51 protein-coding genes, 1 pseudogene and 1 riboswitch (1 of these 53 running past the window's edge) are annotated in these 56356 nt (G+C 68.6%); of the genes and pseudogenes, 35 read left to right on the top strand and 17 right to left on the bottom strand.

Features of this window, described 5'->3' with window-relative positions:
• Window positions 1–174: 174 nt before the first annotated feature.
• The 15 genes and pseudogenes from ACZ63D_RS36690 to ACZ63D_RS36760 all read left to right on the top strand — a co-directional run bounded on the left by ACZ63D_RS36690 (window position 175) and on the right by ACZ63D_RS36760 (window position 15868).
• The gene (locus ACZ63D_RS36690) at window positions 175–1563 is read left to right on the top strand and encodes a Fic family protein (protein ID WP_465358922.1); all 1389 of its coding nucleotides are present in this window, start codon (window positions 175–177) and stop codon (window positions 1561–1563) included.
• A gap of 88 nt (window positions 1564–1651) precedes the next feature.
• Entirely contained in the window at window positions 1652–2890 is a 1239-nt protein-coding gene (locus tag ACZ63D_RS36695) for a helix-turn-helix domain-containing protein (protein WP_465358923.1), read from the top strand.
• Window positions 2891–2894: 4 nt separating this feature from the next.
• A complete protein-coding gene (locus ACZ63D_RS36700) occupies window positions 2895–3455 on the top strand; it encodes a flavoprotein (protein WP_465358924.1) in 561 nt (186 codons plus the stop codon).
• A 115-nt stretch (window positions 3456–3570) separates the two neighbouring features.
• On the top strand, window positions 3571–3843 hold the full coding sequence (locus tag ACZ63D_RS36705; RefSeq protein WP_240690748.1) for a hypothetical protein: 273 nt from the start codon (window positions 3571–3573) through the stop codon (window positions 3841–3843).
• A gap of 35 nt (window positions 3844–3878) precedes the next feature.
• On the top strand, window positions 3879–4325 hold the full coding sequence (locus ACZ63D_RS36710) for a hypothetical protein (RefSeq protein WP_134665902.1): 447 nt from the start codon (window positions 3879–3881) through the stop codon (window positions 4323–4325).
• Window positions 4326–5252, top strand: a complete 927-nt coding sequence (locus ACZ63D_RS36715; protein WP_465358925.1) for a helix-turn-helix domain-containing protein — start codon at window positions 4326–4328, stop codon at window positions 5250–5252.
• A 320-nt stretch (window positions 5253–5572) separates the two neighbouring features.
• A complete protein-coding gene (locus ACZ63D_RS36720) occupies window positions 5573–7150 on the top strand; it encodes an FtsK/SpoIIIE domain-containing protein (protein ID WP_465358926.1) in 1578 nt (525 codons plus the stop codon).
• Window positions 7147–7533 (top strand): hypothetical protein, encoded by a 387-nt coding sequence (locus tag ACZ63D_RS36725; protein ID WP_465358927.1) that lies wholly within the window; start codon window positions 7147–7149, stop codon window positions 7531–7533. Before ACZ63D_RS36720 ends, ACZ63D_RS36725 begins: the two co-directional genes overlap by 4 nt.
• Window positions 7530–9140 (top strand): annotated as a pseudogene (locus tag ACZ63D_RS36730) (replication initiator); the annotation flags it as partial. The gene ACZ63D_RS36725 and the pseudogene ACZ63D_RS36730, both read left to right, overlap by 4 nt.
• Window positions 9141–9440: 300 nt before the next feature.
• Window positions 9441–10697 carry a tyrosine-type recombinase/integrase gene (locus tag ACZ63D_RS36735; protein ID WP_465358928.1) on the top strand — a complete coding sequence of 419 codons (1257 nt, stop codon included), beginning with the start codon at window positions 9441–9443 and terminating at the stop codon, window positions 10695–10697.
• A 191-nt stretch (window positions 10698–10888) separates the two neighbouring features.
• Window positions 10889–11176 (top strand): hypothetical protein, encoded by a 288-nt coding sequence (locus tag ACZ63D_RS36740; RefSeq protein ID WP_409182159.1) that lies wholly within the window; start codon window positions 10889–10891, stop codon window positions 11174–11176.
• Window positions 11173–12003, top strand: a complete 831-nt coding sequence (locus tag ACZ63D_RS36745; RefSeq protein ID WP_465358929.1) for a hypothetical protein — start codon at window positions 11173–11175, stop codon at window positions 12001–12003. The genes ACZ63D_RS36740 and ACZ63D_RS36745 overlap by 4 nt, the downstream gene beginning before the upstream one ends.
• Before the next feature lie 60 nt (window positions 12004–12063).
• The gene (locus ACZ63D_RS36750; RefSeq protein WP_465358930.1) at window positions 12064–13980 is read left to right on the top strand and encodes a fumarate reductase/succinate dehydrogenase flavoprotein subunit; all 1917 of its coding nucleotides are present in this window, start codon (window positions 12064–12066) and stop codon (window positions 13978–13980) included.
• Window positions 13977–14729, top strand: a complete 753-nt coding sequence (locus ACZ63D_RS36755; protein ID WP_344267985.1) for a succinate dehydrogenase/fumarate reductase iron-sulfur subunit — start codon at window positions 13977–13979, stop codon at window positions 14727–14729. The genes ACZ63D_RS36750 and ACZ63D_RS36755 overlap by 4 nt, the downstream gene beginning before the upstream one ends.
• Window positions 14730–15520: 791 nt before the next feature.
• Window positions 15521–15868: a VOC family protein gene (locus ACZ63D_RS36760; RefSeq protein ID WP_465358931.1), complete on the top strand. Its 348-nt coding sequence runs from the start codon at window positions 15521–15523 to the stop codon at window positions 15866–15868.
• 63 nt (window positions 15869–15931) lie between these two features.
• Here the strand turns inward: ACZ63D_RS36760 and ACZ63D_RS36765 are convergent, their stop codons facing one another.
• From ACZ63D_RS36765 to ACZ63D_RS36780, 4 genes are all read right to left on the bottom strand, one after another.
• Window positions 15932–16819: an amino acid ABC transporter permease gene (locus tag ACZ63D_RS36765; protein WP_465358932.1), complete on the bottom strand. Its 888-nt coding sequence runs from the start codon at window positions 16817–16819 to the stop codon at window positions 15932–15934.
• Window positions 16816–17463, bottom strand: coding sequence for an amino acid ABC transporter permease (locus tag ACZ63D_RS36770; RefSeq protein ID WP_465358933.1), 648 nt, complete (start codon window positions 17461–17463; stop codon window positions 16816–16818). The genes ACZ63D_RS36765 and ACZ63D_RS36770 overlap by 4 nt, the downstream gene beginning before the upstream one ends.
• 148 nt (window positions 17464–17611) lie before the next feature.
• Window positions 17612–18517 (bottom strand): glutamate ABC transporter substrate-binding protein, encoded by a 906-nt coding sequence (locus tag ACZ63D_RS36775; protein ID WP_465358934.1) that lies wholly within the window; start codon window positions 18515–18517, stop codon window positions 17612–17614.
• Window positions 18518–18629: 112 nt separating this feature from the next.
• Complete coding sequence (locus ACZ63D_RS36780; protein ID WP_182890927.1) at window positions 18630–19358, bottom strand: amino acid ABC transporter ATP-binding protein; 729 nt, start codon at window positions 19356–19358, stop codon at window positions 18630–18632.
• Between the two features lie 281 nt (window positions 19359–19639).
• Between ACZ63D_RS36780 and ACZ63D_RS36785 the strand changes: the two genes are divergently transcribed.
• Both ACZ63D_RS36785 and ACZ63D_RS36790 read left to right on the top strand, forming a co-directional pair.
• Window positions 19640–20308: a response regulator transcription factor gene (locus tag ACZ63D_RS36785; protein ID WP_465358935.1), complete on the top strand. Its 669-nt coding sequence runs from the start codon at window positions 19640–19642 to the stop codon at window positions 20306–20308.
• 3 nt (window positions 20309–20311) lie between these two features.
• The gene (locus ACZ63D_RS36790) at window positions 20312–21697 is read left to right on the top strand and encodes a sensor histidine kinase (protein ID WP_465358936.1); all 1386 of its coding nucleotides are present in this window, start codon (window positions 20312–20314) and stop codon (window positions 21695–21697) included.
• On the opposite strand, the gene ACZ63D_RS36795 is transcribed toward ACZ63D_RS36790, so the two are convergent.
• Both ACZ63D_RS36795 and ACZ63D_RS36800 read right to left on the bottom strand, forming a co-directional pair.
• On the bottom strand, window positions 21694–22611 hold the full coding sequence (locus ACZ63D_RS36795; protein ID WP_465358937.1) for a TAXI family TRAP transporter solute-binding subunit: 918 nt from the start codon (window positions 22609–22611) through the stop codon (window positions 21694–21696). The two genes, ACZ63D_RS36790 and ACZ63D_RS36795, sit on opposite strands and share 4 nt — an antisense overlap.
• Before the next feature lie 19 nt (window positions 22612–22630).
• Window positions 22631–23356: a heparin lyase I family protein gene (locus ACZ63D_RS36800; protein WP_465358938.1), complete on the bottom strand. Its 726-nt coding sequence runs from the start codon at window positions 23354–23356 to the stop codon at window positions 22631–22633.
• 246 nt (window positions 23357–23602) lie between these two features.
• Here ACZ63D_RS36800 and miaB point away from each other — a divergent pair, with 246 nt between their 5' ends.
• The 3 genes from miaB (at window position 23603) to ACZ63D_RS36815 (ending at window position 26548) form a co-directional block, all read left to right on the top strand.
• Entirely contained in the window at window positions 23603–25084 is a 1482-nt protein-coding gene (miaB, locus tag ACZ63D_RS36805; protein WP_465358939.1) for a tRNA (N6-isopentenyl adenosine(37)-C2)-methylthiotransferase MiaB, read from the top strand.
• Window positions 25081–25557 carry an Rv2732c family membrane protein gene (locus tag ACZ63D_RS36810; protein ID WP_465358940.1) on the top strand — a complete coding sequence of 159 codons (477 nt, stop codon included), beginning with the start codon at window positions 25081–25083 and terminating at the stop codon, window positions 25555–25557. The genes miaB and ACZ63D_RS36810 overlap by 4 nt, the downstream gene beginning before the upstream one ends.
• A gap of 40 nt (window positions 25558–25597) precedes the next feature.
• A riboswitch (ZMP/ZTP riboswitch) is annotated at window positions 25598–25678 on the top strand.
• A 24-nt stretch (window positions 25679–25702) separates the two neighbouring features.
• On the top strand, window positions 25703–26548 hold the full coding sequence (locus ACZ63D_RS36815; RefSeq protein WP_465358941.1) for a bifunctional 5,10-methylenetetrahydrofolate dehydrogenase/5,10-methenyltetrahydrofolate cyclohydrolase: 846 nt from the start codon (window positions 25703–25705) through the stop codon (window positions 26546–26548).
• A gap of 83 nt (window positions 26549–26631) precedes the next feature.
• Here the strand turns inward: ACZ63D_RS36815 and ACZ63D_RS36820 are convergent, their stop codons facing one another.
• Complete coding sequence (locus tag ACZ63D_RS36820; protein ID WP_465358942.1) at window positions 26632–27945, bottom strand: DUF349 domain-containing protein; 1314 nt, start codon at window positions 27943–27945, stop codon at window positions 26632–26634.
• 227 nt (window positions 27946–28172) lie between these two features.
• Here ACZ63D_RS36820 and miaA point away from each other — a divergent pair, with 227 nt between their 5' ends.
• Both miaA and dapF read left to right on the top strand, forming a co-directional pair.
• Window positions 28173–29093 carry a tRNA (adenosine(37)-N6)-dimethylallyltransferase MiaA gene (miaA, locus tag ACZ63D_RS36825; RefSeq protein ID WP_465358943.1) on the top strand — a complete coding sequence of 307 codons (921 nt, stop codon included), beginning with the start codon at window positions 28173–28175 and terminating at the stop codon, window positions 29091–29093.
• A gap of 9 nt (window positions 29094–29102) precedes the next feature.
• Window positions 29103–29930 (top strand): diaminopimelate epimerase, encoded by an 828-nt coding sequence (gene dapF, locus ACZ63D_RS36830; protein ID WP_465358944.1) that lies wholly within the window; start codon window positions 29103–29105, stop codon window positions 29928–29930.
• Here dapF and valS read toward each other — a convergent pair whose 3' ends face one another.
• Complete coding sequence (gene valS, locus ACZ63D_RS36835) at window positions 29931–32432, bottom strand: valine--tRNA ligase (protein WP_465358945.1); 2502 nt, start codon at window positions 32430–32432, stop codon at window positions 29931–29933.
• A 9-nt stretch (window positions 32433–32441) separates the two neighbouring features.
• Window positions 32442–33695, bottom strand: a complete 1254-nt coding sequence (locus ACZ63D_RS36840) for an MFS transporter (RefSeq protein ID WP_465358946.1) — start codon at window positions 33693–33695, stop codon at window positions 32442–32444.
• Window positions 33696–33757: 62 nt separating this feature from the next.
• On the opposite strand from ACZ63D_RS36840, the gene ACZ63D_RS36845 reads away from it, so the two are divergent.
• The 3 genes from ACZ63D_RS36845 to ACZ63D_RS36855 are packed head-to-tail and all read left to right on the top strand — an operon-like array spanning window position 33758 to window position 36808.
• Window positions 33758–34264: an ArsR/SmtB family transcription factor gene (locus ACZ63D_RS36845; RefSeq protein ID WP_465358947.1), complete on the top strand. Its 507-nt coding sequence runs from the start codon at window positions 33758–33760 to the stop codon at window positions 34262–34264.
• A gap of 43 nt (window positions 34265–34307) precedes the next feature.
• On the top strand, window positions 34308–35753 hold the full coding sequence (gene hflX, locus ACZ63D_RS36850; protein WP_452074475.1) for a GTPase HflX: 1446 nt from the start codon (window positions 34308–34310) through the stop codon (window positions 35751–35753).
• A 53-nt stretch (window positions 35754–35806) separates the two neighbouring features.
• The gene (locus ACZ63D_RS36855) at window positions 35807–36808 is read left to right on the top strand and encodes a hypothetical protein (RefSeq protein ID WP_465358948.1); all 1002 of its coding nucleotides are present in this window, start codon (window positions 35807–35809) and stop codon (window positions 36806–36808) included.
• A 557-nt stretch (window positions 36809–37365) separates the two neighbouring features.
• Here ACZ63D_RS36855 and lexA read toward each other — a convergent pair.
• Complete coding sequence (gene lexA / locus ACZ63D_RS36860; RefSeq protein WP_067593639.1) at window positions 37366–38025, bottom strand: transcriptional repressor LexA; 660 nt, start codon at window positions 38023–38025, stop codon at window positions 37366–37368.
• Between the two features lie 1336 nt (window positions 38026–39361).
• Here lexA and ACZ63D_RS36865 point away from each other — a divergent pair.
• The 4 genes from ACZ63D_RS36865 to ACZ63D_RS36880 all read left to right on the top strand — a co-directional run bounded on the left by ACZ63D_RS36865 (window position 39362) and on the right by ACZ63D_RS36880 (window position 44350).
• On the top strand, window positions 39362–39754 hold the full coding sequence (locus ACZ63D_RS36865; protein WP_465358949.1) for a LysM peptidoglycan-binding domain-containing protein: 393 nt from the start codon (window positions 39362–39364) through the stop codon (window positions 39752–39754).
• 307 nt (window positions 39755–40061) lie between these two features.
• Complete coding sequence (gene nrdR, locus ACZ63D_RS36870) at window positions 40062–40553, top strand: transcriptional regulator NrdR (RefSeq protein ID WP_101434855.1); 492 nt, start codon at window positions 40062–40064, stop codon at window positions 40551–40553.
• Window positions 40554–40591: 38 nt separating this feature from the next.
• The gene (locus ACZ63D_RS36875; protein ID WP_465358950.1) at window positions 40592–43408 is read left to right on the top strand and encodes a vitamin B12-dependent ribonucleotide reductase; all 2817 of its coding nucleotides are present in this window, start codon (window positions 40592–40594) and stop codon (window positions 43406–43408) included.
• Window positions 43409–43585: 177 nt separating this feature from the next.
• Entirely contained in the window at window positions 43586–44350 is a 765-nt protein-coding gene (locus ACZ63D_RS36880; protein ID WP_465358951.1) for a hypothetical protein, read from the top strand.
• A 180-nt stretch (window positions 44351–44530) separates the two neighbouring features.
• Here ACZ63D_RS36880 and ACZ63D_RS36885 read toward each other — a convergent pair whose 3' ends face one another.
• Window positions 44531–45154 (bottom strand): TetR/AcrR family transcriptional regulator, encoded by a 624-nt coding sequence (locus ACZ63D_RS36885; protein ID WP_465358952.1) that lies wholly within the window; start codon window positions 45152–45154, stop codon window positions 44531–44533.
• Between the two features lie 144 nt (window positions 45155–45298).
• Here ACZ63D_RS36885 and ACZ63D_RS36890 point away from each other — a divergent pair, with 144 nt between their 5' ends.
• Entirely contained in the window at window positions 45299–46258 is a 960-nt protein-coding gene (locus tag ACZ63D_RS36890) for a quinone oxidoreductase family protein (protein ID WP_465358953.1), read from the top strand.
• Between the two features lie 6 nt (window positions 46259–46264).
• Here ACZ63D_RS36890 and ACZ63D_RS36895 read toward each other — a convergent pair whose 3' ends face one another.
• The 3 genes from ACZ63D_RS36895 to ACZ63D_RS36905 are packed head-to-tail and all read right to left on the bottom strand — an operon-like array spanning window position 46265 to window position 47746.
• The gene (locus ACZ63D_RS36895) at window positions 46265–46648 is read right to left on the bottom strand and encodes a tautomerase family protein (RefSeq protein WP_465358954.1); all 384 of its coding nucleotides are present in this window, start codon (window positions 46646–46648) and stop codon (window positions 46265–46267) included.
• Window positions 46649–46658: 10 nt separating this feature from the next.
• Window positions 46659–47183 carry a DUF4865 family protein gene (locus tag ACZ63D_RS36900; RefSeq protein WP_465358955.1) on the bottom strand — a complete coding sequence of 175 codons (525 nt, stop codon included), beginning with the start codon at window positions 47181–47183 and terminating at the stop codon, window positions 46659–46661.
• A gap of 5 nt (window positions 47184–47188) precedes the next feature.
• On the bottom strand, window positions 47189–47746 hold the full coding sequence (locus tag ACZ63D_RS36905) for a TetR/AcrR family transcriptional regulator (RefSeq protein ID WP_465358956.1): 558 nt from the start codon (window positions 47744–47746) through the stop codon (window positions 47189–47191).
• A 134-nt stretch (window positions 47747–47880) separates the two neighbouring features.
• Here ACZ63D_RS36905 and ACZ63D_RS36910 point away from each other — a divergent pair, with 134 nt between their 5' ends.
• Window positions 47881–48693 carry a S1 family peptidase gene (locus ACZ63D_RS36910; RefSeq protein WP_465358957.1) on the top strand — a complete coding sequence of 271 codons (813 nt, stop codon included), beginning with the start codon at window positions 47881–47883 and terminating at the stop codon, window positions 48691–48693.
• A 106-nt stretch (window positions 48694–48799) separates the two neighbouring features.
• Window positions 48800–49399, top strand: a complete 600-nt coding sequence (locus ACZ63D_RS36915) for a hypothetical protein (RefSeq protein ID WP_465358958.1) — start codon at window positions 48800–48802, stop codon at window positions 49397–49399.
• On the opposite strand, the gene ACZ63D_RS36920 is transcribed toward ACZ63D_RS36915, so the two are convergent.
• Entirely contained in the window at window positions 49396–51405 is a 2010-nt protein-coding gene (locus tag ACZ63D_RS36920; protein WP_465358959.1) for a prolyl oligopeptidase family serine peptidase, read from the bottom strand. The two genes, ACZ63D_RS36915 and ACZ63D_RS36920, sit on opposite strands and share 4 nt — an antisense overlap.
• Window positions 51406–51512: 107 nt before the next feature.
• Between ACZ63D_RS36920 and ACZ63D_RS36925 the strand changes: the two genes are divergently transcribed.
• The gene (locus tag ACZ63D_RS36925) at window positions 51513–52418 is read left to right on the top strand and encodes a neutral zinc metallopeptidase (protein WP_465358960.1); all 906 of its coding nucleotides are present in this window, start codon (window positions 51513–51515) and stop codon (window positions 52416–52418) included.
• Here the strand turns inward: ACZ63D_RS36925 and ACZ63D_RS36930 are convergent.
• Entirely contained in the window at window positions 52411–52989 is a 579-nt protein-coding gene (locus ACZ63D_RS36930; protein ID WP_465358961.1) for a TIGR03086 family metal-binding protein, read from the bottom strand. The two genes, ACZ63D_RS36925 and ACZ63D_RS36930, sit on opposite strands and share 8 nt — an antisense overlap.
• A gap of 82 nt (window positions 52990–53071) precedes the next feature.
• Between ACZ63D_RS36930 and pdxR the strand changes: the two genes are divergently transcribed.
• Window positions 53072–54481, top strand: a complete 1410-nt coding sequence (pdxR, locus tag ACZ63D_RS36935) for a MocR-like pyridoxine biosynthesis transcription factor PdxR (RefSeq protein ID WP_465358962.1) — start codon at window positions 53072–53074, stop codon at window positions 54479–54481.
• A 98-nt stretch (window positions 54482–54579) separates the two neighbouring features.
• Window positions 54580–55011 (top strand): CBS domain-containing protein, encoded by a 432-nt coding sequence (locus ACZ63D_RS36940; protein WP_465358963.1) that lies wholly within the window; start codon window positions 54580–54582, stop codon window positions 55009–55011.
• Window positions 55012–55015: 4 nt separating this feature from the next.
• On the opposite strand, the gene ACZ63D_RS36945 is transcribed toward ACZ63D_RS36940, so the two are convergent.
• Window positions 55016–56356, bottom strand: partial view of a DUF4139 domain-containing protein gene (locus ACZ63D_RS36945; protein ID WP_465358964.1) — the 3' portion only. It continues 183 nt past the right edge of the window; 1341 of the gene's 1524 nt are visible here — the last part of the coding sequence; its start codon lies off the right edge, out of view; the stop codon is at window positions 55016–55018.

A 56356-nucleotide genomic window follows, 5' to 3' on the forward strand; every position in this document is an offset into this window, starting at 1 on the left:
GCAGAGTCACAAAGGGAGCCCCGCCAAACCAGCCGGAGACCCCGCCGGAGGGGGGGGGGGGGGGGGCCCCCCCCCCCCCCCCCCGCGCCTTGATCCCATAGAGCCAAATTCGGCAGTGGGCCTCAGTTCGGTTGTGGGACACTTGCTTTGTCGTCGTGGCCAAGGAGGAGCGCAGTGCGAGGACCTAATGTTCAGTCGCTTTTGAGCGGCACCCCGTACTTGTTGCCGGACGACTGCGACGTGGAGGCGGAAGTAGGTAAGCTTCAACGCAAGCAGGAAGAGTTTCAGGGGCGGCTTGCGGGCGTGATTCTCGAGCTTCAGCGTACGGGGCTCTATTCTCAGACGAGCGGATTTTCGCGCAAGCGAGAAATATTTGAATCGAATGCTATAGAGGGTGTTGGTCCAGATTTCAAGACGACGTCCGAAATTCTTAGCTCTGAATTGTCGGACGAAGCAACTCGTGTAATCAGTAGGGGTATGCTTCTACGTACTTTGGCTTCCGAGCAGAAAGTAATCGACGTCCTCGGTCTTCATGGTGCTAAGTCGCTGGCAGAAGGCATGGTAGAGAATGCCCTTTCGGAAAGGCCGCTAACCGAAGTCGATATCCGGAACCTTCATGCTGCTATCTGCAATGGTGAGCCTTTTGCTGGTAGTTATAGGACGAATCCTGTTGAAATCTCTGGCGCTCGTCATGTTCCGCCTGAGTGGTATCAAGTACCGGAGATGATGGGTCAGTTATCTCGCTGGGTAAATGACACCCAGCAGGATTACCCCGTAGCGCTGCGAGCTGCCGTACTTCACGCGTGGTTTACGCACATACATCCGTTTAGTGACGGAAATGGTCGGCTTGCGCGAATTCTTGTAAATATACTGATGGCTCGCGCGCGGGTTCCAATTGTAATCCTGCGGCATAAGGCTGACCGGGCCCGATATTTAGATGCTCTCGCTCACAGTGATGAAGCGGGCGACATTCTTCCATTTGCTGGAACATTTATCGAGACGCAGCGTCGCCTCATTAAGGAGATGGAGAAGCCATACTTTATTACCCGAGTATTCAATGACGAACTGGAAAATCGTGGCAGCGGCATGTATGATATGTGGCTGCGGTTCTTCAATGATTTTGTTGAAAAACTCGTTCTGGACTTGAATTTGCGACGACTTCGGGTCCAGCGCGTCGGTGGTCCCGATCGCACTTCTTATGAGCTGCTTCGGGAAGGTGATTCGGCAGGCAACCTCTGGTTTATGAAGGTTGCTGATTCTCGTAATCGAGAATTGCTTATTTGGCTTGGTTTCTCGTCTACTAGGACAGCATCGTCGATTGACGTCGACGGGAAGCTGCCCGCAATGTACTTCTCGGTCAGGTCGCAAGATTCGAGGACCGCCCCGTATCGCCGACTCCCCTTTTCGAATGACTTCTCCATATCTGAGGTGGTTGTGACGTTGGATTATCCGTCGAGAGTGCTGATTGCAGGGCGTGGACTGCGTTTGGTTTCGGCGGATGATGCATCGGAAATTGTTGCTGCGGAGATTTATCGCGCATTTTCGTCAAGTGTTATCCCGTAGTGCGTTAGCCGGGCCACGACTTCGGATTTGCGGCACCTAGTCCGAGTTCAGACCTGACCGTGCACTCGCGCACTGTTAGTCTCGACCTATGCGAGGTGCGGGTGATCAGCTCAGCATCGGGGAGCGTATTGCCTTCTACCGGCGGCGGCGTGGGCTGTCGCAGGCGGTGCTTGCTGACCTGGTGGGCCGCACCGAGGACTGGTTGAGCAAGATCGAGCGCGGTGAGCGCGATATCCGCAGGCTGGACGTGCTGGCGGAGGTCGCGCAGGCGCTGCGGGTGACGCTCGGCGATCTGCTCGGTGAGCCGGTCTTGCTGGAGGACCAGGAGAAGAACGACGACGTCCCGGCGATCCGGGATGCGCTGATGGCTCCGCGTCGGCTCTCCCGGACCTTGTTCTCCTCGGCGATGTCGCCCGAGTACATCGACCCCGCACCGGTTGCGCAACTGGTGGAAGGTGCCTGGTCCAGCTACCAGAACGGCGAACTCGGCCGGGTCGTCGCGGCGCTGCCTGGGCTTATCAAGACCAGCCAGGCGATGGAGGCCGCGTCCTCGGACGACGCGACGTACAAGCGGGCGTGCGCGGCGGTGTCGGCCCGGGTTCACCACCTGGCCGCGACCACTCTGAGCAAGATCGGTGAAGCTGACCTCGCGTGGATCGCGGCCGAACGAGCGATGCAGGCCGCTGACGACGCGGACGATCCGCTGGTGCTGGCGTCGGCCGCGCGGTCGGGGACGCATGCGCTGCTGGCGGTGGGTCGGTTCGATGATGCGCTGGAGCTGGGCGACGTCGCGGCCAAGTGGCTGCTGCCGCGCATGGCGGAAGGTGATCCGGCGGCGTTGAGCCTCTACGGGATGCTTTACCTGCGCACGGCGGTGGCTGCGGCTCGGCATCAGGACCGATCGACGGCGAATGACCTTCTCGGCCACGCGGGCCGGGCGGCGGATCAGCTCGGCGTGGATGCGAACTACTGGCAGACCGGGTTCGGACCGGCCAACGTCGAGCTGCATCGGTTGTCGGCGGCGCTGGACCTCGGGGACGTCGGGCAGGTGATCGAGTCCGCGCCCCAGATCAACGTCGACCACTTGCCGGTGGAGCGGCAGGTCACGCACCTGATCGACTTCGCGCGGGCGTTGAGCCTGGTCGCGAAGGACGACGAAGCGCTCGAAGCGCTGCTGGAGGCCGAGACGAAAGCGCCGACCGTCGTCCGGCACAACACGATGGTGCGTGAGGTCGTGCGGTCCATGTACCGGCGTGCCCCGGCGTCGGCGGGCAAGAAGTCCTCGGCGCTGCTGGCGCTGGCTGAGCGCTGCGGCGCGGTGAGGTAGGCGGATGACGTCGCGTGTTCTCGGCCTGGTCGGTTCCGGTGCAGGCGGGGTCGAAGATCTTCTTCCGAAGCTGATCCGGCCTGCGCAGGCTGCGGGGTGGACGGTAGCAGTGACGCTGACCCCGACGGCTGGACGCTGGCTGGCCGAGTCGGGCGCACTGGCGGAGATCGAGGAGGCCACGGGCTACCCGGTGCGGGTCGAGCCGCGGTCGCCTTCGGAGCGAAGTCCGCATCCTGCGCCGGACTGCTATCTGGTCGCGCCGGCCTCGGCGAACGTGGTTGCGAAGATGTCGCTCGGCATTGCGGACAATCAGGCGTTGACGCAGGTCAACGAGGCCATCGGTACGCGTAACCTGCCGGTCGTGGTTTTCCCGCGCGTGAACGCGGCGCACGCGCGTCAGCCGTTCTGGGAGATGCACATCGAGAACCTGCGGCGGGTCGGCGTCGAACTGCTCTACGGGGACGACGTCTGGCCGCTGCACGAACCGCGGAGCGCTCCCGGCCGGGATCTGCCCTGGTCGGCGATGCTCGACGCGATCGAGAAGGCCGTTCCGGCCGGACGCTAGTCCCTGTTCGAATGGACCCGGACAGTTTGTCCGGGTGATCTGCCTTACCCGGGTGTCTCCTGATCCCAGCGCGCCAAATCGGGCGTGCGGAAGCCGAGACATCGGGAGAGCACACATGGGCATTCACGTGGTGATTCAGCCCCTCGTCGGATACGGCGCTGCCGTCGTGTCGCCTTCCCCTGGGGTTCGCCAGCTGGTGGCCGGGGGCGATGAGACCGCGATTGTGATCCAGGTACCGGCTCGGATCGGCGGCCTGATGGACACCGCGCGGTTTGCGCGGAGCCTCGCTGTGGCCGCTGGCGAGTTCGGCGAGTGGTGCGAGACGCAGAACCGTACCCGCACCTACTCCTCTCCTCTCGGCGATCAGTGGCCGGAAGAGCGCGACTGAGCGCACAAAAACCAGAGCAGTAAAGGGAATTCAGCATGGCTATCGAAAAGGGACACCGGTTTGCAATCGACTTCGACGACGCGTTCCCGCAGGGGCTTGTGATGGTGGGGGAAGTGATTCCGGACAACGAGTATCAGTCTCGGGAGGATCGCGCGGCGGGTCGGCCGGTGCGGCAGCGCATTGACGAGGTGACCGGCAAACGGCAGTGGAGGGCTGCGGTCACGGACCCGGGCGAGACGAAGGCGAAGCGGGCGTCGTTCGAGGTGACGTTCTTGGCGGACGTGCAGCCCGTGCCGACTACTGCGGAGGCGTTGCCGGGGATGCGGCCGATCGAGCTGGACGGGCTCACGGCTGAGCCGCGTGTCGGCGGTCAGGGCGAGTTCAAGTACCAGACGTACGTGTTCCGGGCGACCGGCTTCAAGGCTGCTGCGGCGAAGCCGTCGCGGTCTGCGTCTGCAACTGGTGACAGCAAGGCGGCGTAGATGCGTGGGACGGATATGGCGAGCCCGCGAGCACGCGGCCTGGGTGCGGCGTTGCGGGATGCCCGGATCGAGGCGCGGTTCGGGTTGCGGGAGCTGGGACGGCGGATCGGGGTGAACCCGGCGTTGTTGTCGAACTGGGAACTCGGGCAGCGGGTCCCGACCCCGGAAGAGGTGTCGAACGTGCTCGGTGCGCTCGGTGTGACCGGGGAGCGGAAAGCCTGGATCATGCTGCTGGCGCATGGCGTGACAGGGCCGAGCTGGTCGTCGGTGGGGTCGCAGGCGGACCCGGCGCATTACACGATGTTGATCGCGCACGAGCGGGTGGCGACGGCGGTGACGGTGTGGGCTCCGCTGTTGATCCCGGATCTGTTGCAGGTCCCGGATTACGCGCGGCTTGTCTTCGGCCCGGACCTGCGGGACAAGCAGAAGCTGGACCAGGTCGTGGAGAGCCGGATGGATCGCAACCGGATTCTGTTCGGCACGGGCGCGGTGAAGGCTGAGATGTTCATCGGGTCGGAGGCGCTGCGGAACCATTTCGGGGATGCCGAGGTGATGCTGCGGCAGACGCGGTTCCTCAAGGACTTGATCGGGCTCTCGCGGACGATGACGATCCGGCTGGCACCGAGTCAGGCAGTCACCGAAGAGGCGTTCAGCCGCTACGCGCTCAAGGACACCTCGGATGTCGTCTACTGCCCGCATCGCGCAATGGGCGTGTTCCTGGTCGGGAAGGAAGCGGCCTCGTATGAGGTGACGATCGAGCGGCTGAGGGCGGCGGCGTTGTCTCCGGCGGAATCGCTGGCGCGGCTGTCGGTCGTGGTCGACCAGCTCCTGAAAGAGGTGAAGGCACAGCGGCGGGCGACTGACGCCGGGCTGAATCGGCTCCTGACCGGCGAGGAACCGACCGACGGCGAATCGACCGCCGACTAGCCGGAAAACCTAAGCGAGTACTGAAAAAGCGCACGGCGACGTGTGCTGTGTTCAACGCGCCCATTTGCGCTTGGAATTGTTCCGTATAAACGCAGAACCGGCCTCTGGCGACCAACCTTCACCGGTTCTGCGCTGTCCACTGGGAAGTGAACAATGACGAACATAACCGGTTCTGGACGGCGTGCGTCAACGGGGGTCACCCGGATGCGTTGCGCCGCATGCAAGAAGTTCGCTCGGCTCGTTCCGGGCGAGAAGAAATGCGCGGCCTGTCAAGGAATGCTGCCGCTTGACTTCACCGCGGCTTCTGGCGGTGAGCGGCGATGAACGCGGCGACGGTGCTGATCGGCGGTGTGGGCCTGGCGGTGCTGGTGTGGGTGCTGGCCAAACTCGGCCGCGCGCTCGCGGCTATCGCGGAAACCCTGGCCGCACTGGCATTCCTCGGCCTGGCCCTGTGGGGTCTGATGCGGGCGGTGGGCTGGATTGTTCGGCAACTTGCTGCCCGCTGGCGTACCTGCCTGGCCCTGCTCGCCCTGGGCGCGTGGTGGCGGTGGCTCGGCTGGCCTTCGCTGGCCATCGTGGCGGGCTCTGTCGGGCTGGTGGCGTTGGTGTGGCGGCTGGGCTGGCCGGTGGGGTTCGAGCAGTGGTGCGGGCGCTGGGTGCGGGCTTGGTGGCTGCGCTGGGCCGTGTACGGGAGGAAGCTTCCCGGCTGGCTGCATGCCTGTGGGTTGACCGTGCGGGACGAAGCGATCCCGGTGGACGTCACAGTCAACCTGGTGTCCCGGCGGCGCAAGCGGGAAGCGGTGGCGCAGTCTCGGCGTGACGCGGGCGTGGCTTTCCCTCTCCTGCTGCGGGTCCGTTCCGGTCCGTCGTGGGATGAGGTGCGGGTGCGACTGGTGCCCGGCCAGACTCCGGAGGATTTCGGCGAGGCGGCCCGTGCGTTGGCGACGGCTCGGCGGGTCACGCGGGTGCAGGTGCGGGAGATCTCGCCAGATGTGGTGTCGGTGGACTTCATGCGCCGGGACTTGCTGGCCTCGGCGGTGTCCTGTCTGCCGCTGCCGGAGGTGGCTGAGGCGTCGGCGGTGGACTTGCGGCGGGTGTTCGCCGGTTCGACCGAGTACGGGACGGCTTGGCGGCTGCCGTTGCTTGGCGGCGGTGCGCACATCCTCGTGGCCGGTGCGTCGGGTGCGGGGAAGAACTCGGTGATGTGGTCGCCGCTGGTGTCGGCTGCTCCGGCGATCCGGTCCGGGCTGGTACGGGTGTCCGGTGTGGACCCGAAGGGCATGGAACTGGCCTACGGGCGCGGCATCTTCTGCCGCTATGCCGTCTCAGGTGCGGAGGCTCTGGAAGTGCTGGAGGCGCTGCGGGACGAACTGGAACGGCGCAAGCGGGCGTTCGCGGGGCAGACGCGGGAAGTGCCGCTCTCGCAAGAGTTTCCGTTGGAACTGCTGGAGTTCGATGAGCTGGCGGCGCTGACCCGCTACACCGACCGCAAGACCCGTGACGCGATCACCGAGCACATTTCGGTGCTGAACACGCAAGGGCGGGCTGCGCTCATCTCGGTGCGCGGCTACGTGCAGGACCCGACGAAGGAAACCGTCCCGGTGCGGGAGTTGTTCACCCGCCGCGTCTGCCTGCGCGTCACCTCGAAGTCTCAGGTCTCCATGGTGCTCGGCGACGGCGCGTACGAACGCGGGGCATGGGCCAACCGCATCCCCGAGAACACCCCCGGTGTCGGCTACGTCTGGGGCGAAGGCATCCGCGAACCCCTGCGTGTCCGTGCCGGATGGGTCTCCGACGCGACGGTGAAGGCGCTGGAGGACTACGTCACGAACGGCGGGGCTCAGGTGGTCGACCTCGCCCACAACCGGCGTGACAGCACCGGGAAGGGGGCCGCGTGAACCGGCTGATGGTCTTCCTCGACGCGATCCGCGATCACCTCGACTCCTACGCGCTGCCTCCGGCTTGCTCGGTGGAAGTCACCGCCTGGTCCTCGCCCGTCACGGTGGCCCTGGACACCGACACCCTGCCCGGCGTCGTGTCCGGGCTGGCCACCTGGTCGACCACCCTCGGCGGGGCGCGCGTGGGCTTGTGGCGGACTCCGGGCGGGACGCGGGTGCGCCTGGCGCTGACCGGACGCACCCCGTGCGGCATCCCCGTCTACGTCTGGGGCTACGCGCCGTACGACCCGGCCACCTTCCCGGACCTGCCTCCCCAGACCGACCAGGAGATGCCGGTCTGGCTGCTGCGGCAGTGGGCACGCGCCGGAGAGGAGGCCGCATGACCACCTCTGCGCGGGAAACCGCTGGTCAGGCAATGCCGGCTGCGGAGCCCCAGGAACGAATCCGCGGTGCCCTGGCTTCCGACGTGGTGAAGGCGACGGCAGAGCAGCACGGGGTGTGCGTGCGGCCGTTCACGATGGAGGTCGCCGACACCCACACGGGGGAGTTGCGCTACGTCCCGGTGCCGTGCGGCTCGACGGTGGAATCGGTGTGCCTGCCCTGTGCCCGCAAGGCCAAAGCACTGCGGCAGGCCCAGTGCCGGGAAGGCTGGCACCTCGCCGAAGAACCCGTGATCACCCGCGCGGAGCCCACTGAGACTCAACGGGAGCTGCTGACCTACCGGGCTGATCTGGCCGCGCACTATCGGGAAGCGGTCGCAGCCGGAAGCGAGCCTGAGGCGGAGGAACTGCGCGCCGAAGTGTCCAGTGTGGACGCGGAGCTGAGGGAATCTGGCTTGAAGGGAAGGCTCCCGGCCCTTGACGCGCCGGAGAAACGTCCGGTGAAGCGCTCGACCCGGCGGCGTCAGGACGCGCCGAAACTGCCTCGTAAGAAGGTCGCGAAAACTACGGTCGGGCGGGAGTTCGCGGGCCGGTTCCGGCCGTCGATGTTCGTCACCCTCACCTGCGACACCTACGGCCGCGTCCGGCCGGACGGCTCCCCAGTCGATCCCGCCAGCTATGACTATCGGCGGGCTGCGCGGGATGCGGTGCACTTCGCGGCTCTGGTGGATCGATGGTGGCAGAACCTGCGTCGGGTGGTCGGGTTCGAGGTGCAGTACTTCGCGACCGTGGAACCCCAGCGTCGGGCAGCGCCCCACTTGCATACGGCGCTGCGGGGAGCGATCTCGCACGAGGTCATCCGGATGGTCACCGAAGCGACCTACCACCAGGTGTGGTGGCCCAGCCACGACGTGATGGTCTACGGCGGGGACCGCAAACCGTTGTGGGACCCGGATGTTCGTTCCTTTGTGGACCCGGACACCCGGCAGCCGTTGACGGCGTGGGATGACGCTGTGTCCGAAGTGGAGGAACCGGCGCACGTCGTGCGGTTCGGGGAACAGGTGCACTCGAAGGGCATTCTCGGCGGGACTGAGGAAGCCGGGAGGCACATCGGCTACCTGACGAAGTACCTCACCAAATCGACGGGCGAGGTCGTGGACGCGGACACATCCGCGCAGCGGGACCACCACGACCGGTTGCACGCTGAACTGGCGGTGACCCCGTGTTCGCCGCGCTGCCCGGTGTGGCTGCTCTACGGCATCAACCCCAAGGGGGCCAACGCGAAGACCACCCCGGGGCACTGCCGGGGCCGGGCGCATCGGCGGACCACTCTCGGACTGCCGGGTCGGCGGGTGCTGGTGTCGCGCAAGTGGTCCGGCAAGACCGTGGCCGATCACAAGGCCGACCGGGTTGGGTTCGTGCTGTCCGCCCTGGCGGCGGTCGGGATCGAGAAACCACGCCCTGATCCGGAAAAGCTGGCGTGGCGCAAGGTCGAGCCAGGCGACCCGCAGTGTCCGCCCCGGGATCAGCTCGTGATGCGCGCCATCGCTGAGCGCCGCATCTGGAAGGCCGAGTACGAAGCGGCCCGGCTCGCCGCTTCCGGCTCACCGCTTCCGGCTCACCGCCCGCGCCAGAAACTTCGGCAACTCCGGCGCTGGCGGCCTGACCTGGAAAGGGGGAGACACATGAGCGACAACCCACGTGTGCGGCTGGTCAGCGTTGAGGGCTTGTGGAGCCCCGAAGACCTTTCCGCCTACCTCGGCATCCCGGAGGACACGCTCAAGGACTGGCGGCACAAGAACTACGGCCCGCCGTGGCGGCGGATGGGAAAACACGTCCGCTACGACCCGGCCGCTGTCCGGGGCTGGCTCGACGGCCCCGAAACCATGCCTGCTGCATAGGGGATTCTGATGGCGCACATTCAAGATCGCTGGTTTCGGGACAAGATCGACCCGGAAACCGGTGAGGTCGTGCTCGATGGCAAGAAGAAACCGGTTCAGGAGCGCACCGAACGTTACGGTAAAGGCGCGCGATACAAGGTGCGTTGGATCCAACCAGACATGTCGGAGGGGTCCAAGGTCTTCCCGGACAAGAAGCTCGGTGCCGCGAAAGAGTTCAAGACCAAGATCGAGAACGAGCTTTACGCGGGGGTGTACCGGGATCCGAACGCGGGCAAGGAAGCATTCCGGGCCTATGCCATGGAAGTGCTGAAGGGCCGTCCGCTCGGTGAATCGTCCTTGAACACGATGACGTCACAGCTCGAAAAGTATGTGTTCCCGTTCTTTGGAGACCGCAACCTCGACGCGTGCGAAAGCTCTGGCCTTGCGCGGAAGTGGCTGGCATGGCTCAACGACAGTGAGCGGAACCTTTCCGGTGTCTATCAGCGTCAGGTGTTCGACCTAGTGCTGTCCATTTGGGACGCTGCGGTCGTCGACGAGAAGATGAGGTCGAACCCGCTCAAGAAGGCGACCATTTCGCGGCCGAAGGCGACCGCCAAGGAGGTTCAGGTCTGGCCGGAGAAGAGGGTTCACATCATCGAAAAGGCTGTCGACGCCCGGTTCAGGCCAGCGGTTGCCATCGGTGCGGGCCTTGGGCTGCGTCCGGGCGAGGTGCTGGCGTTCAGCCCGGACAACATCGACCGGAAGAAGATGGTCTACCGGTGCACCCGACAGCTCGTGGTGGTCAAGGGAGTCCAGAAGTTCAAGCTTCCGAAGGGGCGGAAAGTGCGGGAGATCCCGTTGGGCTACGGCTTGCTGGAGAAGATCGACGCCTACCTGGAGAAGTATCGGCCCGTGGCGGTCACGCTTCCCTGGGGAGAGCGGGACGGACGCGAGTACGAGACGGTCAAACTGCTCATGACCAAACCGAGCGGGATGCCGTACAAGAACCAGACATTTCACATGGTCGTGTGGCTGCCTGCGTTCGTCGCGGCCGGGCTCGACTATGTCGGTGACCGGGACGGCATGCACGCGCTCCGGCATCTGTTCGCCTCGCTGATGCTGTCACGTGGGGTGAGTATCAAGGAACTCTCTGCTTACTTAGGACATTCGAGTGAAGCGTTCACTCTCCGTGTCTATACCCATCTTATGGAGACAAGTTACGACCGGGCTCGTGCGGCGATCGACAGCGTGTTCCGTCCGGCGGCCGACTTGCCATCGGCGGCTTGACCTGCGCGGCTGACGGCCCAGAGACGGCCCAGACCCCTCCGGAGACCCCTGATTGAGCCTCGAATCCGAGGTCAGGAGGCAACACGCTGGTAAATGTGCTACTTGTCACAGTGCACCACGCGAGGCAGAGTCGTAGGCGGTGGCGTTGATCGTCACCCGAACTGCCGGCCCCACCATCAGGGAGGCTTCCGATGTCCACCACAGAGATCGCCGAACTTCGGCGCACCATCGGCCAGTTGCGGCAGTGCGTGGGTGCGTTGCGATCGCGCTACGGCGACGCGTCCGCGGTGCGCCGGCTGGCCAATGACGTTGAGCGGCTCGACATCGACAGTGCGGAGCTGGACGGGCACCCGCCCGCTGTGCCTGCGCAGGCGAAACCACTCGAGCGCGTGCCTGTCCCCGATACTCCCTACGACCCGGCGCTGTGGAGCGGCGCTGACGACGAAGGTGTCGGTGGCTACAAGCGCGACCAGCGGTGAGCGCGCCCGCTGACAACGACGTCAGCCGCGCCCGTACCGGCGTTCGGGCGCCGGGGCGGGCGCGGCTCGCCGCCCGGACGTTGCGGACCGACCGGTGGTGGCTGTCGCCCCTGCTCACTGTGCTGGGGCTGGCCACATTTGTCGTTTACGCGACTGTCCGGGCGTTCGTGCGCACCGCTTACTGGGTGCCCGAATACCACTATCTGACGCCGTTCTACTCGCCCTGCGTGTCCACCTCGTGCGTCCCGGGATCTAGCCACTTCGGGCACTGGTTCGGCGAAATGCCGTCCTGGCTGCCGCTCGGCGTGCTCGTGCTGCCGTTCCTGCTCGGGTTCCGGTTGACCTGCTACTACTATCGCAAGGCCTACTACCGCTCGGTTTGGTTCTCCCCACCGGCTTGCGCGGTCGCCGAACCGCACGCGCGCTATACCGGAGAGACGCGGCTGCCGTTGATCGTGCAGAACGTGCACCGGTACTTCTTCTACGTCGCGTGCGTCGTTTCGCTCGTCAACACCTACGACGCCATCGTCGCCTTCCAGAGTCCCACCGGGTTCGGCTTCGGGCTCGGCAACGTGATTCTCGTGGTGAACGTCGTGCTGCTGTGGGCGTACACGCTCTCCTGCCACTCGTGCCGGCACGTCACCGGCGGGCGGCTCAAGCATTTCTCGAAACATCCCGTCCGGTACTGGATCTGGACGCAGGTCACGAAGCTCAACACCCGGCACATGGCCCTCGCGTGGACGACGCTCGGCACGCTCGTGCTGACCGACTTCTACGTGATGCTCGTGTCGAGCGGCGCGATTTCGGACCTGCGCTTCGTGGGCTGAACCCCGGAAATCCAGCAGTGCAAGGCAGTTCTCCCCAGCGCTCGTGAGGTGGCTTATTCCATGACCGAGGTCGAACGGCACAGCTACGACGTGGTGGTGATCGGTGCCGGCGGCGCCGGTCTGCGCGCGGTGATCGAAGCGCGCGAACGCGGGTTCAGCGTCGCGGTGGTGTGCAAATCCCTTTTCGGCAAAGCGCACACGGTGATGGCCGAGGGCGGCTGTGCGGCGTCGATGGGCAACGCGAACTCGAACGACAACTGGCAGGTGCACTTCCGCGACACCATGCGCGGCGGGAAATTCCTCAACAACTGGCGGATGGCCGAGCTGCACGCTCGGGAGGCGCCGGACCGCGTCTGGGAGTTGGAGACGTACGGCGCGCTTTTCGACCGTACCGCGGACGGGCGGATCAGCCAGCGCAACTTCGGCGGACACACCTATCCGCGGCTCGCGCACGTCGGCGACCGCACCGGGCTTGAGCTGATCCGCACTATGCAGCAGAAGATCGTTTCGCTGCAACAGGAGGACTTCAAGAAGTACGGCGACTACGAGGCGCGGATCAAGGTCTTCGCCGAATGCACGGTCACCGAGCTGCTGCTGGACAACGGCGCGATCGCCGGGGCGTTCGGTTATTGGCGCGAGAGCGGGCGGTTCGTGTTGTTCGAGGCGCCCGCCGTGGTGCTCGCGACGGGCGGTATCGGCAAGTCGTTCAAGGTGACGTCGAATTCGTGGGAGTACACCGGCGACGGGCACGCGCTGGCCCTTCGCGCCGGGGCGAAGCTGATCAACATGGAGTTCGTGCAGTTCCACCCGACCGGGATGGTCTGGCCGCCGAGCGTCAAGGGCATCCTCGTCACCGAGGGCGTGCGGGGCGACGGGGGCGTGCTCAAGAACTCCGAGGACAAGCGGTTCATGTTCGAGTACGTGCCCGAGGTGTTCAAGGGCCAGTACGCGGACAGCGAGGGCGAGGCCGACCGCTGGTACACCGACCAGGAGAACAACCGCCGCACGCCGGACCTGCTGCCGCGCGACGAGGTGGCGCGGGCGATCAACTCCGAGGTCAAGGAGGGGCGCGGCTCCCCGCACGGCGGCGTGTTCCTCGACATCGCGAGCCGGCTGCCCGCCGAGGAGATCCAGCGGCGGCTGCCGTCGATGTACCACCAGTTCAAGGAACTCGCCGACGTCGACATCACCAAGGAGGCCATGGAGGTCGGCCCCACCTGCCATTACGTGATGGGCGGCGTGGAGGTCGACCCGGACACCGGCGCGGCGAGCGTGCCCGGGCTGTTCGCGGCGGGCGAGTGTTCCGGCGGCATGCACGGGTCGAACCGGCTCGGCGGCAACTCGCTGTCGGACCTGCTCGTGTTCGGCCGTCGCGCTGGACTCGGTGCGGCGTCCTATGTGGACGGACTCAAGGATCGGCCCGCGGTGTCGCAGTCCGATGTGGACGCCGCGGCGGCGATGGCGCTCGAGCCGTTCAACCCGCCCGCTGAGGGTGCCCCGGAGAATCCGTACACGCTGCACACTGAGCTGCAGCAGTCGATGAACGATCTCGTCGGCATCATCCGCAAGGCCGGGGAAATCCAGCAGGCGCTGGAAAAACTCGCGAGCATCCGGCAGCGGATCGGGCAGGTGGAGGTGGAAGGGCACCGGCAGTTCAACCCGGGCTGGCACCTCGCGCTCGACCTGCGGAACATGCTGCTGGTGAGCGAATGCGTCGCCCGCGCGGCCCTGACCCGCACGGAAAGCCGCGGCGGCCACACCCGCGACGACTATCCGTCGATGGACGCGGAATGGCGGCACCGGCTGCTCGTCTGCTCCGCGCACCCGGGCGACAACCCGCTCGTGCCGGACGTCGACGTGGCCGTGAAGGAACAGGTCCCGATGCGGCCGGACTTGCTCGAGCTGTTCGAACTCGACGAGCTGGGCAAGTACTTCACCGACGCCGAGCTGGAGACCCACCCCGGGAGGACCGCGTGAGCTACCAGGCGAAATTCCGCGTGTGGCGAGGCGACGCGACCGGCGGCGACCTGCAGGACTTCACCGTGGAGGTGAACGAGGGCGAGGTCGTGCTCGACATCATCCACCGGCTGCAGGCCACCCAGGCCGCCGACCTCGCCGTGCGCTGGAACTGCAAAGCAGGCAAATGCGGCTCCTGCTCGGCCGAGATCAACGGCAGGCCGCGGCTGCTGTGCATGACGCGCATGTCGACCTTCACCGAGGCCGAGGTCGTGACGGTCACGCCGATGCGCACCTTCCCGGTGATCCGCGACCTGGTCACCGACGTGTCGTTCAACTACACGAAGGCGCGCGAGATCCCGTCGTTCACCCCGCCGGAGGGACTGAAACCCGGCGAGTACCGGATGCAGCAGGTGGACGTCGAGCGCTCGCAGGAATTCCGCAAGTGCATCGAGTGCTACCTGTGCCAGAACACCTGCCACGTCGTGCGCGACCACGAGGAGAACAAGGAGAGCTTCGCCGGACCTCGTTACCTCATGCGGATCGCCGAGCTGGAGATGCATCCGCTGGACGTCGCCGACCGCCGTGACGCGGCGCAGGACGAGCACGGGCTCGGGCTCTGCAACATCACCAAATGCTGCACCGAGGTGTGCCCGGAAGGCATCCACATCACCGACAACGCGCTGATCCCGATGAAGGAACGCGTCGCCGACCGCAAGTACGACCCGATTGTCTGGCTGGGGGACAAGCTGTTCCGCCGGAATCGGTGACGTCGGCCGGGTGGCTGGCAGCGCGGTCGCGGACCTGCTGATGGTAGGGCCGCGGCCGTGCCCGTTCCCGGGGTGCGCTTGCCTGCGCGGCGGTGGCAGGTTTGCCGGTTCGCCGGGTGTGCTCGCCCGTCCGCGGTGGCGGGTTTGCCGGTGCGGCAGAGCGGCCTGGCTTGATCCGGTGGCGGGTTTGCCCGTTCGCGGGGTGGCTTGGCTTGGACCCGGTGGCGTGTCCGCCGGTTCGCACGTGGGCCTAGCGCGGTCGCGGTGGCGGGTCTGCCGGTTCGCGCGGTGGGCCTGGTGCGGTTGCGGCGGTGGCGGGCCTGTCGGCGAACGGGGTGAGCCTGCTCGTCACGGTGGCGTGCCCGCTCATTCGCGCGCTACCGGGTCGGCACTCCGGGTGGCGAGTACGGCACCCGCGCGGTTGCTGCGTATTTAGTTGTGGTTGGGCACTAGGCGATCCTCCTTATCTGATGAGCGAATGATGGGTTACCAGATCGACCCCGGCGGCTGTCTCCCGCGCGGCGCGCCGCGATTTCCGTTCCCGGGCAGCGCGATCCCACCGCGCGCAGACGAGACCACACCGACCAGTGCGCTGGCCAACGCACTGGGAGAGAAAGGAAATCGCGACGGCCGCTGCGAGAAAGCTCGCGGGCTCACATCACCTGAGAAGTACTGCTTCAACGAAACCAACGCTACCAGGACCCGCGACCGGACCGCATCACTCGATCAGCTCGACCCGGGAACGGGCCGATTCCCGTTGCCCAGCAGGAACTTCCGGAAGGACAGGCACCATGATCACCGGCGGCCACGTGATCCTCTACAGCAAGAACGCACCAGCAGACCGAGAGTTCCTCAAGGACGTACTAGACCTGGAAAACGTGGACGCAGGCGACGGCTGGCTCATTTTCCGCCTGCCCCCCACAGAACTGGCAGTGCACCCCACCGAGGGAGAACCCCAGCAGGAGTTCTACCTGATGTGCGACAACCTGGAAGAAACAGTCCGCCAGCTGACCGCCAAGGGAGCCGAAGCAGACGGCGAGCCGACAACCGCGTCCTGGGGCACCCGAGTATCGATCCGCTTGCCCAGCGGCAGCGTTCTCCCGCTGTATCAGCCCCGGCATCCGCTAGCGCACGGCTGAAAAAACAAGAAGCCCCCGGCGCTGCAACGAAAACAGCACCGGGGGCTTCGAGAGAACGATCCGTCAGGCAGAACCCGCGGCCAGACCGCCAGTTCCGTCCACGGCGAGAGCGGCCTGCTTGGCGCCGTCGTCCGTGTCGAGATGCTTCTTGCTGCGGCGGTTGCGGCGTTCCAGGTACGTCGCGAGCGCGGTCAGCAGCAGGCACATCGCGATGTAGATCGCGGCGGCCACGAGGGTCGACGGGACGATCGGGCGGCCGAAGGCGCCCTGGCTGCCGATGTAACGGGCGTAGTACAGCAGCTCCGGGTACGTCACCAGGAAGCCCAGCGCGGTGTCCTTGAGCAACACCACCAGCTGGCTGATGATCGTCGGCAGCATCGCGCGCAGAGCTTGCGGCAGCAGGACCGTGAACATCACCTGGGTCTTGCGCATGCCCAGCGCGTACGCGGCTTCGCTCTGGCCCTTCGGCAGCGACTGGATGCCCGCGCGGAACACCTCCGCGAGCACCGAGCCGTTGTACAGGGTCAGGCCGAGCACCACCGCGAACAGCGGCGACGTGTCCACGCCGAGGGTCGGAAGTCCGTAGTAGAACAGGAACATCAGGATCAGCAGCGGGATCGCGCGGAAGAACTCCACGACGAACGTGCAGATCCCGCGCACCCACGCGTGGTCGGACAGCCGTCCGGCGGCGAAGACCGCACCGAACACGATGGCCAGCACCGCGCCCAGTGCGAAGGCCTTCACGGTCGCCAGCACGGCGTTCGCGAGGTCGCTCTGCACCTGGGAGTACTGCAGCCACTCCCATTTGCGGCCGGCGAATTGGCCGCTGTCGATGAAGCGGTAGACGATGAACGCGATCAGCGCCACTACCACGAGGATGCCCAGCACCGCGTAGATCCGGTGCCGCGCCCGCGCTTTCGGGCCCGGGGTGTCGAACAGAACCGTGCTCATCGGGCCACGCTCCAGCGCTTCTCCAGGCTGCGCTGCACCAGCGACAGCACCGCTACGAGGATGATGAAGCCGAGTGCCACCCACAGCAGCGCGATCATCTGGTTGTCGCCGCGTTCGGACACGTACTGCCGGATCGCGCCGGCCTCGGCGACCGAGAACCCGCTGGCGATCGTCGTGTTCTTCAGCAGCGCGATGAGCATGCTGATCAGCGGCGGGACGACCGACCGCAGCGCCTGCGGGAGGACGATGCCGCCGAGGATCTGCCCGGACGACAGGCCCAGCGCGCGGCCCGCCTCGGCCTGGCCGATGGGCACCGTGTTGATGCCCGAGCGCACGACCTCGCAGATGAACGCGGACGTGTAGATCGTCAGCGCCACCGCGGCGGTCGGGAAGTAGTCGATCTTGACGATGTCCAGCAGCGGGTAGGCGAACACGAGGAACGCGAACACCAGCGTCAGCGGCGTGTTGCGCAAGATGGTGACGTACGTCGTGCCGATCGCGCGCAGCACCGGAACCGGGCTTACCCGCAGCATCGCGAGGATCGTGCCCAGCACGAGGCTGCACGCCCCCGCGATCAGGAACAGTTCGATCGTGGTGAGAAAGAACGGACCGAAGAGGTCCAGATTGTCGAGCAGGACGTCCATGGAGCCTTCCCCGCGTCCGTGTGCCGATAGTGGGTGTACGGGGGGGGGGGGGGGGGGGGGGGGGGGGAGCTGGGGGGGGGGAGAGGGGGGGGGGGGGGGGGGGGGGGGGTGGGGGGCAACCCCCCCCCCCCCCCCCCGCCGGATCAGATCAGTACCGCTCGATGGCCGGCGGCGTCGCGGGCGCGCCGGACTTGCCGAGGGTGGCGTCGTAGATCTTCTTCCAGGTGCCGTTGGTCTCGGCGGCCTGCAGCAGGTCGTCGATCTTGTCGCGCAGCACCTTGTCGTCCTTGTTCAGGCCGATGCCGTAGGGCTCCTTCGAGAACGGCTTGCCGACGACCTTGAAGCTGTCCGGGTCCTGCGCCGCGTAGCCCTTGAGGATCGCGTCGTCGGTGGTGACCGCGTCGACGTCCTTGGTGCTCAGCTTCTCCACGCACTGCGAGTACTTCTGGAACTCGACGATCTGGTCGGTGAGCTTCTGCTCGCGCACGCGCTGGATCGGGGTCGACCCGGTGACCGAGCAGACCTTCTTGCCCTTGAGCGTCTCCGGGCCGGTGATCGAGTTGTCGTCCTTGCGCACCAGCAGGTCCTGCCCGGCCTGGAAGTACGGGCCGGCGAACGACACGAGCTTCTTGCGCTTGTCGCTGATGGTGTAGGTGCCGACGTAGAGGTCGACCTGGCCGTTGGAGATGGCCTGCTCGCGGGCGGCCGAGTCGACCGTCGTGTACTTGATCTTGTCCTCGCTGATGCCGAGGCCCGCCGCGACCATCCGGGCGATCTCGATGTCGAAGCCCTGGAACTTGCCGGTCTTCGGGTCCTTCTGGCCCAGCTCGGGCTGGTCGTCCTTGACGCCGATGGTGATCGTGCCGGCGTTCTTGATCTTCGTGAACACCGGGGAGCCGTCGAGCTTGACGTCCTTGGCGACCTCGTAGGTCGGCAGCGGCGCGGCGCTCGCGTTGTTGTCCCCGCCGGGACCGGCCGGGGCGCCTTCCTTGCCGCAGGCCGTGAGCAGCAGCCCGCCGGCGAGCAGGGCGGCCGCGAGGGTGCGGATCCTCATGTCAGTCTCTCCAATATCTGTCCGGGAAACATCTGTCCGGGAACGTCGGTACCGGTCCGGGCCGATTACAGCCATCCCGGACCCGGGGCGCCGGGGGATTCCCCCGAACGGGTCAGTGGGTCAGGATCTTGCCGAGGAAGTCCTTCGCCCGGTCGGACTTCGGCTTGGTGAAGAACTCCTCCGGCGTCGTGTCCTCGACGATCTCGCCGTCGGCCATGAAGATGACGCGGTCGGCGGCGCGGCGGGCGAAGCCCATTTCGTGCGTGACCACGAGCATGGTCATGCCGTCCTTCGCCAGCCCGGTCATCACGTCCAGGACCTCCTGGACCATTTCCGGGTCCAGCGCCGAGGTCGGCTCGTCGAACAGCATCACCTTGGGCTTCATCGCGAGCGCGCGGGCGATCGCCACGCGCTGCTGCTGGCCGCCGGACAGCTGGGCCGGGTACTTGTCGGCCTGGTTCGCGATGCCGACGCGCTCGAGCAGTTCCATCGCGGTCTTGCGAGCCTCGGCCTGCGCGGTCTTGCGCACCTTGACCGGCGCGAGCATGACGTTCTCGAGGATCGTCTTGTGCGCGAACAGGTTGAACTGCTGGAAGACCATCCCGACGTCGGCGCGCAGCGCGGCGAGCGCCTTGCCCTCGGCGGGCAGCGGCACGCCGTCCACGGCGATCTCGCCGGAGTTGATCGGCTCGAGCCGGTTGATCGCGCGGCACAGCGTCGACTTGCCCGACCCGGACGGCCCGAGCACGACGACGACCTGGCCGCGCGGCACCTCGAGCGTGATCTCGCGCAGCACGTGCAGCTCGCCGAAGTACTTGTTCACGGCGGCCGCCTTGATCATCGGCGTCGCCACCTCGGTGGTCATCGTGGCCTCCAGAGCTCCGTTGGTCGTCCGGCGTCCGCGGAACCGGGGTTCCGCAACGCTTGCGGAAACCTACTACCGGGACATCTCTTGTAAAGACGGCTTGAGCAATACTTAGGGTTTCAACTACGTATCGGATGCGGCCGTCGTGGCGGCGTTCAGCCTAGTCCGGACTGTGGCGGCCGCCACGCACCGTGTCCGCAGGGCGTGGCGCCCTAGAGTCCGGCTACCGTGGTCTGGATCACCGGGGAGGCTGAAGCGTGCGCGTGCTGCTGGTGGAAGACGACGACCGGGTCGCCGGAGCGCTCGTGCCCGCGCTGGTGCGCCGCGGCCTCACCATGCAGCGGCTGCCGTCCGGGGCCGGGGTGCTCGACCGCGTCCACGACGTCGACGTGATCCTTCTCGACCTCGGCCTTCCTGACGTCGACGGCGTGGTGCTCTGCCGGCAGATCCGGGCGGTCAGCGACGTCGCGGTCATCGTGGTGTCCGCGCGCGGCGAGGTGAACGACCGGGTGCACGGCCTGCGCGCCGGCGCCGACGACTACCTGGTCAAGCCGTACGACGTGGAGGAACTGCTCGCGCGCGTCGAAGCGGTGCGGCGGCGGCGCGGCGAACGGTCCGGGCCCGCGGTTCCGGTCGTCGAGGTCGGCGACGTCCGGATCGACCTCGCCCGGCACGAGGTGCTGGTGGCGGGCGAGCCGATCGCGTTGTCCCGCAAGGAGTTCCAGGTGCTCGCGCTGGTCGCCGCGGCGGGCGGCGCGGTCTGTTCGCGCGAGCAGGTGCTGAACGAGGTGTGGGGACACCGCGGCGCGGCGGAAAGCCGTTCGCTGGACGTGCACGTCGCCACCCTGCGCACCAAGCTCGGCCGTCCGGCGCTGATCGAAACGGTCCGCGGCGTCGGCTACCGGCTGGGCATCCGGCGGGACTGACCGATGCGCGTCCGGTTGCAGGGCATCGTCGCCACGCTCGTCGCGTTGCTCGTGTTCGGGCTCGGCATCCCGCTCGCGCTGAGCCTCGCGAGCAGTCTCCAGCAGAAGCTCTTCCTCGACCGGCTCACCGACACCTCGCGGTTCGCCTCGCTCGCCCAGCGTCCGCTGCTCGACAACCAGCTCGGCCGCCTGGAGCCGGAACTGCGCCGCTACACCGAGGTGTACGGCGTGAAAGTGGTCGTGGTGAACCAGGACGGCGATCCGGTGCTGAGCTCACCCGGCCGCGAGGTCGACCGGGCGGCGATCCGGGTGCCGGTGAACGAGGCGCTCGCCGCCCGTCCGCCCGAAGCCGGGCCGCTGCTGCTGCCGTGGGCGACGAACCCGCTGGTGCTGGCCGAGCCGATCCTCATCGATGGCGAGGTGCGCGGCGCGGTGGTGACGGAGTCCGCGACCGATCATGTCCGCACGCAGCTGTTGTGGCAGTGGCTGCTGCTGGCCGCGTGCGCGCTGGTCGCGTTCGGGCTGGCGCTGCTCGTCGCGCTGCCCGTGGTGCGCTGGACGCTGCGGCCGGTCCGGCGGCTGGACGAGGCGACGGGCGCGCTGGTCGCGTCGGTGGTCAGCGGCCGGGAAGCGGAGCCGGTGGGGGAGAGCGGCGGCCCGCCGGAGCTGCGGCAGCTGGGCCGGTCGTTCGACCGGATGGCGGCCAGTGTGTCGGAAGCGCTGGCCGCGCAGCGCGCGTTCGTCGCGGACGCCTCGCATCAGCTGCGCAATCCGCTGACGGCGTTGAAGATCCGGCTCGGCAATCTCGAAGGCCAGGTGAGCGACGAAACCGCGGCGGCCGACCTCGAAGCCGCGCAGGTGGACGCCAAGCGGCTGAACCAGATCCTCGACGAGCTGCTGTCCATGGCCCGCGCGGAATCCGCTGGAGGAGAGCTGGTTTCCGAGGATCTCGCCGAGGTGATCGCCGATCGGGTCGCCGACTGGTCAGTGGTCGGGGCGGCTCGGGAGGTCTCGCTGGAGAGCGAGGTGGAGGTCGGCGGCGCGCGGGTGCTCGTGCCGCCGCGGGGGCTGGAGGTTGTGCTCGACGCGTTGCTGGACAACGCGCTCAAGTTCAGCCCTTCCGGCGCCTCGGTCGAGGTGGCTGCGAGCGTGGCCGAGGACCGCGTGACGGTCTCGGTCCGCGATCACGGGCCGGGGCTGCGCGAGGACGAACTGGAGCGGGCCACGGACCGGTTCTGGCGGAGCACGGCGCATCAGAACGTGCCCGGATCGGGGCTGGGGCTGGCGATCGTGACCGAGATCGTGCGGCATTCCGGCGGGGAGATCGAGTTGTCTCTGCCCGACGGCGGCGGGTTGCGGATCGCGATGGACTTCCCGGTCGCGCGCTAGACCTTCTCCGCGCGGTAATACGCCAACGCGCCCGGATGCAACGGCAACGGCGTCGTCTCGATCCCTGGATGCACGTCGATCGACAGCGCCGCCCGGTTGACCGCCGCGAGCGCCGGGCGGGCGTCGTACAGGCCTTTCGTGAGCGCTTCGGCGACGTCGGCGGACATCGAGGTGGGCACGACCAGGAAGTTCGGCACCACCAGCGTCGTGACCGGACCGTGCTGGTCGTAGGTGCTGCCGGGGATGGTCGCGGTGCCGTACACCGGGCTGAACCGCTGCATGCCCGGCATCAGCGTGGACATGTCGAGCAGCCGCAAACCGACCTTGCGGTTGTAATCGGTGATGAGCGACGTCGGCAGCCCGCCGGACCAGAACATCGCGTCGATCTTGCGGTCGGCCAGCGCCGACAGCGAATCCTCCAGGCTCAGCTGGGTGACCGTGACCGCGCTTTTCAGCCCGGCGACCTGCAGCACCCGGTCGGCGATGTATTCGACGCCCGATTCCGGCGAGCCGACCGCGATGTGCCGGCCGCGCAGCATCTGTACCGAGGTGTAGGGCGAGTCCGCGCGCACGACGATGTGCAGGTAGTCGTCGTGGATGCGGGCCAGCGCGGCGAGCTTGCCGGGGTGCGCGGCCGCCGCGTCCGCGGCCAGGTCAGCGGCGACGAACGCGACGTCCGCGCCCCCGGAAAGCACTCGGTTGAGGTTGTCACGCGACCCCTGGGTGGCGAGCACCTCGGGCGTCTCGATGCCGAGTTCGCCCGCCCACGCCGACGCCAGCGGCCCGGCGAGGTCGTGGTACACGCCGCCCGCCGACCCGGCGGCGACGCGCAGGTGCAGGTTCGCGAAGCTCGGCCCGCACCCGCTCAGCAGCACCGTGAGCACTGCCAGCGCCGCCGCGAGCCTCCATCGCATGAGGCGATGGTGCCAGAGGTCAGCCGGTGACGTCGGTCAGGCTGTCGCCCATCCGGATTTTGGTGAGCCATTGCGTCGCCGTCTCGTCGGCCTGGTGGTAGACGCCCCACTTCAGGTAGTTCCGGTCTCCGTCGATCGTGGTGCCGGTGTAGGTGGTCGACCCGTCGAAGAAGGTCTGCCGTTTGCCGTCGAACCAGAACTGGATCGTGCCCTGGGTGCGGTCGGTGGAGATCCGGAAGGCGATGTCGTGCCATTGGTCGTTCGAGACCGGGGCGTCCCACAGCTTGACGCTGGTGTGGTCGGTCGTCCATTCCTCCAGCTGGAGCTTGCCGCCGGAGATCTTGAGGACGACCGGGTGGTTCGCGGTGCCGGTGCTCGGGCTGCACTTCAGCTGGAAGACGTAGCGGCTGGTGGAGTCGGTGATGCGGTACTTCGACGACCAGCCGAGGTAAAAGGTCTTGCCCGCGGCGAGGTCGGGGCCGACCGCCTCGCAGCGTTCCTCCTGCGCGAGCTGCTCGGCGACCCACACCTTGCCCTTCGCGGCGTCGGTCGCGGTCTTGAAGTGGCCGTCGGCGCACTGGATCGAGTTGAACGCGCCCACGCCGTCGGCGGGGTCGGCCGACCAGTTCACCGAGAGAGGGGCGGGAGCCGGAGCGGGGGCCGCCGTGACCGGGGCGGCCGCCAGCGCGGCGACGACGAGCGTGCTCGCGACTGCGGCCGCCGAGCAAGCGAAAACCTTGCGCACTTTTCCTCCAGAGCGGCGGCGGTCTGATTCGGAAACAATGGCGGTGATCTTATCTTCGGGAGGGCGCGGAAAACAATAGATAAAATTGTTCCGCGGTGGCCGGTTCAGTGTATTTCCGTTCCCGGTCAACGGCACATTTCCCGATTACCGGAATGCGCGGGGAGCCCTCTCGCGGATACCGCCGGATAACTCCCGCCGGGCGGGTGCTGGGTCCGGCGCCGGCCGCGGGGTTTAGGCTGGAGCACGATGAACGCGAAAACGTACCAGATCCGCACGTTCGGGTGCCAGATGAACGTGCACGACTCCGAACGGCTCGCCGGGCAGCTCGAGGAAGCGGGCTACGTCCCCGCCGCCGGGCAGGCGAAGCCGGATCTGGTCGTGTTCAACACCTGCGCCGTGCGGGAGAACGCCGACAACAAGCTCTACGGCACCCTCGGGCACCTCCGCCCGGACAAGGTCGCCAATCCGGACATGCAGATCGCCGTCGGCGGGTGTCTCGCTCAGAAGGACCGCGGCGACATCGTCAAGCGCGCGCCGTGGGTCGACGTCGTCTTCGGGACGCACAACATCGGCTCGTTGCCGGCGCTGCTGGAGCGCGCGCGGCACAACGCCGAGGCCGAGGTCGAAATCCTCGAATCGCTCGAGACGTTCCCGTCCACGCTGCCCGCGCGCCGCGAATCGTCCTACGCGAGCTGGGTGTCGGTTTCGGTCGGCTGCAACAACACCTGCACGTTCTGCATCGTGCCGTCGCTGCGCGGCAAGGAGCGCGACCGCCGTCCTGGCGAGATCCTCGCCGAGGTCGAGGCGCTGGTCGCCGAGGGCGTGCTCGAGGTGACGCTGCTCGGCCAGAACGTGAACTCCTACGGCGTCGAGTTCGGCGACCGGCTCGCGTTCGGCAAGCTGCTGCGCGCCACCGGCGGGATCGACGGACTGGAGCGCGTGCGGTTCACCTCGCCGCATCCGGCCGCGTTCACCTCGGACGTGATCGACGCGATGGCCGAGACGCCGAACGTCTGCCACCAGCTGCACATGCCGCTGCAGTCCGGTTCGGACCGGGTGCTGCGCGAGATGCGCCGGTCGTACCGGTCCACGCGGTTCCTGAACATCCTCGACGAGGTGCGCGCCAAGATGCCGGACGCCGCCATCACCACCGACATCATCGTCGGCTTTCCCGGCGAGACCGAGGAAGACTTCCAGGCGACGCTCGACGTCGTCCGCGCCGCCCGGTTCTCCAGCGCGTTCACCTTCCAGTACTCGAAGCGCCCGGGCACGCCCGCCGCGGAAATGGCGGAGCAGCTGCCGAAGGAGGTCGTGCAGGAGCGCTACGACCGGCTGGTCGAGCTGCAGAACGAGATCTCCTGGGAAGAGAACCGCAAGCTGGTCGGCCGCCGGGTCGAGCTGCTGGTCGCGGCGGGGGAAGGCCGTAAGGACGCCGAGACGCACCGGATGAGCGGCCGCGCTCGCGACGGTCGGCTGGTGCACTTCACGCCGTCCGGCTCGGCCGTCGACCGCTCGGTCCGGCCGGGCGACGTCGTGGAGACGGTGATCAGCTACGGCGCGCCACACCACCTGGTCGCCGACGGCGACCTCCTGACGCATCGCCGCACGCGAGCGGGCGACAACGCCGAAGCCGGTCTTCGGCCCAAGACGAGCGGGGTCACCCTGGGACTGCCGGGCTTCGGAGCCCCGGCGGCGCAGCCGGCCCCGGTGAGTGGGTGTGCAGGATGAGCGAACCGGGAACTCCGGCAGAGGTGGACCGCAGGCTGAGCGACGAGATCGACGACGCGGGCCGCCGCGTCGCGCGCACTGTCGAGCTGGGCAGGCGGGGGTTCACCATCTCGGTGCTGATGTTCGTGCTGCTGGTGGCGCAGATCCTGCCGTGGGCACAGGGCCGCGCGGGCTGGGAGACGCTGGCCGGCGAGGCGGGCGGGGTGCCGCAGCTGTTCGCCGTGACGTCCACCGGCGTCGGCGTGTTCATCGGCGCGGTCGCGCTCGTGTCGCGCCGCTGGTGGGTCGCGTGGTGCTGCGCCGCGGGCGGCTGGTTCGCCTCGGTCGACGGCCTGCTGGCGATCTGGTCGCAGCAGTCCGCGCACGCCAGCGGAGCGGCCGGCGACGGTCCGGGAATCGGCATGATCGTGGCGTGGATCGCGACGATCATCCTGGCGACGCTCTGGATGCGGACGGCTTTCTCGCGCAACTGACCGTTTCCGGCAGCCTTGAACCGTTGCCGTGTCGGTAGCATCGGTGTCGCACGACTGGCGTCGGGTGGGCGACCACCGGGGAGTGCACATCGAGAAGACATCGTCCGCCTGGGTGTCCCTCATTCATCACGAGTGAGGAGTGCCGATGCCCGCGCAGATCATGGACGGCAAATCCGTCGCCGCTGTGCTGCTGGCCGAGACGGCCCGGCGTGCTGGGGTTTTCGCGCGGCGGACCGGCCGTCCGCCGACCTTGGCGACAGTCTTGGTCGGCGACGACCCCGCCTCGCGCACGTACGTCAGGATGAAGCGCGCGCGGTGTGCTCGGGTCGGCATCGAGTCCCGCCACGTCGACGTGCCCGCAGGCACGACCTCGGATGACCTGGTCGGCCGAATCCGCGAGCTGTCCGCCGATCCGGCGGTGGACGGCATCCTGCTCCAGCATCCCGTACCCGGCCACGTCGACGAGCGCGCCGCGTTCGAAGCGATCGCGCCGGAAAAGGACGTCGACGGGGTGACCATGCGGAGTTTCGCGAGCATGGCCTTCGGCGAGCCGGGCTTCCACGCCTGCACCCCGGGCGGGATCCTTCGCCTGCTGGACTTCTACGACGTTCCGCTCGCGCGGCGCCGGGCCGTGGTGATCGGGCGCAGTCCGATCCTGGGGAAACCGATCGGCATGCTCCTGCTCGGCCGAGACGCGACGGTCACGTATTGCCACTCCAAGACGACGGGTCTCAGCGACATCGTGAGCGAGTCCGATGTCGTAGTGGCTGCGGTGGGGCGGCCGGAGCTGGTGCGAGGGGAGTGGATCAAGCCCGGCGCTGTCGTTCTCGACGCCGGATACAACCCCGGCAACGTCGGCGACGTCGAGTGCGACTCCGCACGGGAACGGGCGGGCTTCATTACTCCCGTGCCAGGCGGCGTGGGGCCGATGACAATCGCTGTGCTGCTGGCACAGACAGTTCAAGCAGCAGAAGTCCGGCACTCGCTCTGACGAACCGCGACAGATCCGAACGGGCGGAGCCAGGCAAACAAAACGGCCGGTACCCAGCGGTACCGGCCGTTTCGGGAATCAGCTCAGCGATCGGCGACCGCGGCTTCCGCGGCCTCCATCCATTCCCGCCACTGGGCGGCCTGCTCCTCGGCCTTCTTCGCCCGCCGCTCGTCCCCGGCGGCCCGTGCCTTGGCGGCCTGCGATTCGAACTGCTCGACCCGCTCCCGGAACTGCGCGGCGCGCGCCTGTGCCTCCGGGTCGGTGCGGCGCCAGCGGCTGTCCTCGGCCGACTTCACCGCGTCCTGCACCGCCTTGAGCCGTCCGTCCAGTTCGCGGATGCGCTCGCGCGGGACTTTGCCGATCTCGTCCCACTGCTCCTGGATCCGGCGCAGGGCCGACTTGGCTGCTTCGAGGTTGGCCGCCACGTCGATCTTCTCGGCCTCGACCAGGAGTTCTTCCTTGCGCTGGGCGTTGCCGGCGAACTCCGCGTCGCGTTCGGAGAACACCGCCGAGCGGCGGGCGAAGAACGCGTCCTGCGCCGCGCGGAAGCGCTGCCACAGCGCCTCGTCGCTGTCCTTCGGAGCACGTCCGGCGGCCTTCCACTCGGCCATCAGTTCCTTGTACCGGCCGGCCGTGGCACCCCAGTCGTCCGAGTCGGACAGCGCCTCGGCCTCGGCGATCAGCTCTTCCTTGCGCTGCTTCGCGCTCGCCCGCTGCTTGTCCAGCTCGGCGAAGTGCGAGCCGCGGCGGCGGTTGAACGCCTCGCGCGCCTTCGAGAACCGCTTCCACAGCTCGTCGTCGGTCTTGCGGTCTACGCCCTTGACCGTCTTCCACTCGTCGAGGATCGCGCGCAGCCGGTCGCCCGCGGCCTTCCACTGGGTGGACTCGGCGGCGATCTTCTCCGCCTCGTCGGCCAGCGCCTGCTTGCGCGCGACGGCCGCGGCGCGGGCTTCCTCGCGTTCGTGCTTGACGTTGACCAGCGCCTTCTCCGCCAGGCCGATCACGTAGTCGAGTCGCGCGCCGAGCGCCTTGAGGTCGCCGACCACGGCCGCCTCGCCGAGCCCGTCGCGGATCTGGGTGGCGCTCGTGAGCGCGTGCTTCGGGTCGCCCGCCCCGGAGTTCAGCCGCGTTTCGAGCAGTTCGACCTCGGTGCGCACGTCGTCGAAGCGGCGCGCGTAGTGCAGCAGGCCTTCCTCGGGCGTTCCGGCCTGCCAGACCCCGACCTCGCGTTCGCCGTCGGCGGTGAAGACGTAAACGGTGCCTTCCCCGTCGATCCGGCCCCAGGTGGCGGGGGCGGGCTCGGCGGGCGGCACCGGAGGCGCGGCATGGCCGGCGCCCTGCGCGTGCGGCACCGGGTGCGGTGCCGGGGTGCCGGGGGACGTGTTCTCCTGGGCCATCGCAGGCTCCTTATCGCCTGTACGCCCGCGGCTGCGGGCGCCCCGCCGCGGGAGCGGGGCCGGGTTGCGCTGTTGTCGTGCTTTGCCGGGGGGGCATGGGGCCCCAGCGGCATTCAAGCAGCTCAGCGCGCGCCGTGGTACTGGGTGAGCCGCCTGAAAGCGTTGATCCTACTTCTCCTTGACGCTCCGTGCCCGCGTCCCTTCCTGGCCGGGTACCGTTCACCGGCGTGATCAGCCCTGCTCAGCGGCCCCGTCCGGTGGCCGTCGTCGGCCCCACCGCCACCGGGAAGACCGCGCTGGCCGTCGAACTCGCGCTGGCGCTGGACGGCGAGGTGGTGAACGCCGACGCGCTCCAGCTCTACCGGGGCATGGACATCGGCACCGCCAAGGCGACCCCGGAGGAACGCCGAGGGGTCCCGCACCACCTGCTGGACGTACTCGACGTGACCGAGACCGCGTCGGTCGCCGCCTATCAGCGTGACGCCCGCGGCACGATCGAGCGGATTCTCGACGCGGGCCGGGTTCCGGTGCTGACCGGCGGCTCCGGGCTGTACGTGCAAGCGGTTCTGGACGACCTCCGTTTCCCGGGCACCGACCCCGCGGTGCGCGCACGGCTCGACGACGAGGCCGCCGAACTCGGCACCGCCGCGCTCTACACCCGCTTGGAGACGCGCGATCCGGTCGCCGCGGCAGCGATCCTGCCCACGAACACCCGCCGCATCGTGCGTGCGCTGGAGGTCATCGAGATCACCGGCGAACCGTTCTCCGCGAACCTGCCGAAACCAGGTCCGGCGCGCTGGGACACCGTGCTGATCGGAGTCGACCGCGAGGTCGCCGAGCTGGACGAGCGCGTCGACCTGCGGGTGGAGCGGATGTTCGAGGCCGGTCTCGTGGACGAGGTGCGCGCGTTGCTCGATCGCGGTCTGCGGGACGGGAAAACCGCTTCGCGGGCGCTCGGCTACCAGCAAGTGCTGGCCGAACTGGACGGCGAAGGTGACTTCTCGGCAGCGGCGGCGGCGACCGCGCAGGCCACCCGCCGGTTCGTGCGGCGGCAGCGTTCCTGGTTCCGCCGGGACAAGCGGATCCAGTGGTTCGACGGCGGCTCGGCGGACCTGGCCGCGCGGGTCCTCGCCGCGCTCGACCAGTAGCCTGGACGTATGGGCGGCATCGAATTCCTCAAGGGCCACGGCACGCAGAACGACTTCGTGCTGCTGCCGGACGCCGCTGGCCGCCTGGACCTCACGGCGGAGCGCGTGGCGGCGCTGTGCGACCGGCAGCGGGGCCTCGGCGCGGACGGCGTGCTGCGCGTCGTGCGCGCGAAGGCGATCGGCGAAGAATCCGCTGGCGAGTGGTTCATGGACTACCGCAACGCGGATGGTTCGATCGCCGAGATGTGCGGCAACGGCACCCGCGTTTTCGCGCGCTACCTGGTTGACGCCGGCCTGGAGGCGGACGGCGAGTTCGTCATCGGCACCCGCGCGGGCGACCGGCCGGTCGTCGTGCACCCGGACCGTTCGGTCACCGTCCAGATGGGCCCGGCGGCGATCACCGGCACGTCGGTCACCGTGGTGGCCGGGCAGCCGTTCTCCGGGGTCGCGGTGAACGTCGGCAACCCGCACCTGGTGTCGGTCACCGACACCGACATCGCCGGTCTCGACCTGCGCGACCAGCCGGTTTTCGACCACGACGTGTTCCCGGACGGCGTCAACCTCGAGTTCGTCAACGTGCTCGGCGAGGGCGCGCTGCGGATGCGCGTCCACGAGCGCGGCGTGGGGGAGACCCGGGCGTGCGGCACCGGCACGGTCGCCGCGGTCGCCGCCTCGCTGCACCTCTCCGGCAAGGACACCGGCGAATCCACAGTGGACATTCCGGGCGGCCGGGTCTCGGTCACGGTCGGGCGCGGCGAATCCACGCTGACCGGGCCGGCCGAGATCGTGGCCCGCGGCGAGCTGGACGAAGCCTGGTGGCTCGCCGCGGGCGCTTGATCAGCTGATCGTCACCGCCACCGAGAGTTCGCCTTCCTGGGTGGCGACGGTGTTCACCACTCCGGCGATCCGCACGTCCTCGGCGATTCCGGCGAAGCCCTCGAGCACGTCCGCCGGAGCGGTCACCGACAGCGTTTCGACGGCGGTCCGCATGGACACCTTCGCGTCGCTCTTGGCCCTTCGCACGGCAGCGATCACCGACCCGGCCAGCGGCAGCAAGGCGGCGTCGCCGTCGCTGTCAGCCGCGGTCGGCCAGGACGCCTGGTGCACCGAACCTTCCTGCCACCACGACCAGATCTCTTCGGCGGCGAACGGCAGCACCGGCGCGAACATCCGCACCAGCGCCGAGAGCACCGTCCGCAGTGCCACCTGGGCCGATTCGGCCGCCTCCGCGCCTAGATCGCCGTACGCGCGGCCCTTCACCAGCTCCACGTAGTCGTCGCAAAACGTCCAGAAGAACGTCTCCGTCACCTGCAACGCGCGCGCCTGGTCGAGCGCCTCGAACGCCGCCGTCGCCTCTTCGATCACCTTCGCCAGCGCGGCGAGCACGGAACGGTCCAGCGGTTCTGTCGCGACCGATTCCGGCCTGGGGGTTCCGAGGCCGAGCACGAACCGGCTCACGTTCAACAGCTTCGTCGCCAGCCTTCGCCCAACCTTCATCTGGCCTTCATCGACTGCGGTGTCCACGCCCGGCCGCGCGCTCGCCGCCCAATACCGCACCGCGTCGGAACCGTGCCGCTCCAGCAGATCCGCCGGAGTGACGACGTTGCCGACCGACTTCGACATCTTCTTGCGGTCCGGGTCGAGCACCCAGCCGGAGATCACCGCGTCGCGCCACGGCAGCACGCCCTCCTCCAGTTCGGCGCGGACCGCGGTGGAGAACAGCCAAGTGCGGATGATCTCGTGCGCCTGCGGCCGCAGCGAAAACGGGAACACGCGGCGGAACAGGTCGTCGTCGAGGCTCCAGCGCCCGGCGATCTGCGGCGTCAGCGACGACGTCGCCCAGGTGTCCATCACGTCCGCTTCCGCGACGAATCCGCCCGGCACGCCGCGCTGGTCCTCGGTGTAGCCCGGCGGGACGTCGGTGCTCGGGTCCACCGGCAGGCTCGCGTCGTCGGGCGTCAGCACCGCGTCGTGGTCCGGCTCGCCGTTGGCGTCCAGCGGGTACCAGACCGGAATCGGCACGCCGAAGAACCGCTGGCGGCTGATCAGCCAATCGCTGGTCAGGCCTTCGACCCAGCTGCGGTAGCGGACCTGCATGTGCGGCGGGACCCAGTTCAGCTCCTCGCCGCGTTCCAGCAGCTTCGTGCGCAGAGCGTCGTCGCGCCCGCCGTTGCGCAGGTACCACTGGCGGCTGGTGACGATTTCCAGTGGCTTGTCGCCCTTTTCGTAGAACTTCACCGGATGCGTGATCGGCCGCGGTTCGCCGCGCAGCGCGCCCGCCTCGCGCAGGAGGTCCACCAAGATCTGCCGTCCAGTGTGGACAGTCTTGCCCGCCAACGGCTCGTATTTGTCGGCCGGAACGCCGTGCGGCGGTTCGGCGCGGAACCGGCCGTCGCGACCCAGTACCGGACGGGTTTCGAGCTGCAGCGCGCGCCACCAGGTGACGTCCGTGGTGTCGCCGAAGGTGCACACCATCGCGATGCCGGTGCCCTTTTCCGGATCGGCGAGATGGTGCGCGTGCACCGGCACCTCGACGCCGAACACCGGCGTGCGCACGGTCTTCCCGAAAAGTCCTTGGTACCGCTCGTCATCCGGATGCGCGACGAGCGCCACACAGGCAGGCAGCAGCTCGGGTCGCGTGGTGGAGATCAGCACTTCCGCGCCGCCATCGGCGGTGAACACGAGATCGTGATACGCGCCCGGCCGTTCGCGGTCCTCCAGTTCCGCCTGGGCGACGGCGGTGCGGAAGGTGACATCCCACAACGTCGGGGCTTCGGATTGGTAGGCCTCGCCGCGCGCGAGGTTGCGCAGGAACGCGCGCTGCGAGATTTCCGTGGTCGCCGGGTCGATCGTCTGGTACGCCAGCGTCCAGTCCACCGAAAGCCCGATGCTCCGCCAGACCTCCTCGAACACCTTCTCGTCGGTTTCGGTCAGCTGGCGGCACAGTTCCACGAAATTGCGCCGGGACACCGGAATCGCGTTCTTGCCGGGCTTCTCCGGCGGGGTGAAGGACGGGTCGTAGGGCAGGGAGGGTTCGCAGCGCACGCCGAAATGGTTCTGCACGCGGCGTTCGGTGGGCAGGCCGTTGTCGTCCCAGCCGACCGGGTAGAAGACCGAACGCCCGCGCATCCGCTGGTAGCGCGCGAGAACGTCGGTGTGCGTGTAGGAGAAGACGTGCCCGATGTGCAGCGAACCGCTCGCGGTCAGCGGCGGCGTGTCGATCGAGTAGACGTCCGGGCGCGTCCGGTCGAACCGGTATACGCCTTCGCGTTCCCACGCCGGTACCCATTTGGCGGTCAGGCCGTCGACGCCGACTTTGTGCGGGATCTTCTCGTTCATGCTCGCACTTTACGGGGCGGGTACAGCGATTTCCGCACTCGTCGGCAGGTCCCGCATGTGCCGCAGCGGAGAGCAGAGCACCCACAGGGTCCCGGCGACCTCCCCGGCACAGCCCACCCACAGCGTGCCGGTCAGCCCGAGCCATTCGCCGAGCGCGCCGCCCAGCAGCCCGCCGAGCGGCATCGCGCCCCAGACGACGAACCGGACGCTCGCGTTCATCCGGCCCAGCAGCCGGTCCGGGGTGATCGCCTGGCGGTAGGAGACCTGCGCGATGTTGTAGAGGATCACGCCGAACCCGAACGCGGCCAAGCCCAGCCCGGCGAGCGCGATCCGCCAGCCCGGCCCGGCGAACGGGATCAGCAGCGCGCCGGGCCACACCAGCAGCGGAACCAGCCAGATCGAGCGGGCCTGCCCGATCCCGCGGATGATCGGCCCGGAGCACAGCGCGGCCGCGATGCCGCCGATGCCCGAAACCGCGAGCAGCCCGCCGACCTCGGCCGGTTTCAACCCGGCGGTGCGGGTCAGGAACAGTACTTCGACGGCCTGCACCACTCCGCTGAAGAGATTCGACGTGGCGGTGCAGGAGACGATCGCGCGCAGCGGCCGGTTGGAGACGACGAACCGCAGCCCTTCGAGCATCTGCGGCACCAGGCGGTCGTGCTCCGCGCGTTCCGGGAGCGTTTCGACGGTTCGGATGCGCCATAGGCACAGCGCGGACGTGAGGTAGCCGAGGCCGGTGACCAGCACCGTGCTGGCCGCGCCGATGAATTGCACGAGCACGCCGGCGAGACTCGGCCCGGCGATCTGCGCCGACGACTGCACGCCTTGCAGCTTCGCGTTGCCCTCCAGCAGCTTTTCGCGGCCGACCAGCGCGGGCAGATACGCCTGGTAGGAGACGTCGAAGAAGACCGTCGCGAACCCGACGCACAGCACGACCACCAGCACCTGCGCCATCGTGAGCACCCCGGCCCACCAGGCGAGCGGGACGCTGAGCAGCAGCACGCCGCGCACGAGGTCGGCGGCGAGCATGAGCGGCCGTTTGCGCATCCGGTCCACCCACACGCCCGCGGGCAGGCCGACGACCAGGAAGCCGAGCGTCTCGGCCATGGTCAGCAGGCCCATCTCGAACGGCGTGGCGGCCAGCGTGACGGCGGCGAGCAGCGGGAGGGCGGTGACGCCGACGAACATCCCCAGCTGGCTCGCCGTGTCCCCGGCCCACAGCCTGCGGAAATCGGCATGGAAGAAGAGTGAATCGCGACGCACCCGATGGAGTGTCGCCGAGTGATTGGAAAGAGTCAATCACTTTGTGTGTCTAGGCTGCCGGGATGCCGCTGAACCGACGCCCCTCCACCGAAGCCGAGGCGGCCGCGCTCGCGTCCGGAATACGGCTGCGCATCATCCGGTTGACCTCTTTCGAGCCGATGACGAACAAGGAGCTCGCGGCGCGGCTGCACCGCGACCCGGCGACGACGCTGCACCACGTGCGGCGCCTGGTGGACACCGGTTTTCTCGTTCCGCAGGAACCGCGCCGCGGCGCGCGCGGGGCGAAGGAGATCCCGTACCTGTCCACCGGGCTTTCCTGGCAGCTGGACAACGACGGCGCGGACGCCGTCGCGGTCAACGAGGCCATGCTCGAGGCGTATCTGGCCGAAATAGCCGAGGCGGACCCGGCCGAGACGGAGACGACCCGGCTCGTGGTCCAGGTGGGCGCCGACGACGTCGCGGAGTTCAAGCGGCGGCTCGGAGAACTGCTCGAAGAGTTCAAGGCCCGGCCTCGCGATCCGGCCTCGGAACGCACCGCTCTCTACGTCTCGATCTATCCCAGCAGGTAATCCACTCGGCTCCCGCGCGGAAACGTGGGACCATGGAGGCACGATGACAGAACAGACACACGAAGACTTTTACGACGACAACGACCCCTACGACCCCTCGGTCGGGGAGATGGAGCTCGAGGACCGCGCGTCGCTGCGCCGGGTCGCGGGCCTCTCCACCGAGCTCGAGGACATCACCGAGGTCGAGTACCGGCAGCTTCGGCTGGAGCGCGTTGTGCTGGTCGGCGTGTGGACTGAAGGCACCGCCCAGCAGTCCGAGGCGTCGCTGGCCGAACTGGCGCGACTGGCCGAGACGGCGGGTTCCGAGGTGCTCGAAGGCCTCGTCCAGCGGCGGCAGAAGCCCGATCCGGCGACCTACGTCGGGTCCGGCAAGGTGCGCGAGCTGCGCGACGTGGTCGTGGCGACCGGCGCCGACACGGTGATCTGCGACGGCGAGCTTTCGCCCGGCCAGCTGCGCCAGCTGGAGGAGAAGGTCAAGGTCAAGGTGATCGACCGGACCGCCCTGATCCTCGACATTTTCGCCCAGCACGCCCGCTCCAAGGAGGGCAAGGCTCAGGTCGAGCTGGCCCAGCTGCAGTACCTCGTCCCGCGGCTGCGCGGGTGGGGTTCGGCGCTGTCCCGGCAGGCCGGTGGCCGCGCGGGCGGCGCGAACGGCGGCGTGGGCCTGCGCGGGCCTGGTGAAACGAAGCTGGAGACGGACCGGCGGCGGATCAGCAAGCGCGTGGCGAAGCTGCGCCGGGAGATCGCCGCGATGGACACCATCCGCGAGACCAAGCGCGGCAAGCGCGTGGCCAACGAGGTGCCGAGCGTGGCGATCGTCGGCTACACCAACGCCGGCAAGTCGAGCCTGCTCAACGCCCTGACCGGGGCCGGGGTGCTGGTGGAGGACGCGCTGTTCGCCACCCTGGACCCGACCACGCGCCGGGCGCAGACGGCCGACGGGCGCACGTTCACGCTGACCGACACGGTCGGGTTCGTGCGGCACCTGCCGCACCAGCTGGTGGACGCGTTCCGCTCGACGCTGGAGGAGGCGGCCGACGCCGACCTGCTCCTGCACGTCGTGGACGGTTCCGACGCGGCTCCGGAGGACCAGGTCAACGCGGTGCGCGAGGTGCTCGCCGAGATCACCCGCAGCCGCAAGGAGCCGCTCCCGCCGGAGCTGCTGGTGATCAACAAGGCCGACGCGGCCGACGACGTCACCCTGGCCCGGCTGCGGCACGCGCTGCCCGGTTCGGTGCAGATCTCCGCGCGCACCGGCTCGGGCGTGGCCGACCTGGCCGAGGTGCTGGCCGAACGGCTGCCGCGGGCGGAAACGGTGATCGACGTGCTGGTCCCGTACTCGCGGGGCGAGCTCGTGTCCCGGGCCCACGCGGAGGGCGAGGTGCTGGAAGAGGAGCACGTCGCCGACGGCACGCGCCTGCAGGTGCGGGTCCGCCCGGACCTCGCCGCGGCTCTGCGGGCGTTCGAGACCAACGCCTCGGCGCTCTGAACGTCTTCCGTAGTGCACGGTCCGAGCGGGCCGTGCACTACGGAGGTGAACTGGTGCGGGTCGTCCTGGCACTGACGGCTGTCCTGATGCTCGCGGGCGCTGTCCCGGCCGCGGCGGCTCCGCCTGCCCCGGAGACGTTGTGCAAAGTCACGGACAAGCGTCTCAACGAGCTGTCCGGCCTGGTCTCCGACGGCGAGCACTGGTACGCGATCAACGACGGCGGCACCCAGGTGCAGGTCTTCGTCCTGGACCGGAAATGCCAGGTCAAGGACGTCCTCACGGATCGCACGGATCCCTACGACGTCGAGGACCTGGCCCGAGGCAAAGACGGCACTCTGTGGCTCTCGGACACCGGCGACAACCGCGCCAAACGCGAGACGGTCGCCTTGCTGGAGCTGAAACCCACTGGCGGCGCGGCAGTCATGCACCGGCTCACCTACCCGGACGGCCCACACGACACCGAGGCCTTGATCCTGGACCAGTCCGGCACGCCGTTTTTGATCACCAAAGACCTGCTGGGCGTCTCGAAGCTCTACCGCCCGTCGGCTCCGCTGGCGACGCCCGGGCCGACCAAACTGGAGCAGGTAGGCACCCTGCGAGTCCGGAGCACCGACACACCGGGCGGCCCGGTCGGCTCGTTCGGTTCGGCGTTGATCACCGGAGGCGCAACCAGCGCGGACGGCAAGGTCATCGCGCTGCGCACCTACACGGACGCGTATGTGTACGCGGCCCCGGACGGCGACGTAGCCGCAGCGCTGCAACGCGAACCCGTGCGCATTCCGCTGCCGAACGAAAAGCAGGGCGAAGCCATTGCTTTCGAACCGGACGGCACGCTGCTGTCCGCGAGCGAGGGCGTCGGCGAACCAGTGCGGGCGATCAAGAACGCCACGGCTTTGATCACTCCGCAAGCGCCCGCACCGAAACCCGGCGGTGCTGCCGCCCAGCCTGCGGGGGAGGATTCGGGCGGTTTTACGCTTATCGCCGCTGCGGCTGTTGCTGCGGTGGTGGTGTTAGTGGGGTGGTTCTTGCTGGCCAGGAAACGCCGCCGCTCCTGAGACCGGCACCGAACCTGGCCCGGCCTCGCTTCTGAGGCGACGACAACCCTGGCCCGCACCTGCGATGGTGCAGACCTAAGCCTGACCTGGCCCGTTTCTCAGACGGCCCTGGCCTGCCCGGCCCTGGCCCGGTCTGGCTCTGCGCGTGGCTTGGCACTGGTCTGGCGTGTTTCCCCGTCTGGTACCTCGCCTGATCTGCCGTCGTGCCAAATCTGGCACAGTCCCCGGCCCGGCCCGGCCCGGCCCGGCCCGGCCCGGCTCGGCCTCTGGCCGGGGTGCCGTCCTGAACTGGCATGGCTTAGGGCGTGGTGGCGTGCGCGGCCTGGCATGACTGCTGGCCGGTGCCGTATCCGGGCTGGGGTCGTTCTTGGCCTGGTACGGCTTCCGGCGTCGTGGCGTGTCTGGCCTCGCGCAGTTCCAGGCACCACACCCGACGTGGTGCCGTGCCTTACCCGCCGCGGTGCCTGTTCAGGCGCAATCCCACGGCCAGCGGCGCAACCGAAGCCTGGTCGCTCGCTCCCCTCACCCCGGGCCTGGGGAGGGGAGCGAACCACGGCTCAAAGGCGGCGCAGCACCGCAACCACCTTGCCCAGAATCGATGCGTCGTCGCCGGGAATGGGCTCGTACGCGTCGTTGTGCGGCATCAGCCACACGTGCCCGTCCTTGCGCTTGAACGTCTTCACCGTGGCTTCGCCGTCGATCATCGCGGCGACGATGTCGCCGTTCTCCGCGGCGGGCTGCTGCCGGACGACTACCCAGTCGCCGTCGGTGATGGCGGCGTCGACCATCGAATCGCCGGTGACGCTCAGCAGGAACAGCTCGCCCTCGCCGACAATTTCGCGCGGCAGCGGGAAAACGTCCTCGACGGCCTGCTCGGCGAGCACCGGACCGCCCGCCGCGATCCGTCCGACCAGCGGCACGTACGCCGCCTTCGGGACGGACGGCTGCTGGTCCATCTCGATGCCCATCGGGTTGTCGTCCGTGGACGCGAGCACGCCGACCGCGCGCGGTCGGTTGGCGTCGCGGCGCAGGTAGCCCTTGCGCTGCAGCGCGCGCAGCTGGTGCGACACCGACGACGTGGACGTGAGCCCCACCGCCTCGCCGATCTCGCGCACGCTCGGCGGGTAGCCGAAGCGGCTCACCCACGTGCGGATCACGTCGAGCACTTGCTGCTGGCGGACGGTCAGCGTCTCGTCCACGTCGTACACCTCCGGCATGGCGCTCACCTTCCCCGTGCTCTCGTGGCCGGACTCGCGCGCGGATTGTGCGGACGCCTTGCCTCGCGAGGCCGTCTTGGCCCCTTTCGCCGCGGTGCCCTTCACCGTGTCCTTCTCCAACGCTGCGTCGCCTCCAGCCGTCCCGCGGTCGCCGTGTCGGCGTGCCGCGCGTGTCCGCGTGCGCCGGTCCGGGATCCGCGTTTTCCGCGAACGCCCGTCCGGCGGCACCCGCCGGAGCCGGTCCGGCAGATGTCCTGGTCACCGACGTTAGTCACCGCGCGCGACGATTTCAAACATCTGTTCGATCGACACGCCGTGTCCTCTCGATTTTGTCGGTGCGGGGTGGTAGACCTTCGCACGGACGTTCGATAGAACGCCTGTTCGATCTGGACCGCTGCGGCGCAGGTGTACGGCCCGGACCGGACCGATCCGCAGGTCACGAGGAGGTTCCGGCATGTCGATCCTGGCAGATCGCGGGCTCGTCCGCCCGCTACGGCCCGTCCCCGCCGTCCGCCCCGCCGAGGGCGGCGCCGCGTCGGAAGAGACGCTTCCGGTCCGGAGGGAACCCGGGTCCGGGGGTCCGGCGCGCCGGTCGCGGCGCCGGGCGGGGCTCGGAGATGCCACCCGAAAGGATGGCGTTCCGGAGAGTTCCGGCGCTGATCCGAGCGCCGATCCGGGCCGGGAGACCGGTTCCGGGGAGGTGGTGGAGCTTCGCGGCCGGACCGGCGCCCGGCGCGGTTCCGGCACGGATCGGTCCGGCGAGGGTTCGCGCGGCTCCGCCGGGCGGGACGACTCGCGACGGGGCCGCAACGCTGGCGACCCGAGGGAAGGTTCCCGCGGCGCGGCCGGGCGACGCCGTGCCTGGCGGGCGGCGGAGGAAGCCGGTCTCGGCGGCGGCGAACGAGTTGATTCCGAGCGTGCTGTGCCTGGCGATGCGGCTGGGCGGATCAGTGCGGGGGCCAGCTCGCGCTCGACGGGTGACGCCGCAGGGCGGATCGGTGCGCGGTCGGCGAGCGACGTCGCCGGGCGAGCCGGTGCGCGGCCCGCAGGGGGATCTGCCGGGTTCGCGCCCTCCGCTGAGCCGATTCCGGCCGGGCAAGGTGCGCGTGCGGCAGGCGAGGTCGGTGGACCGCGTTCCGCGGCTGTCCGGTCCGTCGAGCGGGCGGGATTCCAGACGTCGGCTCCCTCCGCCGTCGAAACCGAAGAAGCCCCTGCCCGAGAATTCCGGGAATCCCGAGAGTTTCGCGAGGCGAGCGGCCGCACCGCGGTCCGCCACATCCCCGCCGCCATCCCGGCCAGCCCTGGTCGCACCGCGCGCGAGCGGCGCGGCGAACCGATGCGGCCGCCGTCCCGGGCGCGGGTCGTCGCCGGACAGCGGGGCGGCGTCGCTTGCCAGACCGCGGCCCGGCCGTCCGTGCGGTGGCCGTGGCTCTTCGCGATCGCCTTCGCGGCCTGCCTGATCGTCACCGGGCTCGGCGTTTTCGGGTCCGGCGTGTCCGGCGGTCCGGTGCCGTCGCGGACCGCGTCCGTTTCCGTGCAGCCTGGGGATTCGCTCGGGGCGCTCGCCGCTCGGTTCGCGCCGAACGCAGACCAGGGCGCGGTCGTCGAGCGCATCAAGGAGCTCAACAACCTCGACGACACCGCCTTGCTGCCCGGCATGCCGCTCACCGTTCCAGTCGCCTGGCCTGGCAGCGGTCAGGGCGGGGAAGCGGGCACGGCTGGGCCATGACTGTCGGAAACCACCCGGTCGCATCTTGCGCAACCGCTGTTTCACCCTCTCGGGTTTCTTGCGCCCGCTCGGAAGGCGATCTATGGTCTACCCCTATATCTAGTAGTTACACCGCTGTAGTTGGTCCACAGGTAGGGGTAGACTGGCGGCAGTTGTCCACAGCCGGCCGGCAGTTGCCCACCGGATGTCCACAGGTCGATCACCAGACGCGGGGTCGCGCGCGGTGACCTCGGTCCAGGCCGTAGCGTGGCGGCAGGGGCCGGTCGGGACAGGAATCGACCGGCGCGGAGGGGAAGGTGATCGGCGGATGAGGTGCCCGTTCTGCCGGCATGCGGACTCTCGGGTCGTCGACTCCCGAGAGGTGGACGAGGGACAGGCGATCCGGCGGCGGCGTTCGTGCGCCGAGTGCGGACGGCGTTTCACCACGTCGGAGACGATGGTGCTGGCCGTGGTCAAACGGTCCGGCGCCACCGAGCAGTTCAGCCGGGACAAGGTGGTCAACGGCGTGCGGAGGGCCTGCCAGGGCCGTCCGGTCGACGACGACGCGCTGCAGAAGCTCGCGCAGCGCGTGGAGGAGTCGATCCGGTCCGCCGGGCTGGCCGAGATCCCCAGCCACGAGGTCGGCCTCGCCATCCTCGGCCCGCTGCGGGAACTGGACGGCGTCGCGTATCTCCGGTTCGCCAGCGTCTACCGCTCGTTCTCCTCGGTCGAGGACTTCGAGAAGGAGATCGCCGACCTGCGGAAAGCCATGGCGGGAACTGCGGAGGACCAGGAAAGCGAGCGCGCCGGCGACGACTGAGCCGTCACCGGGTCGCGGGGAGCGAGGGACAGGACCGCATGACCGAAACCGTGGGAACCGGCGCCGCGGCCGGACAGAGCAAGAAGCCGAACAAGGGCCTCAGCGTCCGGCGGGTCTTCACCACCGAGGGGACCCACCCTTACGACGAGGTCGCGTGGGAGACCCGCGACGTCGTCATGACGAACTGGCGCGACGGCAGCGTCAACTTCGAGCAGCGCGGGGTCGAATTCCCCGAGTTCTGGTCGGTCAACGCGACCAACATCGTCACCAGCAAGTACTTCCGCGGCGCGGTCGGCAGCCCGCAGCGCGAGAGCAGCCTCAAGCAGCTCATCGACCGCGTGGTGCGCACCTACGTGAAGGCCGCCGCCGAGCACGACTACTTCGCCGGTCCGTCCGACCTCGAGATCTTCGAGCACGAGCTCACCTGGATGCTGCTGCACCAGGTGTTCAGCTTCAACTCCCCGGTGTGGTTCAACGTCGGCACGTCCTCGAAGCAGCAGGTGTCGGCCTGCTTCATCCTCGCCGTCGACGACACGATGGAGTCGATCCTCAACTGGTACCGCGAGGAAGGCCTGATCTTCAAGGGCGGTTCCGGCGCGGGCCTCAACCTCTCGCGCATCCGGTCCTCGAAGGAACTGCTCACCTCCGGCGGCACCGCGTCCGGCCCGGTCTCGTTCATGCGCGGAGCCGACGCGTCCGCGGGCACCATCAAGTCCGGCGGGGCGACCCGGCGCGCGGCGAAGATGGTCGTGCTCGACGTGGACCACCCGGACATCGAGGAGTTCATCCAGACCAAGGCGCGCGAAGAGGAAAAGATCAAGGTCCTCCGCGACGCCGGGTTCGACATGGACCTCTCCGGCTCCGACATCTCCTCGGTGCAGTACCAGAACGCGAACAACTCGGTGCGCGTGTCCGACGAGTTCATGCACGCCGTCGAGAACGGCACGGACTTCGGCCTGCGCGCCCGGCTCACCGGCGAGGTCATCGACCGCACCGACGCGAAGAAGCTGTTCCGCAGCATGGCGCAGGCGGCGTGGGAATGCGCCGACCCGGGCGTCCAGTACGACAGCACGATCAACGACTGGCACACCTGCCCCGAATCGGGCCGGATCACCGCGTCGAACCCGTGCAGCGAGTACATGCACCTCGACAACTCGAGCTGCAACCTCGCGTCGCTCAACCTGCTGAAGTTCGTCTCCGACGAGGGCACGTTCGACGCGCCGCTGTTCGCGAAGGCCGTCGAGTTCGTCATCACCGCGATGGACATCTCGATCTGCTTCGCCGACTTCCCGACCGAGCCGATCGCCGACACCACGCGCAAATTCCGCCAGCTCGGCATCGGCTACGCCAACCTCGGCGCGCTGCTGATGGCGCTGGGCCACGCGTACGACTCCGAGGGCGGCCGCGCGCTCGCCGCCGCGATCACGTCGCTGATGACCGGCGTGTCCTACCGCCGTTCGGCCGAGCTGGCCGGCGTCGTCGGGCCGTACGAGGGCTACGCCCGCAACGCCGAGGCGCACCAGCGCGTCATGCGCAAGCACGCCGCGGCCAACGAGCTGGTCCGCACCTACCACAGCAACGACGCGGCCGTCCGCGCGCTCGCGTCGGAGGAGTGGCAGAAGGGCATCGAACTCGGCACCCGCAACGGCTGGCGCAACGCGCAGGCCTCGGTGCTCGCGCCCACCGGCACCATCGGCTTCATGATGGACTGCGACACCACGGGCATCGAGCCGGACTTCTCGCTGGTGAAGTTCAAGAAGCTCGTCGGCGGCGGGTCCATGCAGATCGTGAACCAGACCGTGCCGCGCGCGCTGCGGGTGCTGGGCTACCAGGCCGAGCAGGTCGAGGCGATCGTCGAATACGTCGCGCAGCACGGCCACGTGGTCGACGCGCCGGGCCTGCGCCCCGAGCACTACGAGGTGTTCGACTGCGCGGTCGGCGACCGGTCCATCGCGCCGATGGGCCACGTGCGGATGATGGCCGCGGTGCAGCCGTTCATCTCGGGCGCGATCTCGAAGACGGTCAACATGCCGGAGTCGGCGACGGTTGAGGACGTCGAGGAGATTTACTTCGAGGGCTGGAAACTCGGCCTCAAGGCGCTCGCGATCTACCGCGACAACTGCAAGGTCGGCCAGCCGCTGTCCACGGCGAAGAAGAAGGAAGCCGCGGCGGAAACCGAGCCGGAGAAGGTCGTCGAGTACCGCCCCGTGCGCCGTCGCCTGCCGAAGAAGCGCCCGAGCCAGACGGTGTCGTTCACCGTCGGCGGCGCCGAGGGCTACCTGCACGCCGGCTCGTATCCGGACGACGGTCTCGGCGAGATCTTCGTGAAGCTCGGCAAGCAGGGTTCGACGCTGTCCGGCGTGATGGACGCCTTCTCGATGTCGATCTCGGTCGGCCTGCAGCACGGCATCCCGCTCGAGTTCTACGTTTCGAAGTTCTCGAACCTGCGCTTCGAACCGGCTGGCATGACCGACGACCCGGACATCCGGATCGCCACGAGCGTCATGGACTACCTGTTCCGCCGCTTGGCGCTGGACTACCTGCCGTACGAAAAGCGGGCCCAGCTCGGCATTTTCACCGCGGACGAACGCTCGGCCGAGGTCGAGGCGACCTACGGCGGCCAAAGCGTCGACATCGACGCGCTCCGCGGCGGCGTGGACGCGTCGCCCGTCCGCACCGAAGAGTCCACACCGGACACTTCGGGGCGCGACGCGCACAGCACGGCCGAGCTGATGGAACTGCACCTCGGCAAGGCCGCGGACGCGCCGCTCTGCATGACCTGCGGAACGAAGATGCGGCCCGCCGGATCCTGCTACGCCTGCGAGGGCTGCGGCGCGACGTCCGGCTGCAGCTGATTCCGGGCGCTGGTCTGGTGATGAATTAGCAGATCAGGTGGGGTGTGGACAGTCTGGTCCGCACCTCACCTGTTCTGGTCTCGGCGACACACCTTGTTGCAGTGAACACAACAAGACTGGAGCTGGCGAGGCCATATTTCACCTGCCTCAGCGGGTCATCTCGGACAGACTCAGGAGATGACTGAGGTTCTGGCCCACGGATGGATGACGCTTGGGACGTCGACGCCCCGGCTCGGCGTTGACTGGTCCGCCCGGCCCGCCCGCTATCTGACCATCGGTGGCACGCCGGCCTACCACCTCGGCTATTCCTGCGGCACTTGTGGCTTGGTCCTTCGACGCCAACCAGGGGCCCCGGCCGGTCCGCTGTCCGTCGAGAGGGTTCGTGACCGGCTCAACACCGGACTCGTTGACCTGGATTCGGAGGTCATCGACGCCTTCTCAGCGCAGTTGCCTCACGGGCCATACCTTGTGATGTTGCTGGATGTCCGGCCGATGCTAGTCACGCCCGGTTCCGCCGATGACTACTTCGCTGTCGAAGGCCCGAACGCATGGCGAAGCCACGAGTACGAATACCCGATCGACCCGGCGAACATCGCCTATTACCGGCTTGGTGACAACACGGTCGATGGGCAGGAGCGCATGTTTCAGTTCGCGGTCCCCATCACTGACCCCACTCAGGCTGATCCAGCCAGGACCGCTCACTACGCGGCCGCAACGGGCCATCCGACCGCTGTCGCCCTGGGGTTGCTGGACATCGAGGGGCCGTGGTTCAGCCGCACGCGCCACTGGGGGCTGTTCCACTATCTGTTGGATGGCCATCACAAGACCGCGGCAGCACATGGAGGCAGCGTCCGCCTCCTGACTTTCGTCGCGGCCGAGGAGTCCATCGCATCCGAGGAGGAGGTTCGGCGGCTCCCGGAGCTGCTTCGGGCCGAGGAATAGCACACCACAGGAATAAGTACCCTGCGCCAGTATCGAGCGATAACGAGAAGAGGGGGAGGCGCGAAGGTGCCTCCCCCTCTTCTCGACGGAAGCCTGTCCCGGCTGTTCTGAGAGTTGTGCGAGTGTGGATTTCTCGCAGCGGCCAGCCGGAGAATCCCCACGGCGCGGGCTCGGAAGCGCTCAGCGTCCTGACCGCGTGCCGTCCGGGGTCAGGCCGAGCAGAGGCAGCCACACCGTGTCCACGATCTCGACGATCGCCTTGTCCGGCACCGCGTCCATGGCCATCAGCATGTCGTGGCGCACTAGGTCGAAGGGCAGGTTCACCACGCGTTCAGGTCGCGGGACGTCCGGCAGTTCGCCGCGTTCGACGGCGCGGTCGACGAGCGTCGCGAAGGGCGGTGCCGAGTCGTCAGGGAGGAGGCGGCCGCGCAGGTCGCCGAAGCTGGTGCCGGTTTCGCGGAAGTAGTCCGCCAGCTGGATGCGCAGCAGTATCACCAAGCGGGCCCGCTCGGCGTTGACCGTGCGCAAGAGGGCCAACGCGTCCTGGCGCAGGCTGCCGGTGTCCGGGAGGTCGATCGGCCGCCAGTGCCGGGCGAGGGTGGCGATGAGCAGGTCCTCGCGCTGCGGCCAGCGCCGGTAGAGCACCGGTTTGCTGGTTCCGGCGCGCGCCGCGACGGTCTCGTAGGTCAGGCCGTGGTAGCCCTGCTCGACGAGCACCTCCCAGGCGGCATCGGTGATCGCGTTTTCCAAGGCGGCACCCCTGCGCCGGGTGGCAGTGCCCTCCGCGCGCCGTTGCTCCGTCACCGTTGCTCCCTCATGTCCCTGTTCACCGCATTCAGCGATGCGCGTTAGACCCGCTTGCGTATCTTAACCCGCGGTCGTACGCTGGACACCATAAGATACGAAGCCGTTTCTAAACGGTGTGCGATTAGATAAGGGAAACCCGTCATGTCCATGATCAACGCCGCGCTGGTGGAGTCCTTCGACGAACCGCCGCGCTTCCGTTCCGTCCCCGCTCCCGAGGCGGCCCCCGGCCAGGAGGTGGTGGACGTCCTCGCCGTCGGCGTGCACCCCGCCACCCGCGGCATCGCGGCTGGCAAGCACTACACGAGCCCCAAGACACTGCCCGCGCTGGCCGGTGCGGACGCGGTCATCCGGCGGTCGGACGGCAGCCTCGGCTACGTCATGGTCATGGGCGCCGGCAGCCTGGCCGAGCGGATCGTCATCGATCCGGCCACCGTCATCCCTGTCCCGGACGGCACCGATCCCGCACTCCTCGCCGCCACCATGAACCCGGCGCTGTCCTCGTGGACCGCGCTGCGCACCCGCGTTCCGTTCGAGGCCGGGCAGTCGGTCCTTGTGCACGGCGCGACCGGCAACGCGGGCTCCACGGCCGTCAAGGTTGCGAAACACCTTGGCGCGGCGCGGGTGATCGCCGCCGGACGCAACCGCACCCGTCTCGACGAGCTTGCGAGCCAAGGCGCGGATGCGGTGGTTCAGCTTGTCCCCGACGAGGACGCCACCGCGGCCGTGCTCGCCGAAGCCGCCGCGGAGGTCGACGTGGTCCTGGACTACGTGTGGGGGCCGCCCACCGAACTTGCCATGCGCGCCGTCCTCGGAGCGCGCACCCAGCACACCCGTCTGCTCGATTGGGTGCAGATCGGCGGGATGGGCGGAGACTCCATCACCCTGTCCGGACACGAGTTGCGCTCCAACGCGTTCCGGATCCTCGGCAGCGGCTTCGGCGCGGTGGAGCCACAGGTCATGCAGCGAGAGTTCACTGAGCTCGTCGCCGCGATCGCCGGAGGCGGCATGGCGGTGCGCCCGCATCCGTTCCCGCTCGACCAGGTCGAGGCGGCCTGGGCGCATCAAGACGCGCCGGGCGAGCGCACCGTCATCCTGCTGTGATGCCAGTCAGCGCAGCATTTGCGCCACTCCTTCGCCCATCGACCAGTCCGCGTCGCTGTTTTCGGTCAGGCTGAACAGGACATTCCTGGGCTCGATCCCGGTCGCCTCGGCGATGAGTTCGGTCGCTCGCCGGTACAGCGCGGTTTTCTGGTCGTTGGTGCGGCCGGCGCGCAAGGTGATGGAGACGTACACGATGTCGTCGTCGCGGCGGACGCCGAAGTAGCCCGGGTCGTAGCGCAACCGGCCGGCGGCGTGGCTGCTGAGAATCTGGAACCGGTCGTCGGCGGGGACGTCGATGGTTTCGGTCATCGCCTGGTGCACGGCGTCGCCGATGGCGGGGAGGCGGTCGGCGTTGGGTTCGGACAGCACGTCGATGCGGACGAGCGGCATGGGAGACCTCTCAGCTCAGCTGGTCGATGTTCGGGCAGGACAGGTGAAGCACCCGGTATTGGACGTCGGTGTCCTCTTCCGGGGTGGTGATCCAGAGCGTAAAGCGCACGATGTCCCAGCGCTGCGGATCGATGGCCAGCGCGGTGGTGTGCACGGCCGGATTCGCCGACAGCTGCGCGAGTTCCGCGAGTTCGCGGTCGATTGCGCCAGGGCTTTCCGGCAGCACGCGGGTGGTGGCGAACTTCGGGGACTTCGCTCGGGCGGGACCGGCCAGGCAGCGCGCTCCGGTCCAATGCCGCACCGGCGGGCGGCCGAAATCCTGGACTATGCCGTCGAATCCGCCGCCGCCCCAGAGGAATCGGCTCATTCCAGCGGTGTCGGCCCACAGGTAAAACGGGGCGTAGTGGTTGGCGCGCACCAGATACGCCTTGAGTCCCAGCCCGGGGAAGTCGTCCGTGCGATGGCCCCGGGTGGCGACTCGGTGCTCGATGTCGTAGCCGTCGGGCAGGTCGATCTCGTACTGCATGGCGTACATCGACGTCACCGCCGGTCGAGGAGCGCGAGTGCGCCGCGGATGGCTTGGTCGAACGGCTCGGCCGTTCCGGACGACCGGGCGAGGACGTATCCGCCTTGCAGCACCGCCACGAGCGCGGTGGCGGTCGCGGCGGGGTCGAGATCGGCCGGGAACTCGCCGTCCGCGATGCCCTCGGCAAGCACCTCGGCGAGACGTCCGCGCAGCCAGGTGAACGTTTCTTCCAGCGGTGCGCGCAATTCCGGGTTCGTGACGATGTCGGGATCCGAGGCCAGCCGGCCGACTGGGCAGCCGCGCAGGACGTCTCGCTCGCGCAGCAGGTAGGCGGAAACGCGTTCGGCCGCGGTGGCGTCCTGGGCGAACGCGGCCTCGGCGGAGGCGCGCAGATCGTCGGCGTTCTGCCGGATCGCGGCGAGCGCGAGGTCGGCCTTGCCGGTGAAGTGGTGGTACATGCTGCCCTGCCCGGCCCCGGCGCGCTGCTGGATCGCCTTCGGGCTGGTGCCGACGTACCCCCGCTCCCACAACAGGTCCTGAGTGCTCGCGATGAGCTGGTCTCTCGTGGACATGAACTCAGCGTACATACTAGTAGGTACAGAGACAACCAGGGGTGCGGGCGCTACCACTGGGAGACCGGCTGGCCGGATGGTCCGGACGATCTTGGCCGGGCAGGCTGAACGGGAACCGAAGGAAAGGATTCTCCGTGCTCAAGTCTGCTGGCCGCCGCGTCGTTGCCGTGACCGCCGTGACGGCTGTGTGCGCCGCCTTGTTCTCGACCGGCACTGCCGAGGCGATCGTGCAGGGCGGCGATTCGACGCAGCGTTACTCGTTCATGGCGTCCATCCCGGAGAGGGTCAACCACACGGGCGACCGCGGAGTGTGCGGTGCTTCGCTGATCGACCCGCAGTGGGTGGTCACGGCGGGGCACTGTGTGGATGCGAACCTCGTGACCCCGGACGGCACCGTCCGGATCGGCAGCGAGCGACAGCATTCCGGCGGGACCGTCCGGCGGATCGCGCGAGTGGTCACGCATCCGGGCTACGCGTTGCAGAGTGACGAAATTCCGTTCAACCGCAACGATCTCGCGTTGATCAAGCTGGACCGTCCAGTCGCCGAGCAGCCGATCCGGCTGGCTTCCCGGCCGGGTGCGCCCGGTACGCCGACGCGGCTGCTGGGGTTCGGCACCACCGTCGACACTTATGACTTCAAGAAGGCGAATTTCCCGGAACGGTTGCAGGAACTGGACGTTCGACGCGGCGCGGAATCCGAATGCGGCCCGGGTTACGCGGGACCGACCCGGCTCTGCACGGTCAGCCCGCGGCCGGAGGCGATGGCGTGCATCGGAGACTCCGGCGGTCCGCAGATCCGGCGTGGGCCTGTCGGACGGTGGGAGCTGATCGGGGTCACCTCGGGCCCGGGCACCGCGCGGGAGGCTTGCGCGGGCGGGCCGGGGCTGTACAGCAGCGTGCCCGCGTACGCCGACTGGATGCGGCGGACGATCCGGAGAGGACACTGAACCCGCAAAATCGAGGAAAAATGTTCCGCGAAGCCGTGCTGCTTCTCCGGTAGCTTCACCGAATCTCCACAATCTCCCCGCCGCACCGGCACATCCGGACGGCAGCATGGCCGCCGTGGAGTGGAGTGCGGTGTTCGAGGCGGAGGCGCGGCGGCGAAGGGTCCGGCCGCAGCCGGCGTGGGGGAGCGGGGTGCGGCTGGATCCGGTGGTCGTGCGCAGCGTCCGGCGGTTCCAGCGAACGCCGGACGAACTGACCGCCGAAGACCAGCGCTACCAGGCGGACCTGGTCGCCCGGCTGGTCGAAACCGCGGGCCCGCCGGGGAAAAGCGACGTGATGAGCGAGCTGATCTCCGACGTGCTCGCGCTCGGCTACTACCGCGCGTTGCGGGACGGCACCCGCGACCCGGTCGCCGCGGAGGTCGCCGCCCGCGTGCTCGCCGGGCTGGAGCGGCGGCTGGGCTATCACGTGGACCGATTGCGGCGCTGGGGAATCGCGGCGACCGCGAAGTGGCGAGCCAGGGCGGTCCTCGAAACCGGCGGTGTGCTGATCGGTCACGGACGCGCGTTGCAGCGGCTTGGCGTGCCGTGGCTCGCGTTCGTCACCGACGCCTGGGCGCGTTTCGAGCGAGCGCTCGCGGATGTCCATAAAGGACCGTCGGCGCACCCGGGGCCGCGCGTGCGGGCGCGGCCCCGGGGTCTGGTCTAGGACAGCTTCGACCAGAGGAATTCGTACGCGACCGCCGAACGGAACGCGAGTTGTTCGTTGTCCGCTGCCGCGCCGTGGCCGCCTTCGATGTTCTCGAAGTACTCCACGTCGTGGCCCTGTTCCCGCATCCGCGCGACCATCTTGCGCGCGTGCCCGGGGTGCACTCGATCGTCCCGGGTGGAGGTGACGATCAGGATCGGCGGATAGCTGACGTCCGCCGAAACGTTCTGGTACGGCGAGTACTTCGAGATGTACTCCCACTCTTCCGGAACGTCCGGGTCACCCCATTCGGCCATCCACGAAGCCCCGGCCGGCAACAGGTGGTAGCGCTTCATGTCGAGCAACGGCACCTGGCACACGATCGCGCCGAACAGCTCCGGGTAGCTGGTGAGCATGACGCCCATCAGCAACCCGCCGTTGCTGCCGCCCTGGATCCCGAGGCGTTCCTTCGTGGTGATGCCCCGCGACACGAGATCGCGCGCGACCGCCGCGAAGTCCTCGTACGCCTTGTGCCGGTTCTCCTTCACCGCCTGCATGTGCCATTCCGGCCCGTACTCGCCGCCGCCGCGGATGTTCGCGACCACGTACGTGCCACCGCGCGACAACCAGGCCCGGCCGACGACTCCGCCGTACGACGGGGTCAGCGAGACCTCGAACCCGCCGTAGCCGTACAGCAGCGTTGGGCCGTTTTCCGCGTGGGGCGGGCGGACCACGAAGTACGGGATCTTCGTGCCGTCGTCCGAGGTCGCGAAGTACTGGCTGACCTCGATCCCGGTCGCGTCGAAGAACGCCGGGGCCTGTTTGAGCACCTCGACGTCGCCGCCGACGACACCGCGGGTGAGCGTGGACGGCTGGACGTAGCTGGAGGAGTCCACCAGGTACTCGTCGTCGACGTCCGGTTCGGTGTCGACGATCTGCGCGCTGCCGAATTCCGGCGCGCCGCCCAGTTCCGCCTCGGCCCAGCCGTCCGGGCCCGGCGTCAGCACGCGCAGCTCCGACTTGACGTCGTGCAGCGTCGCGAGCAGGAGGTGATTGCGGGTCCACGTGTAGTAGTCCAGCGACGTATGCGCGTCCGGGGTGAAGAGCGCGGTGAAATCGCGGTCGCCCGATTTGAACGCGTCGTAGCGGATCGCGAGCAGCGTGCCCGCGGGGTGTTCGGCGCCGCCGACGGTCCACGCGCTGCGCGGGTGCACGAGCAGCCATTCGCGGTGCGTGGACACCTCGACGTCCTCGGGCAGGTCCAGTTTGGTCAGTCCGGACGGTGTCCGCTCGAAGTATTCGGTGCGGTAGAAGTCGATCGCGCGGCGCACGAAATCGCGTTCGAAGCCCTCGGTCGGGTCGTGGTAGGCCATCACCGCGACGTCGTCCGGCTTGCCCTCGGCGACGAGAACCGCGTCTTCGATCGGGGTGCCGCGCCGCCATTCCTTCACCAGGCGCGGATAGCCCGACGTGGTGAGCGAGCCGGGACCGAAATCGGTTCCGAGGTACACCCGGTCGGCGTCGATCCATCCGATCCGGTGCTTCGCCTCGGGCAGGGTGAACCCGCCGGGCACGAACTCGTGCGCGTCGAGGTCGAACTCGCGGACGACGGTCGCGTCCGCGCCGCCGCGGGACAGCTGCACCAGGCCGAGCCGGTGCCCGGGACGCAGCACCGCGGCGCCCTTCCAGACCCAGTTCTCGTCCTCGGCCGCGGCGAGCGCGTCGACGTCGAGCAGGATCTCCCAGTCCGGTTCGGCGGTGCGGTACTGCTCCAGCGTGGTGCGCCGCCACAGCCCGCGCGGGTGCTCGGCGTCCTGCCAGAAGTTGTAGAGCAGCGTCCCCCGGCGCGCGACGTACGGGATCCGCCCGCCCGCGTCGAGCACCTCGCGGATCGAGTCCCGCAGCTGCCCGAACCTCTCGCTCGCGGTGAGCACGTCCAGCGTCTCCGCGTTGCGCGAACGGACCCATTCGAGCGCCTCGTCGCCCGTCACGTCTTCCAGCCACAGGTACGGATCTTCGACAGTCATAGCGTCCAGTCTCGCTGCCGGTCGCGGATCAGGCCAGGAGCCCGGCGTTCCCGTTTCGTGATCCAGTGCGGCGAGCGGTCTCCGTATGCTGGCCGGGAGGGGGAGGAATGACGTATCACGCCGGAGGCTCGTGGCCTCCAGCACCGCCGCCGCAGGCTCCGCCGCGCCGGAAGCCGGGCAAAGCGCTGGGCGCGTTCGCCGCGGTGGCGATCGTCGCGGCCACGCTCGCGCTGATGGCCGCGGTGCCGCACGAGGTGTCCGGGCACGCGATAGCGGCTCCGGACGCCGACGCGATGCCGGAGCGCCAGGACGCCAAACCGGTGCGCAAGCTCAGCGGCAACCCGTTGCTGGCCGACGGGGTCGCGCTCGGTTCCGTGGCGTGCGACCTGCCGGAGCTGAGCCGGGACGCGGAGCAGCTCAAGACCTTCTACACCGTGTTGGTCGGCTGTCTGAAACAGGCGTGGCAACCGGCGCTGGACAAAGCGGACGAGCCGAACCTGCCGGTCAAGGTGTCGGTCACGCTGCCGAAGACCAGCGCTTGCGGCAACGCGCCGTCCCGGGACGAAGCGGTCGCGTACTACTGCGGCGGCGACGCCACGATCTACGCACCCACGGACTGGATGCTGTCGGACGCCGGGCTGAGCCGGGCCCGGCACCTGGCGACGCTCGCGCACGAGTACGGCCACCACGTCCAGCGCGAGAGCGGCATCCTCGACGCGGCGAGCTCGGAGATGGGTTCGCCGGAACCGACCACCGACGCGGACAAGGCCGTTGTGCGCCGGATCGAGCTGCAGGCCAACTGCTTCGGCGCGCTGTTCCTCCACGCCGCGGCGGACCGCGGTTCGATCAGCCGGGCCACCGCGAACGCCGCCGTCGCCGACTACGGCCGCGCCGACGACAGCGGCGACCACGGCACCCGCGCGAACCAGCTGGCGTGGGCGAAAGCGGGTTACACCGGAGCCGGCCCGGCGGCCTGCGACACCTGGTCGGCCCCGGCGGACAAGGTCAGCTGACCCGCCACCGCGGGTCGCGGCCCAGCAGGCCGAGGAACTGGTCCAGTTCGCTTTCGCCGGTGCCGACGGGCACTACCGGCGCGAAGGTCCCGCGTTCGACGCGTTCCTTGGGGTCGGTCGGGATCATGAGCGCGAACTGCAGTGCGGCGTGCACTGCGGCCGGTGCCGGGTCGTAGGCGACGTCGAGGGCCTTGGCCAGGTCCCAGCCGTGCGCGACGGTGTCGACGAGGTGCATCGCGATCGCGACTGTGCCCGGGAAGGTGCCGAAGGTGTTGATGGCGATCTGGCGTTCCGCGACGTCGGCTTCGCCGTACGCGTTGAGGTAGTCGGTCACTGAAGCTGCGTACGCGGCGTACGGGTCTTCGCCGAGTTGGCCGCTGTCCCAGTCCTTCGCGGAGCCGTTGCGCGCGGCTTCGGCGAAGGCGTGGTTTTCGCTGACTTGGTGCCGGAGCAGGTCGGCGAGCGTCCAGCCGGCGCACGGCGTGGGCCGGTCGAGGTCCGTCGCGGTGATCTTCGAGACGATCGGGTCGAGGACGAGCAGAGACTGCCGGTCGAGGTCGAACGTGGTCATGCCGCTCACGCTAACCGGCAGATCGGTCCAGGAAGAGAGCCAAAACAGAGCCAACTGCGGTGGACCAATCTAGGCTGGACGCGTGGACCTGCACCTGGACCTGTCCGGCACCCGCGGCCATCGCGACGAGATCTACCGCCAGATCCGCGAAGCAGTGCTCGACGGCCGGCTCCGTGACGGCGACGTGCTTCCGCCGACCCGGGAACTGGCCCACCGGCTGGCCGTCTCGCGCACCACCGTCACCGCGGCGTACGAACGGCTCACCGCGGAAGGCTTCCTCACCGGCCGAGTCGGAGCCGGGACCTACGTGCGGGCTGGCGCCGCGCCGCGGCCGAGCGAACCTGCGGGGCTCGCCGAGGGCGTCCAGCCGCGTCCAGAGTGGACAGACGTGCCCGCGCCGCCGAAAGCGTTCACGAACCCTCCGGAGTTCGATTTCCGTGCCGGAGTGCCAGATGTGCGGCTGTTTCCGTTCGACACCTGGCGTCGGCTGACGACCCAGGCATTGCGCAGTTCCCGGGCGGAGCTGATGACTTACGGCGAACCGCAAGGCGATCCCCGACTCCGCGCCGAACTGGCGCGGCATCTCGCGGTGTCCCGGAATGTGCGCGTGCGCCCGGAACACCTCGTGATCACTTCGGGCGCGCAGCAGACGATCGACCTCGTCGCCCGCGTCCTGCTGCGGCCTGGCGACCTGGCTGCCGTCGAGGATCCCGGCTACCCGCCGCCGCGCCTGCTGCTGGGCACGCTCGGCGTGCGCGTCGCGCCGGTTCCGGTGGACGACGAAGGCATCGTGGTCGACGCGATCCCGCCGGGTACTCGCTTGGTGCACGTGACGCCTTCACACCAGTATCCGCTTGGGGTCGCGATGTCGCCGTCGCGCCGCAGGGCATTGCTGGATTGGGCCGAGGACCACGGAGCAGTCGTGGTCGAGGACGATTACGACACCGAGTTCCGCTACACCGGCCGTCCGCTGGAACCGTTGCACAGCTTGGATTCTCACGGCCGGGTGGTCTACGTCGGCTCGTTCTCGAAGGTGCTGTCGCCCGCGCTGCGACTGGGCTTCCTCGCCGCGCCGCCCGCGCTGGCGGAGGCGATCGTGAAGGCGAAATACCTCGCCGACTGGCATTCCCCGGGCATTGAGCAGGCGGTGGTCGCGGCCTTTATCGCCGAAGGCGGATTCGCCCGGCACGTCCGCCGGATGCGCGGCGTCTACCGCGCCCGGCACGACCTTCTCGTGGACGGCCTGCGCGCCGGATTCGGCGACGTGCTGGAGCCGGTGCCCGCGTCGGCGGGGCTGCACCTGAGCGCGTCGGCGGACCGAAATTTGCACGGCTTCGCCCGGAAGGCCGCCGGGGCGGGCGTCCGGCTGTTTTCGCTCGGCGATTTCTCCGTGGCGGCGCGCCGGCACGGGCTGCTGTTCGGCTACGGCGCGATCGCGGCGGAAGAGATCGGGCCCGGTCTCGCCCGGTTGCGCCAGGTGCTCGACGGCTGAGCGCGTTACCACGAATGGACGCGTCCCGCCGGACTTTCGCAGTCGGCAGCGGGGCCCTAACCTGTGGTGACCCGACTCACCGAGGAGAGGGCATCGCCATGCGGATTGCGGATGTGCTTCAGCGCAAGGGCGCGACGGTCGCCACCGTGTCGCCGGGGACGACGGTCACCGAACTGCTGGCGGGACTCGCCCGGCACAACGTCGGCGCCATGGTCGTGGTCGACGCCGAAGGCGGGATCGCCGGGATCGTGTCCGAACGCGACGTCGTGCGCAGGCTCAACGACCACGGGCCGGCGGTGCTGGACGGGCCGGTCGCGGACATCATGACCACCATGGTGGCCAGCTGCACCCCGGACGATCCGGTGGACCAGCTCAGCGTGGTGATGACCGAACGGCGGATCCGGCACGTGCCGGTGCTCGACGACGGGCGCCTGGCCGGCATCGTGAGCATCGGCGACGTGGTGAAGATCCGGATGGAGCAGCTGGAACAGAGCCAGGAACAGCTCGAGGCCTACATCTCCCAGGGCTGAGCGCTCATTCGCGCCAGCCGCTGAGCTCGACGCCCTTCGCGACGTCCACCCGATAGCCGAGCGAGACCGTCGCGGACGCCCCGGGCGCGATCGTGAGCCGCCAGGTGAACTGGCCCAGTTCGGTGCGCTCGACCGGCTCCGGGCTGAGCCGCAGGTCCCGCACGGTGATCGCGTCGTCCCGCGAGACCGGGGCTTGGTCGAGCACGGCCACCACGGCTTCGCGCGGACTGTGGTTGGTCACCGTCGTCACGTAATCGGCTTCGCGGCGGCGTTGCGCGGAGAAGGTGGCCTTGCTGGCACTGCGCTTAACCAGTTCGCGTTCGACGCGGATCCGGTCGTCGACACCCAACGCCAGTTCGCGTTCCTCGCCGGGACCCCACAGTTCCAGCTGGGTGCTGCCGACGAACTCGGCCTCGTGGAACACCGCGGCGCGACCAGCGCGGAGCGTGTGCTCGCCAGTGTTGACCACCTTTGCGCGCAGGTAGGCTTCCTCAGCCTGCGTCGGCGCGGTCACGTAGTCCAGTTCCGCGGTGAAATCCAGCTGCGCGAGCGTCGTCCGGTGGCCTTGCGCGCCGGACGGGATCGCGACCGGGCGGGCCGGGCGGAAGGTGACCGCGGTGGTGCCTTGCTCGACTGCGGAGAGGTGCGCGGCGAAGCCGTCCCGGCCAGCGGGTGCGGCACCGCCGTAAGCCATCGCGGCGGCGGGCGCGGGCGGTGCCATCGAGCGCCGCTCCGGGTGCTGCCGATCCAGGTACCAGGGCTGGAGTTCCGGGATCACCACGGTGTTCGCCGGACGGGCGGTGGACAGCGTCAGCTCGCACTCCGGCCAATCCTCGCCGGTGTGCTGGCTGACCAAGCCGTACGAGGTGACCGTGACGTCGGTGCCGCGCACCCGGACGTCGTAACCGGGTTCCCAGCGCGCGCCCGGGACCACATAGGACAGTTCGATTTCGGCGGTGGCCGGGGATTCCAAGTCGACCACGATGGTGGAACTGTCCTGTTCGGACTGTGCGCTGCGGGTTTCGATCTGCCGGTCGAGCGCGGCGAGGTCTTCGCGCAGCCGTTCCAGCTTCGTCGAGAGCGCGCGACGTTCCTTGAGCGCGGCGGCTAATTGCGTGCTGAGCGCTTCGCTCACTTCCTGGACGCGTCCTGGTTCCGCGTCACCGCCTGCCAACGCCTTCGCGAAGCTTGCTCCGCTGCGTCGCGAGACGCCGGTCAACAGATCGACGCGCGCCGCTGCTGCGCTCTCGTCGTCCGCGACCTCGTCGACAGTGGCTTGGTCGGCGCGACGCTGCTCCACAAGCGCGCGCAGCGTTGGGTCCGCAGGCGCGGCGTGTTGCGCGTA

It is taken from the genome of Amycolatopsis sp. NPDC104775, from assembly GCF_055583325.1.

Bases quoted from the DNA above. Each gene is read 5' to 3' on its own strand.
- ACZ63D_RS36895 (WP_465358954.1), bottom strand. From the start codon at position 46,648: ATGCCGCTCGTCCGCATCGACGTGCTGTCCGAACCCAACGCCGACCGC.
- ACZ63D_RS36845 (WP_465358947.1), top strand. From the start codon at position 33,758: ATGCCGCTGAACCGACGCCCCTCCACCGAAGCCGAGGCGGCCGCGCTC.
- ACZ63D_RS36695 (WP_465358923.1), top strand. From the start codon at position 1,652: ATGCGAGGTGCGGGTGATCAGCTCAGCATCGGGGAGCGTATTGCCTTC.
- ACZ63D_RS36865 (WP_465358949.1), top strand. From the start codon at position 39,362: ATGCGGCCGCCGTCCCGGGCGCGGGTCGTCGCCGGACAGCGGGGCGGC.
- ACZ63D_RS36750 (WP_465358930.1), top strand. From the start codon at position 12,064: ATGACCGAGGTCGAACGGCACAGCTACGACGTGGTGGTGATCGGTGCC.
- ACZ63D_RS36915 (WP_465358958.1), top strand. From the start codon at position 48,800: ATGGCCGCCGTGGAGTGGAGTGCGGTGTTCGAGGCGGAGGCGCGGCGG.
- ACZ63D_RS36920 (WP_465358959.1), bottom strand. From the start codon at position 51,405: ATGACTGTCGAAGATCCGTACCTGTGGCTGGAAGACGTGACGGGCGAC.
- ACZ63D_RS36930 (WP_465358961.1), bottom strand. From the start codon at position 52,989: ATGACCACGTTCGACCTCGACCGGCAGTCTCTGCTCGTCCTCGACCCG.
- ACZ63D_RS36760 (WP_465358931.1), top strand. From the start codon at position 15,521: ATGATCACCGGCGGCCACGTGATCCTCTACAGCAAGAACGCACCAGCA.
- nrdR (WP_101434855.1), top strand. From the start codon at position 40,062: ATGAGGTGCCCGTTCTGCCGGCATGCGGACTCTCGGGTCGTCGACTCC.
- ACZ63D_RS36735 (WP_465358928.1), top strand. From the start codon at position 9,441: ATGGCGCACATTCAAGATCGCTGGTTTCGGGACAAGATCGACCCGGAA.
- ACZ63D_RS36815 (WP_465358941.1), top strand. From the start codon at position 25,703: ATGCCCGCGCAGATCATGGACGGCAAATCCGTCGCCGCTGTGCTGCTG.
- dapF (WP_465358944.1), top strand. From the start codon at position 29,103: ATGGGCGGCATCGAATTCCTCAAGGGCCACGGCACGCAGAACGACTTC.
- ACZ63D_RS36790 (WP_465358936.1), top strand. From the start codon at position 20,312: ATGCGCGTCCGGTTGCAGGGCATCGTCGCCACGCTCGTCGCGTTGCTC.
- ACZ63D_RS36715 (WP_465358925.1), top strand. From the start codon at position 4,326: ATGCGTGGGACGGATATGGCGAGCCCGCGAGCACGCGGCCTGGGTGCG.
- hflX (WP_452074475.1), top strand. From the start codon at position 34,308: ATGACAGAACAGACACACGAAGACTTTTACGACGACAACGACCCCTAC.
- ACZ63D_RS36770 (WP_465358933.1), bottom strand. From the start codon at position 17,463: ATGGACGTCCTGCTCGACAATCTGGACCTCTTCGGTCCGTTCTTTCTC.
- ACZ63D_RS36905 (WP_465358956.1), bottom strand. From the start codon at position 47,746: ATGTCCACGAGAGACCAGCTCATCGCGAGCACTCAGGACCTGTTGTGG.
- ACZ63D_RS36900 (WP_465358955.1), bottom strand. From the start codon at position 47,183: ATGTACGCCATGCAGTACGAGATCGACCTGCCCGACGGCTACGACATC.
- ACZ63D_RS36720 (WP_465358926.1), top strand. From the start codon at position 5,573: ATGAACGCGGCGACGGTGCTGATCGGCGGTGTGGGCCTGGCGGTGCTG.
- ACZ63D_RS36880 (WP_465358951.1), top strand. From the start codon at position 43,586: ATGACTGAGGTTCTGGCCCACGGATGGATGACGCTTGGGACGTCGACG.
- ACZ63D_RS36710 (WP_134665902.1), top strand. From the start codon at position 3,879: ATGGCTATCGAAAAGGGACACCGGTTTGCAATCGACTTCGACGACGCG.
- ACZ63D_RS36705 (WP_240690748.1), top strand. From the start codon at position 3,571: ATGGGCATTCACGTGGTGATTCAGCCCCTCGTCGGATACGGCGCTGCC.
- ACZ63D_RS36700 (WP_465358924.1), top strand. From the start codon at position 2,895: ATGACGTCGCGTGTTCTCGGCCTGGTCGGTTCCGGTGCAGGCGGGGTC.
- ACZ63D_RS36780 (WP_182890927.1), bottom strand. From the start codon at position 19,358: ATGATCAAGGCGGCCGCCGTGAACAAGTACTTCGGCGAGCTGCACGTG.
- ACZ63D_RS36810 (WP_465358940.1), top strand. From the start codon at position 25,081: ATGAGCGAACCGGGAACTCCGGCAGAGGTGGACCGCAGGCTGAGCGAC.
- valS (WP_465358945.1), bottom strand. From the start codon at position 32,432: ATGAACGAGAAGATCCCGCACAAAGTCGGCGTCGACGGCCTGACCGCC.
- ACZ63D_RS36940 (WP_465358963.1), top strand. From the start codon at position 54,580: ATGCGGATTGCGGATGTGCTTCAGCGCAAGGGCGCGACGGTCGCCACC.
- ACZ63D_RS36820 (WP_465358942.1), bottom strand. From the start codon at position 27,945: ATGGCCCAGGAGAACACGTCCCCCGGCACCCCGGCACCGCACCCGGTG.
- ACZ63D_RS36925 (WP_465358960.1), top strand. From the start codon at position 51,513: ATGACGTATCACGCCGGAGGCTCGTGGCCTCCAGCACCGCCGCCGCAG.
- miaB (WP_465358939.1), top strand. From the start codon at position 23,603: ATGAACGCGAAAACGTACCAGATCCGCACGTTCGGGTGCCAGATGAAC.
- ACZ63D_RS36795 (WP_465358937.1), bottom strand. From the start codon at position 22,611: ATGCGATGGAGGCTCGCGGCGGCGCTGGCAGTGCTCACGGTGCTGCTG.
- ACZ63D_RS36765 (WP_465358932.1), bottom strand. From the start codon at position 16,819: ATGAGCACGGTTCTGTTCGACACCCCGGGCCCGAAAGCGCGGGCGCGG.
- ACZ63D_RS36875 (WP_465358950.1), top strand. From the start codon at position 40,592: ATGACCGAAACCGTGGGAACCGGCGCCGCGGCCGGACAGAGCAAGAAG.
- lexA (WP_067593639.1), bottom strand. From the start codon at position 38,025: ATGCCGGAGGTGTACGACGTGGACGAGACGCTGACCGTCCGCCAGCAG.
- ACZ63D_RS36775 (WP_465358934.1), bottom strand. From the start codon at position 18,517: ATGAGGATCCGCACCCTCGCGGCCGCCCTGCTCGCCGGCGGGCTGCTG.
- ACZ63D_RS36740 (WP_409182159.1), top strand. From the start codon at position 10,889: ATGTCCACCACAGAGATCGCCGAACTTCGGCGCACCATCGGCCAGTTG.
- ACZ63D_RS36890 (WP_465358953.1), top strand. From the start codon at position 45,299: ATGTCCATGATCAACGCCGCGCTGGTGGAGTCCTTCGACGAACCGCCG.